This window comes from Chitinophaga sp. (genome assembly GCF_035538455.1).
Classification (GTDB): domain Bacteria; phylum Bacteroidota; class Bacteroidia; order Chitinophagales; family Chitinophagaceae; genus Chitinophaga.
The window spans coordinates 1-57,671 of the sequence record NZ_DATLKJ010000088.1 but is presented as its reverse complement, the minus strand read 5'-3'; the positions used below and the strand labels follow the sequence as shown (position 1 = coordinate 57,671).

Sequence of the window (57,671 nt, the reverse complement as noted above, 5' to 3'; positions counted from 1 at the left end):
GCTAAAGAGATGCGCCATAATTTCCGGGGGTTTAAGTAACTTTAAAATTAAGGCATTCTTATCTATTTAATGGCAACGTACCTGCCCCTGAAGCTCCCCACTCCCACCAGGTAAAGTTATCAGGCGTTATAAAAAAAACTTAAAACGTTTGACAGACTCTGTAAGTTTCCATTACTTCGTGTATTACAAAATCCCCTGCTATGATTGAAGTACCCGCAACCAAAATCCAATGGTCATTACTGCATCGCATATTGTTCCGGCTCTTTGCCATTTATTTCACCTTCTATGTTTTCACCGGCATATACGACCTGCTTGGATGGCTGATGGAGGAACCGGTAACATGGGCAGGGAAATTACTGATTGCAAAAGATTATACAATCACCGTAAGAACAAATGGCAGCGGCGACACAACGTATAATTACCTGTTCATTTTTTGTCATGCCGTGCTTTCTTTACTCTTATGCATCATATGGAGCATTGCAGACTGGAAAAGATCCAACTACAACCGGTTAAGATACTGGTTGATGCTACTTATCAGATTCGGGCTGGCTTATTCCATGATGTTCTATGGTTTTTATAAGATACTTAAAGTCCAGTTTCCTGATGCGCGGCTATGGCAAATGGATCAGCCCTTCGGTATGACATCACCGATGGGCCTCGCCTGGAGATTTATGGGATACTCTGCCGGTTTCAATTACTTTACGGGCTTTGGAGAGTTTTTCGGTGGCCTTTTCCTTTTCTTCCGGAGAACGAAACTATTCGGTGCGCTCCTCAGCATTGTAGTATTATCCAATATCGTAGCACTTAATCTCTGCTATGATATTCCTGTCAAACTATTCTCCATTCACCTGCTCCTGATGGCGGTATTCATCTGTTACCCTGACTTCATCCGTCTCATAAAATTCTTCTTCCTCAACAAACCTGTTCCGGCAGACAATAGCTACCATCCTCACTACAAACGCAGGTGGATGCGCATCCTTCATCCAATCGTCAAGTATGTCATTGTTTTGCTGCTCATCGGCTACACTTTTTATGTCCCTTATTATACGCAGCAATCCATCAATCCAACCGCAACACGCCCGTCCTTCTACGGCAGCTATGATGTAAAGAGCCGTATCCATTCAAACCAGGACAGTATCCCGTGGAAAACAGTTTACATAGAACGAAAAAACATGCTCGCCTGCATGAATGATTCCAACAAATTCAAATACTACGAAATCACTATTGATAGTGTGCATAGAAAAATCACCGGCGAGAATATGATGGGCTCCACAGATACTACCCGGAAAGATAAACTGGAGTTGTCCTATATTGCAGACGGTCCGAAACTCAGGTTACTGGAGGGAACAGCAGGTAATGATACAATCCGGCTGGAACTGAATAAAAGAGACCTGAATATGTACCGGCTTATTAACAGGGGATTTCACTGGATCAATGAATTCCCTTACAACAGATAAACATTACCGGAAGGTTTAAACCGGGCAGAGCTATAACAGATCAACACCGGCAACGGTACGTGGCGCAGGGTAAGCGCCACGTAAAGCCGTCACCGTAATAAGCCCGGGCGGTTGCAGCCAAGGTTTCCCTATAATTTAAGCCGCCGCGGGCCTGGGTTTTCAAACACGCATAGTTGAGAGTTCTCAGGGATTGCAAATACTTATCTGTTGTACAGGGATAATTGCAGACAGACACCCTTTCAGCATCTGCCTGCATTCAGGGCAGGATCTAATACCCCGGATTTTGTGTCAGCATTGGTTTTCCGTCTTTCACACTAAGATCAATCTGCCGCTGCGGAATCGGGAAGTACTCATTGCGCTTCGCAAAGTTTGCAGTGGCAATATCTGAGGTGATCGTTTTCTCATAATTGAAATAGCGTAACAGCTCTGCAGGGGCAAGTCCCCAACGCACGAGATCGAAGAAGCGATGCCCTTCCATCGCCAGCTCCAGCTTACGTTCAAAGTAGATGGCCTTGAGCGCCCAGGCCTGACCATGCGCCTGGAACGAGCCTGCCGGATAAGGTGATACATGATAGTTGGCTGCCGGATCATCAGTGTAGCCACCCATCGGATCATCAGCATCTTTGTAAAGCCTTACATAACCTTCAGGGTTGGCGGCGCGGTTGCGTACGATGTTCACATATTCCTGCGCCTGGTTAAGATCACCGGCCTGTGCCTGGCATTCAGCGGCCATCAGCAATACATCGGCAAAGCGTATCAGCACATAGTTGATGGCATTGCCCGGCGCCCAGCCATTACCATCGTAGTATTTATCCTGCGTGGCCTGCATGTATATGTTCTTTTTAGGAGAATAAGGACCGGCAGAACCCTGGTTCCTTACCCAGTTCTGACCGGGATGCATGCCCCAGTCGAGATAAGGAATACCTCTGCGGCCTACGGTCCAGTCGAGGCGCGGATCGAGATTACCATCATCCGGAACAAACACGCTCGGGTTTGTTGTGTCCAGTGCGCCTTTGATGCCCATATCATTCTTCACGGGATGGGCGTTGAAATCATCGATAAAAGGAAGACCATTGGCATCAGTACGATAGGAGTTCACGAGATCCTGGGAAGGCTGATAGAAACCGCAGCAACTGAAAGGTCCGCCATACGGATAGTTGAGCATATCTCCCTGGTTGGCATTGCCGGTGCCACCGGAACCATCGTTCGCGCTGAACTGTACAGAGAAGAGCGCTTCCTTGTTGTTTTCGGTGAAGGCATCGAAATTATCGTGGAAATGCTCCATCAATCCGTAGGGTATCCCTTTCTGATTATGACCGTTATGTATTACATCTTCGAATAGCGGTAACGCCTGTGCGAATTTCTTCTGATAGAGATATGTTTTGGCTAGATAAGCCATAGCAGCCCATTTGTTGGCACGTCCTACTTCACGCTGCGTTTCAGACAGATGTTCTGCAGCGAATTTAAAGTCTGCTTCTATCTGCGGCCATATATCTTTATCATTCGGCTGTTTATATTCATTCGGATCTAGGTTGGTATAGCTGGCAGTGTTCTCATCTATCCAGGCTACCTTATTGAACATCTTCTTCAGATCAGAATAAAAATGTGCGCGCAGGAAACAGGCTTCGGCCTTCACTTCCGCCTTTTCGTCTTCTGTCATATCCTTCACCTTCGCTAACAGGTGCAATACAAAATTGCAGCGGCGGATACCTTCATAGTTTACGCGCCACTTATCGTTGAAGAAGCCGTTGGAAGGATTACCTGCAAACAATGCAATAGACATTGCGGCAGGGCCGTCTCCGGGATCGCTGCCCTTGTGGGCATCACCACCGCAAACACTTCCATAGATCCAGTTGTCCGGCGATACAGCATAGCCGCTGCCCCCGGATAAATTGATCATATCACCGTTGAAGTCCTGCCCGTCGAGCGCGCCGTAAGCGCCTACCAGCAGTACGCCCACACCTTTTTTGTTGGTCAGCTGCGCCTCACCCAGCGTAGACTGCGGTTCCCGTTCCAGAAAACTCTTGCTGCAACCGGCAAGCAGGCCGGCAGTGATCACAGTACTGAACAGTATATATCGGATAGCTTTCATGATCAGACATTTTTAATTTTAAAAACCGAGATTAAGCCCCACCAGGAACTGGCGCTGGTTGGGATAAGCGCCTTCATCCACGCCGAAGTCAGTGATGTTGGAGCCGCCGATCTCAGGATCGATGCCGGAATATTTTGTGATAGTGAAAAGGTTTGCAGCCTGCACATAGACACGCAGTTTCTGTATGCGCATCCGGGAAAGTGCACCTGCCGGGAAAGTATATCCCAGCTGCACGTTCTTGGCGCGCAGGTAAGCGCCGTTCTCCACCATGTAAGAGTTGGGTACATTGGTGGTGCTGGCGTATCCATTCACTTCCTGTATAGGTGCCTTTGCATTTTTGTGATCAGGTCTCCAGGAATCATACAGTGCTGTCTTGCTCTTAGCGCTTTCAAATGGTGCGAAGAAATCTCTCCACCAGCGTACATTGTTCCATATCTGATTACCATGCGTACCAAACAGGAAGATGCTGAAATCAAAACCTTTGTAGGCAAGACCGATATTGATGCCATAGGAAAAATCAGGGTTGGGATTACCGAGGAAAGTACGGTCGTCTGAAGTGATGCGGCCATCGCCATTGACATCTGCATAGCGGAAACGGCCCAACCCCGCGTCTTCCTGGTAGATCGCTTCCGGATCGTTGGTGGCCTTTCTCACTTTTTCATTGGCAGCATCGATCTCTGATTTTTCATTCCAGAATCCATCGATCTTATATCCAAAGAAAGAAGATACCGGATTACCTACTGCATTACGAATGATGCTGCTGCCATCGAAGCGGCGGGAATCTGTTTCAAAGTAATCTACGCCATCAGCAATTTTTATAATCTTGTTTTTATAGGTAGTCAGTGTACCCGTTACATTTAGTTTCAGATCTTTCGTGATATTGGTATGCCAGCCGACTGAGAAGTCGAAGCCTTCATTCTTCATCTGCGCAATATTTACAAACGGCTGCTTCGCAGTGCCCGCAAGGCCCGGTAACTCAGGATTGTAGAGCAGGTCCTTAATATCTTTTCGGTAGTAATCTGCGGAGAACTCAATCTTTCCATCCAACAATGCCGCATCGATACCGAAGTTGGCATTCACATCGCTTTCCCATTTGGCAGCAGGATTTCCGATCTGCACGCCGGCAAAACCAGGAGTGAGGCCGTTGTTTACACCTGCGAGATCATAATAGGAAGAGTTACGGCTGCCTCCATACAGGTAGTAGCCATTGTTGATGCCGAGGTTCAGCTGGTTACCCATAATACCCCATCCGCCGCGGATCTTCAAATCAGTAAGCCAGGTAAGCTGTTTCATAAACGCTTCCTGAGATATGCGCCAGCCCGCGGTTACAGCGGGGAACCAGCCGAAGCGGTTGGTCAGGAATTTGGAAGACCCATCACGACGCACAGTAGCGCTCAACAGGTATTTGCCGTTGAATGAATAATCTACACGTGCCAGCAGCGAATACAGGGCTTCTTGTGTCCGGGTACTGTAGTTCGTCTGTATACCTGTACCGGTAGACAAATCAGGGAAGTTGGGATCGAAGGTGAAATAGTCTTTTGTGGTACCTCCTACCGTACGTGTGCGTGCATCGAAGGCTTCTGTACCGGCCACGACTTTCAGATCATGCAGACTGTTGAAGTTATGATGAAAAGTGATCGTATTGGTCCAGGTCCAGTTGTTACCGTTGCTACTGCCTTCTGTATATGAGTTCACACCGGAGTTCTCTCTGTTCTCGTAAGTGGGATAGGTAAAGGAATGCGACCAGCCGGAATAAACTTCCCCACCGAAGCTGCTGCGGAAAGTGAAATGTTTCAGGAAATCCACTTCTCCGTAAATATTTCCGAAGAGGCGTGTATTCAGCCCTTTGTTGTTGCGGGTACGGTACTGAATAGCAGCGGGGTTATTTGCATCGCCCAGTGCATCTGCCTTCGAGCCGGCGAAGTTGCCCATGATATCATATACCGGTATGATGGACTGTTCGCGTAATGCATGACCAATAGGCGCATCTGAGCTGAGTATATCTACGGCGGGATTCTCTGTCATAGAGAACGCGAGGTTCTCTCCCACTCTTACATTGTTGCTGATGTTGAACTGTGTATTGGAGCGGATGGTATATCTGCGGAGATATGTGTTGACCAGCGTTCCTTGTTGATTAAAATAGTTGAGGGAAAAGAGATAGTTCGCTTTATCATTGCCGCCGCTGACAGCCACATTGTGGCTGGTGATAGGCGCAGGACGGAATATCTCGTGATACCAGTCAGTACCGGCTTTGTTGGCTCTTACGATCTGGTTAAAGTTGTTATAATCATCCTGGTCAGTATAGTCAGGATTTACATAATAGTGTTTGGGATCGGTGGCAGGATCGCCTTCTTTGGCGCCGGAAGGCAGCAGGTAATCCGGCAGCACCGGTGTAGGCCCATTACCATAGATGGCAGTGGATGGATCAGCGCCGGAGTTTTTGTAAGCCATCCAGCGGAGATTGGCTTGTTCCTGCGGGTTGAGTGTGTTCCACACATTACCTCCCTTCGGATACTGGCGGCCGTAGTAGCCATCATAGGTAACAGATATCTTGCCTTTCCCACGGCGTGTGGTGATGATGATAACACCGTTGGAGGCACGGGCGCCGTAGATGGAAGCAGCACCAGCGTCTTTCAGAACCTGAAGCGAAGCTACATCGTTAGGGTTGAGGTCAGCGATATCTGTTGTCGGCACACCATCTACCACGTAAAGCGGCGAGTTGGTTCCGAAAGTGTTGACACCGCGTATCCTGATCTGTGGCGACTGACCCGGCTGACCGGAGCCGATCACGGTAACACCAGACGCCTGCCCCTGCAACTGCTCTGTCACCTGTGCTGTTGGCTGTTTGATGAGATTATCGATATTCACTACTGCCACCGAGCCGGTGAGGTCTTTCTTCTTCTGGGTGGTATAACCTGTCACCACAATCTCATTAAGTGCACTGGCTCCCTCCTTCAGGGTAACATTGATCAGCGATCTATCGCCAACGGCTATACGCTGTGATTCAAAGCCGATGAAAGTAACTTCTATCTGGTCTCCCGTTTTACCGGGCGCAGATAACGTATAGGAGCCATCAGGGCCGGTAACTGTACCGATGCTGGTACCAGAGATCTTTACAGTTACACCGGCGATAGCGTTTCCCTTTTCATCTTTCACGATGCCTTTCACAGGGTGTTGCTGATAAGAAGCTTCACGTGGTGCCGGAGGTGCAGCCTGTGGCTTTTCAGAGACCATATAAAAATGATCGCGCAGCTTTTCAAATTGCAGGTTGAAAGGCGCCAGTGCTTTTTGCAGGGCTTCTTCGGGCGTTTTGCAGGAAGCAACGGAAAGCTGCACCCTGCGGCTTTTCACGATATTACTTTTATAGGCAATGGAAACGTTGAACCTTTCCTCTATCAGGTGTAATACATTTTTCAGGGAAGATTCATCGGCTTGTGTATCTGTATGTTTATCCGTTTCACTTGGGACCTTAGGGTTTCCGGTAGCCGGGTCCTGAGCGGCAGCCGGCTGGGACAGGAAATACAGGGCTAATGATTGCATTAGCAATACACGTAAACCTCTTTTCATGTTGAACAGGTTTTAACGATTAAAAATGAAACACTATATGGTGGAAGGTGGCCTGCCTTCCTACTTCTTTTGAATCCAGATTTCGTCGCCTCTTTGGTTGAATTTCATCCGGAAAACTTTTTCCAGTTGTACCATCATGGTATCGGCATTATAGATAATAGGCATAGATCCTGAAACCTTGTAACCAAGCAATTGGGTATCCCGCACAATAAGGGTTTTGCCAAACACCTGCTGCATGAACGCGACGGCATCAGACAGGGAGTAGTCATCCATTTCCAGGCGGCCGTTGTGCCAGGAGGTAAAATGTGTTGCGTTGACCTCACTTTTCGTGTAGCCGCCATCATTTTTATTATAGCGCAGCATTTCGCCGGGCGAGAGCATCAGGTCTGCTGCCCTGCCCTTTCCACCTATACTGAGGCGGATGCTTCCCTGCTGCAGCACTACGGCAATTTCCTTTCCGCGGTCGTTAACATTGAACTGTGTGCCCAGCACCTCTACTTTCAGATCGTCGTAGGTGTGTACAATAAATTTTTTATGAGAAGATGTATGCTTCACATGGAAGAAAGCTTCGCCATCCAGCCATACTTCGCGGAGCCGGTGGTCACGCGCCGCATAGAGCAGCCTGGAATCGGCATTGAGCGTCACTTCAGAGCTATCGGGCAACATAAAGGTTTTCTTCTCTCCCAGCCTGGTATGGATGCTCAGTATTACAGGTTGCGGGGCGGCATAGTACCAGCGCCATACGCCCGTCAGCAACAACCCGAGCAACAGTACGGCTGCATACTTCCAGAAGTGTTGGCTCCAGCGGAACGGGGTTGTTGTCACCGTGGTTGCTACAGGTTCTTCTTCCAGTCCGCTCCACACAGATTCCCACAATTGGGCCTTCTCCTCAGCAGGCAGTTCATACGACCTGAAGCCGATGCTATGCACCAGCCTGCGGGCCTCCGCAACAACGGCATCTTTCTCCGGGTGCTGTGAGAGCCAGTGTTCCCAGAACACATTCCTGACTTCCGGATGGAGGACCCATTGCTGAAAATCTTCGTCCAGAGCGAAGTCGCGGGCGGTATGTGATATGTACTTATCGGATGACAAAGGCCGGGCTTTTTCCTAAAGAGCAGGTGACAGATCTGATCTCATCATTTTTCTCCATCTTTTTTATTTACCCAGGAAAACCAGTAACAATGGCAGACTGATGGTCTTTTTCAGGATACTGATCGCTTTGGAAATGATATTATATACGGAATCCACCTGCATATTCATAATACCGGCCACTTCTGCATAGTTGAGGTCCTGGTAAAAGCGGAGATAGATGGCTTCGCGCTGACGCCGGGTAAGGCGTGCGAGGGCTTCCGTGAGGAGCCGGCGTTGTTCTTCAGCAGTTTCTTCGAGGATGCGTTTGTCTTCCTGCGGGCGGATCAACTCAAATTCAAAAGCGTTGTCTGTTTCACAGAGCATACGGCGGCGGTCTTTCTGCAGGGTACGCAACAAGCGGCGGCGAAGGCTGCTGATAAGATAATAGCGGGTATTACGGACGTTTACAGAGAGATTTTCGCGGGTGAGCCACAGGTCCTGAAAGAGATCCTGCAGGCAGTCTTTCACCCGCTCCTTATCCTGGCAGAAATGCATGCCATAATGGAACAGGTGATCGATATGTATATCATATATCCGGGCGAAAGCATGGCGGTCGCCTTCCAGAAATTGCTCCCACAAAGAGGAGCCAGAGGAAACCACCTGCAATCCGGTATGTGCGGCTTTCTCCTTATTCATGCATTTTGGTTGACATAGATAAAGCTTGTCAAATATTCTGACACTTGCAAATTTTTTTTGACAATGCGGTGAAAAGGGACATACGCCTCAAAAACAAAAATGCCCGCTAATATTGAATCAGCGGGCGATAATAATCTTTCTCATGGAGCTGGCTGGAATTGAACCCACCGCCAGGCATATTCCCTCATCTCAGATTTCCGTGCATATCCTAAATGAAGGACAGGCAAATGACGGGCAGGCATCCACTTCAGAACAAAGGGTACGGAAGCTCACAGCTGCGGCCTGACCTCCTTTCATATCCTTTAAACGGGTGTCGTTGAGGCGGGCAATTTTAATCTTGTTCAGGGGCAGTTTTCTGTTGTTAACTTTTTTCATAGATCAATAATTTGAGGTAAAATGAATCGTTGTTTTACTGCAGGATTAAAAGGTATTAATCCTGCTTTTCATAGCGTGATAACCTGAATAAATATAACTATATTTTCACTAGATATCGCAGTATTTATATACCTAACCATTGATACCAGATTCGGGAGGCCTGACATCCCCTTCCTGTCAATTGCAGACAGACCAGACAAAAAATACAAACAGGTGTGATTTTATCAGCAAAGCATACACTTATAGGATAATACCATCTATCAAATGCAGGATTCCAAAAAGGCTTCATTCATAAATGCTATACAGGAAAATGAAGGGCTCATACATAAAGTAGCCTCTTTCTATACCGATAGCAAGGAAGATAAGGACGACCTCGTACAGGAGATCATATATGCACTCTGGAAATCTTTTGACTCATTCAAACAGTATGCGAAGCTCAGTACCTGGATGTACCGGGTTGCCATGAATGTGGCTATCTTTCATTTTAAGAAGGGCAAAAAGCAGGTGCCAGCCGTCCCCATCAATCCGGAGCTACTCAACGTACAGGATACAGGAGATAGTGATACAGAAGAAAAATTACAGCTGCTGCGTTATCACATACAGGACCTTAACCTGTTTGATAAGGGCATACTCATGCTCTACCTGGAAGACAAAAGCCATGAAGAAATAGCACAGATTGTTGGCATCTCAAAAAGTAATGTAGGTACAAAAATCTCCCGTATCAGAGAAAAATTAAAACGACAAGTTTCAAAACAAAAATAACTATGGAACTGGATGACCTGAAAAGTGACTGGGCATCGCTCAGCAAACAAGTTGCAACAACGCATTATCTCACCCCTCAAATTATAAATAAAATGATACAAAAAAAGTATTATTCAAAAGTGAATAAAATAAAGTATCCTGAATGGGCAGGCATTATCGTCTGTATACTAAGCGCTGTTTATATCGGCTTTCACTTTCCTTTGTTAGATACAGTTTTCCTACAGACAGTAGGTATTACAGGCATACTCCTTTTAATAGCAATGTCAGTTATTAGTTTAGTCAGCGTTAGTAAGCTTAATATACTGCCGGATGTAAATAAGCCTCATGTAGAAGTACTCCGGATATTTGCCAGTCAAAAGCTGAGATTTCAAAAAATCTATCACTATAATGTGGTACTTAGCTATTTATTGCTGGTTGTTATTGTCCTGTTGCTACCCAAAATTCTTGAAGGCAAGGATATCAGTCACAATAAGTATTTCTGGATACTCTCTTTCCCCTGTGGTTACATATTCCTGCTGTTTGTGTCTGCATGGGTAAAGAAATCGTACCGCAAGACACTGCAACAGGCGGAAGAGGTACTCCGGGAAGTGGGAACATAAATGAATTAACAGTATACGCCTACTAGCACAATGAAGAAGGGCTTTCCATAAAACAAATCGAGAAAAATATCATTTGTCCTTTCAATTAAAGTGGTAAGGTCTGTTGTTTTGAAATCGGGACGATCAGATTCAAACTAGCACCCCATGAAAACGGTCTTAACGACTGATTCCTACCGGAATAGAAATTTTTTTAAGAAAAAGTGTCGAAAATTTTTAAATATCAAATAATTACATACTTTTGCATCCCCGTCGATGAAAAGAGACACCGGAGAAAGTTCGGGACGTAGCGCAGCCCGGTAGCGCACTTGCATGGGGTGCAAGGGGTCGCTAGTTCGAATCTAGTCGTCCCGACTTGACTGGACAGGATGGTGTTAAAGCCATCCTGTCCTTTTTTATTTTCCCCGCAATCACTGTTCAGGCTTGCAAAGAGCGAAAATACTTCATTGATTTTTGAGGTTCGAAATGTGCCTTTTTCCATATTATAATACACACCTTCAGGAAATATCAATTTTTGTAATTGTTCTTTTTGCGGTATGGGGCTGGAATCCCATACAGTAGCAAGATTCCGCGATATTGCTATAGCATTGTCCAAATACTCAGAAAGGTTCGAACTGCTAATTCCACTTTTGGTCATCGCATCAAGGATTTTGGTCTTTTCCTCAGCGTACAGCGGCCTGAATTTGTTATAGCTCTCATCACTCATAGTTCGTTTGATAAAATAACTTTCCTCCATGTTGTCTATGTTCTTCTGTACTTCTTCCAGGTTCCGTTTAAGTTCCGCAAGCTGTCGGGTATTGGTTTCATTACGCTTCTGAAATATCTGGTTCATTTCAAAACGGAGTGGAGTAACCAGTTTCTCTTTCAGATTATACCTGGTCAAAAAATCTAAGAAATAACCGTTAAGTCTGTTTGCATTCATATTGCACCTACAGCCTATAGTACGGCATTTATAATAGTAGATACCTTTGGCCTTTACTATATAGCCAGTTAGCCCTGTACCACATTTTTCGCATTTAAGGAATACCTTTAATGGTAAAGAGTCTACTTCTTTTTGATGATATACTCCGAACTTACCTCCTGCACTCTGTCTAATCTCATTGATCTGCAAAAACTCTTCTTCTGTAATCAATGCCGGGTGATTCCCTTTTACCACTTTCCCATTTAGCATTTTATTAGCTATGATGCCACAATAGAAGGGGTTGGAAAAGATCATAGATAGTTTCTGCTTATAGATTTTCACCCCCAAAGCCTGCAGCCGTTCTATTATATCTTCATTTTTAAATCCGAGTAGCTTCCAACGAAATGCCTTGTGGAGGTGCTCTCCGGTTTTATTGATAACAATGGTGCGAATACCATTTACCATAATAGCATCATACCCCATCGGTGGTTTTAAGCACCAGATGCCTCGTTCCAACTTTTCTTTAGTGCCGGCTATTGCTCCCTGACGGCGCAGGTCATTATCATATTGGGAAAATAATAATTGTATGTTTTGTTGAAAACGACCGGATGCTGTAGTGGAATCTACCGGTTGAGTAACAGCAAGGAGTTGAACACCGTATTTTTTGAGAAGATCAGCCGCCAGCTTAATAGCCTCTCCACCGGTTCTACTGAACCGGCTGGTGGTATATACAAGAATATGACTTATGGCCCCCTTTTTGGATTTGATATAGGAGAGCATTCTATTAAACTCTTTACGCCCATCTGTCTTGGCTGATTCAAATGTTCCTCCAAAGAGTTCCACAATTGTAAAATCGTTTCGTTGTGCATATTCCAGAATGGCTCTTTTTTGGAAATCCAAGCTGAGGTTTTTATCAAACTGCTCTTTACTACTTACCCTTGTATAAACTACTGCTTGTTTTATATCCTTTATAAAGGAAACATCTTCGGTAGTCCTCGCCCACCTCTGAAAAGCATCTAATGTTTTCATAACTATCTTATTGTGATTGTTAGGCTGCTTGAGGTAGGTTAGTTACTTCTGAAGTCAGATTAGTACCTGCCTCTAATTGATAATCAACGTTATATATATTTTTTTGAATTGCCAAATAAAGAATTTCTGCGACTTGTTTTAAAGTCCGTACTATTTCAATGGCCTGTTCATCTGTATAGTGTTCACAACCTGGAAACGTTTTTAAAAGTTCAGGGGTTAAACCCACCTCATCATCTTGATTTAAGATAATGTTATCCGGTGCGTCCATCGAGATCTGAGTTGTTATCTTCTTCATAGTGAGAGAATTTAACAACTAATATCAATAAGCTGTGTGGCTAGTGAGTGCAGAATTATAAGGATTTATTTATTCTTTGCTATTTTTTACAGTTAATTTGAAAAGCTCCAGCGATAAACATTATTGTATTTCCTCCCCGATTTTGCTTAAATTATCAGATGTACCCCCCGATTATTTAACACTGCTGCCTACCATTGTTATTATGTCTCCTATAATTGCGGGCAGTATAAACATGTAGATGATTGAATAGGTTCCGGTAATCATCCAGAATCGATGATTATATACTTTCTTTATTATTGAGCTAATAATGAAATCTATAATTGGGTAAAAGGCAACTGCAAATATGTAAATTATCATTACTTCTGTGAAGATGTCGGCCCTGATCGAGTGATGTGGAAAATCCTGATAAACAAGGTAGCTGAGTAATATAGGAGATATTATAATGAATGTGAATGTAACCCATAGAAATGCTTTTGGGTGCAAAATGAACTTTCTTGCGAGCCAACAGCCGATTATCAGTATGAATACATAGCATGGCCATCCTCCATTATTATCTAAATATCCTGTTACCGTGACATTTTTATTGTGTAATCTATGTAATCGAATATCAGAGAATAATCTGAATGATTTACAGATGAGGGAATTTAACGCCACAAAGATGGCTACTACTGCCCCCACTATTGTAAGTGGTGTGGGCGCATCGGGTTTCTTTTTCATAACAAGTCATTTAGTTATAATTAAAACAGACCTGTAGTGAAATGGTTCAGTATGTAAAATATTGTAGCTGGCAATTTCAAAGTACCTATCTATGTACTATTACATGCATGTAAGAATTGAATAAACAGCTTCAGTATCTTGGCTCCGGTTCACCTAACTTCTCAAAAATAACTTTGACTTGCTTTACAGTGTAGTAGTTACCGATCTTCGGTCCGATTATGTCTTCAAATGGTTCTAACCAATTTTTTATCACATGGCGACCGACACCATATAATTGGGCTAACTCCATAAGGTTATACGGCCCTGCTGGGATATGTTTATTATCCTCCATAAAATGTTTTTTATAGGACACAGTGATGGGACACCCTTCTATAGAGGGCAAGGAGATGTATAGGAATAAGTTGAAAAAGTTACATGTAAAGATTAGCTGCCTGCTACATGACGGATTTTGGGAAGACAAGGAAATTTAATTTTATACGATAATGATAATTCATGAACACCTCTTCTTACCTCTTCGGTAAGTACTGTTTCGTTAGCGGATCGACTCTGGTGAATGCATGACATAGTCGCAAGAATTAATGGGTGAAATGGAGTTTGAACACTTATAGTTACTTGTAGGTTAATGAGAGCTAATGGCAATATTGAAGAAACGATTCTCTATGATAATTATTGTTACCTCCTTTTTGAATATGACCGTGCAGTACAGTTTATCGTTTATAACGATAAACCTTTTTTTAAATATAGCGATTATTTCGCAGTGATAATGTTAAAGAAAGTATAATCCGTTGTATTAAATATACTTTAATGATTAAAGCTATCTTGTGGGCGTATGGTTATTCTTAGGCTATTGGTCTTAACAGTATTGATGATGTTTTTATCCTTATATTAATACGTCTGTGTAATTACCAAAAACTATGCTAAAAGTTTTCAACTATTTCTGAATGTTTCTGATTAAAACTTAACTATCCTGAATGATGCTTCAAATAAATTTCACACTTCACGGGAAAGTGCCAGAAAGTGACAAAAAGTAAAAAGAAAAAAGGAAAAATTGAATATCCATGAAATGATACTAAATCTGCAACACTAGGGTTTTTCGATACCCACATCTTTGTACCAACGAAACGGATCACAAACAAAAATCTATTTCATGGAAGCAAAGATTATTTCATTAGTGCATAAAGTGACTACTGACAAAGAAGATAGTGGCTCCTCGGAATCAGTCGTATATATTAATGGTGCATGGCAGTTTGCATATGCTCTGTTATGGCAGCACCAACAGCTTTCAAAGTTTGAAATATCCAGGAGTAAAGAGCTTATCAGCCAGTTCTTTCATAAAGCGCCCGATAAGTACGATGCATTTCTTTCATTCTGCAAAAGAGTTGCCATAGCGGAAAGATATATTACCGCAGGCATTCTTTCTGCCCCACCAATGCCAAGTATCTGGTTGAACCCAAATTATGAGCATGGCATTTCCTATACCCTGCCTTTACTTTCTGATCTGAAGGAAAAACGGGAAAAGGTACCTGGTTACATGAATCAGATCTTCATCGTTGCCGAGCATTACTGTCATTTTGTACTTCATCCCTCTACAAAAATTTTTCGACGCTGCCGTAGGCAATTACTATCCATTAAAGCATATGGTATGCTTCAACATTTCTATAATGCAGCCTTACAGTCCCATTACCTGAGAAATTAAGTATATGGAAACAATACGTACCGCATTTACCCTCCAGCCATATACTGTTAAAGACCTTGCTGACTTATATGGTGTACACAGGAATACTTTCGCACGATGGCTATACCCATTTGAGAATGAAATAGGTATTCGTAAAGGCTACTATTTCAATATCAAGCAGGTCAAAATAATTGTAGACAAGCTGGGGACACCTGGTACAATAGAAGATTAACTAAACTACTCATAAAACGATGAAAACAGAAGTTAATAATCATTTCTCCAATGTCTTGCTGACAGGATCAATATTGCTTGCTAATGTTAATATGAGCGGGCTATTGGATTACGGTTTGAAAGCCATCATCGGTGGCGCCGTATGGCTTGGATTTAAGATCACTGCGGATTATCTGGACAGAAAGCGTAAAGCATCAGGCAAATGAACACTACTGGAAAAATACTCGCCGGTACTGCCATTGGCGCTGGGGTGATCGTAGGTATCAGCTATTTTAAAAATATTAAACGGGCCAGTGTGCAATTAGAGGTAGTACCGAAAGCATACTTGCATTCGCTTGATCTCTCTGCGCTGAAGATACGTGTAGATGCATTGCTGAAGAACCCGACCCGTGCGACTTTCAGTATTAAGTTTCCCTACATACGAATTATGTATCAGGGGGCATTGGTCGGTAGTTCTCAGGTAATTAATAAAGACATCCGCATTCCAGCCTTTGGAATGGTCGTGGTGGATGGCATGATGGTAGAAGCGCCTGTACTCAATCTGTTGTCTGTTACTACTACATTGGCAAAAGACCTTAAAGAGAAAAAGCCTATCACCTTTGATGCCAGTGTGATTACTACCGTGAACCTGGGATGGTCAAGAATACCCTTTGAAACCAAACAGCAAGTAACATTGAAAAAGTAATCAGTATGCAATCAGCGACGAAAAGGAAAGTAAGGACAGGTAGTGATTACACGCATTTATTCCCACAGGCGGAAGGCATCTTCACAACTATAAAGCCTGATGCAGGTGTTGGTGATACCTTAACGTTCATTCAACAGATCGTTCCCAAAACACTTGATCATACTAGCCGTATCGCCGAGAAGCTGAAAGCAGATAATGTTTATGAGACTTGTCGCAATATATGGCAGTTTGTTTATGATCATATAGCTTACCGTAAAGACCAGGAAGGGTACGAACAGGTCCGTAGCCCTGCCCGCAGCTGGATGGACAGAAAGACAGGTGTGGATTGCGATTGTTATACCACTTTTATTAGTAGTATCCTCTGTAATCTGCATATTCCTCACAAACTACGAGTGACCAAGTATAGCAAAGATTATTTCCAGCATATCTATCCCATTGTGCCTAACGGTGGCGGCTATATCACAATTGACTGTGTGACTGATCAGTTCAATTTTGAAGTTCCTTTTTCAGAAAAAAAAGATGTCAATATGGATTTGCAATACCTCAATGGATTTGACGGCCCTTCAGCTTTTAGTAGTGCTGATGATTACCTCTTAAATGGAGATGATCAGTTTGGTGAGTTGGGATTGTTTGGCCGTCGCAAGAAAAGGAAGCGGGAAGATGCTGAGGCAGCAGCGGCAGCTGATCCTTCCAAGTGGAACCCTGATCAGGTTCCTGGCTCAGGTGTAAAGAAGAAACGGGGGCTAAAAAAGATCCTCAACATTGCCAATAAAGTTAATCCCGCTACCCTGTTACTGCGTAATGGCGTATTAGCCTCTATGAAACTGAATATCGGTAAAGTAGCCTCCCGGCTTCGTTGGAGCTACATCTCCCCTAATCAGGCCCGTGCTAAAGGCATGGATATGGGAAGGTATCAACAACTTGTAAAAGTCAGGCAGAAACTCGAAAACATTTTCTACGGTGCTGGAGGCAACCCTGTGAATCTAAAGAATGCCATCCTACGCGGTAAAGGCAATAAGGACAAAGCTGTCAATGGTTTATTGGGTCTTGGTTTCCTGAGCGCCGGCAGTGAAATAGATAACATGAACATCTATACGCCACTTCCACAGTTGCTCGGCACAGAGATCTATTACAGTGAAAACCTTGCACCGGCACAAACCCTCATCGGCTTGAATGGCTTCGGAGCGCTGGGCGAACCGATAACACTTGCTTCTGTTGCCGCCGCCGCAGCAGTTATCGCCGGGATTGTGGGCAGCCTGAAAAAAATTGGCGATGTGTTCAAAGGTAAAAAGACACAAGGCAGCGATGATTTTTCTGCAGAAGTTGCCGCAGCAGCGGATAAGGAAGCTGCGAACGTCAATAAAGCAGCCGCACAGCCGGGAAGTCCAGCCACATTTACACCTGTTGAAACAGGTTCCAGTAACCAACAAGACAGTCCTCCTTCTCCCATGATCAGCAGAAGCGCTGATACCAGGGCAATGCAGATGTCACAGGATACAGATAGTCCCGCTGCACAGGTAAGACCTGGAAGCCCCGATAGCAACGGAGATACAACAGCAGTATCACAAACGACGCCGGCATCGAATGCAGATACTAAAACGGATTTCTGGTCGAAGAACAAACGGTGGTTGCTTCCTGTAGTGATCGGTGTAGGTAGCCTTACCATTATCGGGATTGGCATGAAAATGATGAAACCAGCACCCGCTTATACTCCCGGCGGACATGCGTTACACGGGCTGGATGGGCATCGCAAACGACGCAAGCGCAATGTTCGTGGCAAAACAAAGGGATATAGAAAAAAGGCGGTTGCATTATTATAACCCTTCATCAGTCTACACTTCATCTTATCCAAGTTTTTCACTTTAATCACTTTATCTCATGGCTAAGCGAAAAAACAGATACCAGAAAAAGGCGGCAAAGACAGCTGTACTGGCTCATTTAAATAATTCACTCGACACGCACCATAATGTAAAGAACTCTGCTCTGGAGACTGCAAAGGATCTTTTTATCGGTGTGATCGGCGGCGGCCTTGCCGCAGCAGTTGTAGGAAGGCCATCCTTTCTGATCGGGTTAGGAGTTACCGGCATCGGTCACTATTTCAACAACAGGATCGCGGCCACATTCGGTCTTGGCATGATGGCTGGAAACAGCTTTACCGGTAACAAAAGCGTTAATGGGGTGGATGGCCTCGATGGTATAAAAGAACGCCTGCAAGCCTATAAACAGAGTCTTGCAGAAAAGACCTACCTGAGTAAGATCGTCAGAAAGCCGGATGTAACGGTAAATGGTATGGGAGATCTGCAATACTTTGACTACGCTAATTATTCTCCTGTCAGCGGCGATTTTGACAGTATCAATGGAGACTTTGACCAGGTTGGAGATCTCTCAGCACTCGATGAGATCGAGCGCCAGATCGAAGATGCAGGTATGGCAAGACTTCAAGGTGCGCCGGTAGGTTCCTTACAGCCGGATATGGAGGGCTTTGAGGATGGTATTGGGGATGTTTCCGAATACAACTATTGATTAAATACACTTTTCTTAAACAATCATTTTTTACATTAAATCCACTCCCATGTTAGGATTAGAAGGCTTCGATGGCATCGAAGAGTATAATAATAGCGGTGCGCTGCTTGGACTGGAAGGAGAAGAAGCCCTGCTGGGTGCGCTACGCAGAATGAACCCTATTAAGCGCCAGCGCACCATTAATAAACTCACCAGCACCGGCGCACCTTCACGCGGTTCCCGCGCTGAAATGGAAAAGTTCTTTGGAGAACTGCCAACCTATATCAAAGAAGGTCTTGCCCGTGGCGAGTTACGACTGGCTGACACAATGATCTATTCCATAAAGCCTGTGAACAGCAAAACTATCAAGCTGTGGGAAACACAGGATGATAAAGAAGTCGGCCTTCGTAATATTTCCAATGCAAAGCTGCCAAAGAACCAGGCTTTACTTGTATCCGGGGTAACCTTACTCGCAGGGACATCAGCGGACGGGACAAAGGATAAGATCATAGCCACCGACTATAAATCAATCGAAAACTTCCCGGCAATCGTCAATGGGGAATTTAACCTCAAAGTAAACAAAAAGCAGATCGTACCGGAAACATCTAATGCAGTATTTAAAACAGCCAATTTCCATTATGTGCCTATTGGGTATTACAAGCTCGCCAACCCTCGCCTCATCTCAGATGATCTTCTGATTGAGTTGACGATTGAACTTGGCAGTACCGAAGGCATTCCTGCGAATACCTATGTGTATTGTGGTTTACATGGGACGATCACTACACCATAAATTATGAGCTGGCAACGGCTCGCCTGTGGGCTGTTGCTGGTATCCCCATTATTATTGCTGCACAGAAAGAAGAAAAGAAATATTGCTATGGCTGACACATCATCATCTACAACCAACATCGTGAATGCGAACATCCGTGCCTTCTTAATAATGTTACAACACAGTGAAGGAACATATGGTCCGGATGCTTATAAAAAGCTATATGGCGGAGGTCTGATGTTCAGTTCTTATGCCAATCACCCAAATACGGCTATACGAAAATGGGGCATTACCAGCACAGCGGCAGGTGCATACCAGTTTCTTTATGGAACCTGGAATACATTGAAAAAACAATTAAGTCTACCTGATTTTTCTCCCAAAAGCCAGGACAGAGCAGCCCTTGAACTAATAAGAATGAAAGGGGCCTTGCCTGATATTGCGGCAGGACGAATTGCTATGGCCATTCAAAAATGTCGTAAGATATGGGCTTCTCTTCCTGGTGCCGGGTATGGACAAAACACTCGCAGTCTCAGTGAGCTGTTAATGGTATACCAACAAAATGGCGGGCAGCTCGTGGGTTAGCTTTATTAAACCAACATGCTATGACCACTCTCGTAAAAAAACGCTTCGATATACAAGTTTCTTCCGCAGGACAGGCTGTTACTCAGACTTTCCAGTTAGATAAGAACATAACCAGTATCAAAGGGATATTGCTTAGTGCAGATAAGGAAGACTTACTGTATTACAGAGGCAGTCAACGGATTGAAGTTTCCAAAAATGAACTTTTCCCTGATGGGTACGAATCTAAACTGCTAATGAGTGGTATCAACTTGTCTCCTCATCTCCGTTTTTATGAAACCGGCTCTCTTCCTGTTGGAAATGGGATAGTAAAGATAGACTATCGGGATAATGGTGATGGACGTACCACTTTTGAACCTTATCGGGTAAGCCTGTATTTGAACTGCGAACAAACAGATTAAGCTAAATCATTATGTTACTTAGCAATATTCTGCATCATGAAGTATCTATCCAGCAGCAGGATCAAATATCCTGTTTCCAGATCAATATTCCGCAAGGAACAACAGCCATAACAGGCATAGAGACCGGGATTCGGATGAAAGCTCCGTTTAGCGCTTATCGCGGTGTGTTTACCGCAGGACAACTTCAGCTATTTACGCAGGGATCGATAGACAGGTGCAATTGTCAGTATGTTACAGTACCACAGATAAATACAGGAGGACAGGAACTAGGGTACACGCATTACCGTTCGGGCTTCACCTTTGTCACTGCACTGGAAAAAAGTGGGATTGCTCAAAGCTGGTACAGGGAGCCGGATCAGTTAATTCTTCCTTATACACCTATCATTTATGGTATTTATAAAGATCAGCTGGCTGGACAAACTGCTTACATCGTGAACATATACCTGTGGCTTACAACCGATGATCAGTACAAACAATCGATCGTATGAATCAGATAATCGCGACGGAGTATATCAGGCAAAGAATGCAGGAGCTGGGTTATGGCGACAATTACCGCTTGCGTCTCAGACATTTTGTTCTACCGGCTGCTGCAACCGTGCGGATTGATATTGCTGAACAACTGCTTGTACTGCTGGAGTGTGTTGCATTTACCCGTATCAATAGCGACAGTGGGTACTTTGATCTGGCAACTGAACAAGCGAATGAGCTACAGTATGAACACAGGGGTACAGTCACAATGCAAAATCTGTCTGCTGTTCCTGCTCATCTACAATTCCTGCAGGCGATACCATATACCTGAAGCCAAACAATACAGAACATGCCATTAGTCGAAGATAAATATGATCCGCAGAAGATAAACCACATAAGACGATTACTACAGCGGGAATCGGACAAAGGAAGAGCCAAAGACTATGAGATCATTATCGATGGTTTTAAGGTCATTCCCCGGACCTGTGATATTAACGAGTTTGATGATTACGAGCAGGAGCTGACGCCAGATAGTCGTAGTATCAGTATCCTGATCTATGATAGTCCGAACACAAACCGTAATACACGCTATTCATTCAATCGTCGGCTTGAGCCAGGTAAGGGGCTTGATGGACTCGGTGAAGTGGAAAACCTTATCAGTCAGCGACTGGCAGAGAATAACCGCGAACATGAATTGGCGCAGTTAAGGGAGAAACTGCAACAGGCGGAACAGCAATTAGATGAAGCCGAAGAATATGCCGACCAGCTACAGGCACGCATTTCAACTCTGGAGGAGGAGAAAAGAAAACATCATATCAGCTGGGGAGACATTGGTGCTCACATACTGATGGGTTTTTTGAAGAAGAATACCGATAAACTTCCGGCCCTGGCTGGGTTGCTGGATGATAGTATGAATGCAAACACGGCACCATCACAAGAGACAGCGAGTTATCAGCAAAGTACAATAGATGAAGCCACCGGTAATCGTTTGCTTCTGTTGCAGGAAATGCAAGAGAAGCTGACTGAAGAACAGATCATTGGCGTGCTCAGTATAATCGCACATCTTACTACCAGGCCAGAGCAGATCCAGACTGTTATCTCGTTGCTTCATAGCAATGTGGATAGTGCCGGGAGTGCAGCACAATAAAATTCATTTTCTACTAAATCAGAACAAATGAAGTATTCTTTCACAATTAATCTTGAAACCAAAACGCAACATGAAGCGGAGTTGAAAGTGAAGTCCCTTACTGTACTGGCTTCCAGGCTAACTGCTTTAGAGTTGGAACGATTGGCCCATATTGTTAAGAACGATCCTGTGAAAACTGCTCTGGCAAAGCAATACTTAATGTAAACCGCATTGGTCGAACGCTTCATTACCACCATCATGGAAGAAGAATTAACACTGAAGGAAAAGCTACAGTATGGACTGGTGGGTATTATCGTCATTGGTGGCGCTGTTATAATTGCTCGCCGGGCAATCTTAAAGGATCGTGCAAACCGCGAGCAGCGCCTTACCTATATCGATGGTAATCCCGCGACATATGCCAAACAGATTAAAATGGCGTTTGACAATGATGGCTGGTGGGGAACTGATGTAAAATCTTTGCGTACGGTGGTACGGCATATACCCAGCAAACAGGTCTTCAAGGAAACAATGGACTCTTACGCTAAACTATATAACCGTTCGATGATGTCTGATATGCAAAAGGAGTTGAAGAGTACTGAATATAATGAAATGCTTGCAATCATTAATGTGAAACCAGAAAGGAACAATGGTGTACAACAGCAGTTATCTCCTGCACAGTACCAGAGTTGGGCAATACGGTTAAAAGCAGCATTCGATATGGCTTATGGAATGTTCCCTGGTACTGATGAAGCAGCGATTAAAGCTGTTTTCATTGAAATACCTACTCAGTCAGCATTTGAACAAGTGGGGCGTGTTTATAGAACAATGTACGGTAATGACTTAAAGCATGATCTGCGTCATGAGCTGGAGTTTTGGGAATACCCTTCCTATATGCAGATCATTTATAATAAGCCAAAAGTATAAGGCATGAAAGTAAAAAAGAAAAGTACCGCTAAACGAGCGAACAGTAAGGGAAAGCGCTCTGCAGTATCTGCAAAGGCCAATAATATAGTTCTTACTACCCTAGCAATTGGTGCAGCCGGTATAGTAGGCTACCTGGGTTGGCAGTATATAAAGAAGAAACGGAATCGCTCTGCGGACCTGGATAGTGCCGTATTTCGTAATACCCCATCCAATATAGAACCAGCTGGCGTGAAAAATACGACTACTGCTATTTCGCCATCAGGTAATGTGAATAGTCCCCTACCTTCTGATTCCTTACCATCCATTCCAATTGATGATCCGGATATAAAAGAAGCTATGAATACACCGATCAGGATAGGTGGCCGGAGAAATAAAAACAAGGTAAAGAATGATGAATTTCCTCTGAAACGTGGTAGTAAAGGAGAAAAGGTAAGACTACTGCAGCAGGCGCTCATTACCAAATATGGTGACAAGATACTGCCCAAATATGGAGCAGACGGTGCTTTTGGTGCAGAGCTGGTTGCAGCATTGAAGAAACTAAAATTTTCAACTACGGTTTCTGAAACCCTCTATAATGTATTGGTAGGTAATGGTGCAGACAGTAACGTAACTGATAGCCTTTCTCTTGCCCGCCAGTTATTCAGTGCAGCCCAGCAGAGGGATTTCAACAAAACTATTTCTTTACTCAATAGTATCAACAGTGCAGCGCAATACAGTTCAGTAAGCAATTATTTTAAAACCTTTCGCTTAAATGGAGGTGCTCGTAAAACATTGGTCAATGGCCTTCTTACCACATTTACACGTGATGATCAGAAACAACAACTAAGATTAGCCTTTGCAAAAATGGGGTTGCAGTATGACGGCAATAAATGGAGCCTATCCGGCATAAACGGTCTACCGATCATTACTACGATGCCCGCCCGTATATGGGTAAATAGCCTCCAATCTGTCACTGTTCCTGCCCATACGGTACTTGGACAGCAGATAAGTCGCAAACTGGATTACATTCTCTTTAGTAACAATGGCCGTTATTTCCTGGTGCATGCGAGTTGTGCCCGGACTCTTTAATCATCAAAAAACAACTATCATGACGACAGTACAAAGAAAATTGCTGCGCAAACAGAGGCGAATAGCAGCATTGAAGCAAGCTACTGTGCAGCGACAGAACATTCGCTATATCGTGGTACATTCCTCTTTTACCAAAAATGACCTCCCTTTAAATGCCCTGGAGAATCTGCCCTATCACTATGTGATCACCAAGAGTGGCCGTTTATTGAGCTTACACGAAGTCCACCCAAAGGACGGCACAATTGAATTGGCATTACTTGGAGGAATGGATAAGGAGGGGAATCATGTTGACAGCCGTACTGTTCATCAGAACGAAACCCTCTTTAACACCCTGGTAATGCTGACTGAACGTTTTCCTGATGCCCATATCAAATCAGCCGACCAGTTATACGTGTATAGCTTTCCTAATCCAGGGTTTAATATCCAGCAATGGCTGACAGAATACCTTCCAGCATTGCTGTTGGTCGCCTGATTTCTTTCACCTTTCCAATTAATACTTTATGATAGAGCAATTAAAACAATTACTCTTTGCAAGAGGTTACCGGCTATTTACACGCCCGTTTGAACTGAATATCATCGGTGTTCGCAGTGCTAATCATGTGCCGAATGCATTCAGTGATCATATCTACGTAGTATATATGGATGCAAATGGTAGCTGGCAACTTCGTTCATATGAAGCTACAACAGATCCCGGTACTCCCTTTCTGTTATCACCCATCAATAGCGCCGGTGCCGCTATTCTCAAACCTGGTCAGTACAAGGATTGTTATGCCATCGGGATGCATCGCGGACAGTATCTGGCCCTGGTGCAACGTAGACCTGTAACTGTGATAAGGGATTATAACCGTAACAATGTTCCGGATTATACAACTGGCAAAGAACAGACAGGTATGTTCGGTATCAACATCCATCGCGCAGCAGCTTATGGGAAAACTAAGTTGGTAGATAGCTTTAGTGCAGGCTGCCAGGTCTTTGCAGATGCTGATAACTTCCAGGAATTTATGCAGCTTGCCGAACGGCATAAACAACAATACGGTAACATCTTTACCTATACGCTTATTCAGCAACCACCATCTTCAGCATCAGCAGCGGCTATCCGACCGGTCGCTGCTGCTCTGGATAAACAGGCGGTCCCTTTATCCGACGGCCAGTGATCGTCATTGCCGGGGTGACGCTGGCCGTGGGGGCACTTACCCTTTTATCCTACCGTATGCTTTCAAAGATTTAAAAGCAAAACTATGAAACAATTTTTTCAGCAACTATTCAGAGACAAGAATGGTACCTATAGTCTGCGGGAAGTGGCTGTAGGGTTATTATTGATGGTACTTCTGGTAAGTTGGATCGCACAACAGTTCTACGGAAAGGACTTGCCGGAGTTTATGTTCTTTTCATTTTCCTCATTGGTAGCAGCAGGGTGCTTTGGCTACAGCATGGAGAGACGACAATAAGCAGGTGAAAACTTTAACCACAAAAAACAATTAAATGAAAACTACAATAATGAAGCTCGTTAATGTTTTTCGTATAGCCTTCTTTGTGATCGGCGTATTGGTATTCTTTACCACTACTCGTTTGTTTAACGGATGCCATAGAAAGCCTGTAGTCGCGGTAGCTCCGGCTACTATGAACATAGCTCCGGTGGTTACAGAAGATATGACAGCGATTTATCGTCAGCGTATTACACAGCTGGAAGCTGAAAGAACCGAGTTGTCAAAGAAGGTGGTGGCTACCACACATGCACTGACAGCTGTAAAAAGAGACAATAAAGCATTACAGGCGCAACTGGAAGAACAGATCATAACTTCACTACAATTATCGGATACAACTGCCTTATTGAATAATTGTGATAGCATCAAACAGATCGCCAGTGACTTATTGCAATCATCAGCAGAAAAAGATAGCCTTTATGATGCACTGGCTACTTCGCTACAGCAAAAGGTGGATATACAGGATAGCACTATACAGATACAATCCCAACAATATGCAGCTATACAGATGAATTATAGCAATGCACTAGCTGCACAGCAGACACTTTTAGACCAGAATTTACTATGTCAAAAGCAACTGCGAAAGCGAAAGATTGGCAACAAGCTGTTATCCTTTGGTTTGGCGGCATTAGCTGGCACCACAACATACCTACTTCTGAGTAGGTAAGGAACCATAATCTTGTTACTTGATACATTATTATAATGCAGCGCTCAGAGAAAACAATTATTTCCGCATCTACCTTAATTACCACGCTACTTTTCTATGCTTATGCAAAAGCTGCAGGCAAAGAATCTGCCCCGTTGGTTATGGTAGGCGCATTCGCGGGCACCCTGATTGGAGAAGCGATTGCAGATAGTTTCAGCAGTACGACACAATACAATAATACTTTTATTTATGCCAAAGGTTCAGATAGTCGATGATGTAAGTTCTATCAGAATTGCAAGGGATGGACTTACTCCACAGCTGGTGCATAAATGGCAAGTCCGGGTAATCAGCATCATGCAGGGCGATACCCTCTGTATTGATATTGGGGAAGGGCCACTACGCCATATTTATATACGGTTCAGCGATGTCACCAGTCCAATTGTAAATAATGTCATTGAGCTTCAGAATAGAGTTATAGAGATGTTGGGGACACATTTTACAAAGCAGGATACCACCAACTCACTGTTGGTTCAGACGCGTGATACTTTAAAGCAGTTGCTCGATACAATAACAGCTAATGGTGGTATTGGTGGAGCAAAAGAACCGATGCGTATAGATGAAAGTATACCGAACATCCTTTATAAGGGGTATAGTAATCCTGGCGTCGAACCCAATGTAGCAGCATGGGCAATCGAAAGAGTTGAACGTAATGGAGACATCTTCAGCTATCGGTGGGCAGAAGGTACGCAAGACTACCGCTTCATATGGGATTTGAGGTATGAGCTTTCCTACAGGCCACTGGCTTAGTACAAGTAATTGGAGAAAGCCGCCAATTTTATATCCTCTTTCCCAAAGAAAGTTGAATTGTACCTGAGCTATGGAAAGATTGTTTGAAAACAGGCTCTCATTCGTTCGGCAGATGATGAAAGCCTTCGTACAGGAAGATGGCGGAGGCCATACAAAAACCAGCGTTGAAAAACTGGCGGCACAGCAGTATGGGATTACTGATAAAACAGAAGTAAAAGAGCTTACTGAGCTGGCTATTGTGCGTGTAGCCCGATTCTATGCACAGGCGACAGACCAGACCGTACGTGAGCGATACGGGAAGATCGTTGCTTTATACAACCGGCAGGTCAACCTGTCACACCGTACCAGCCAATCAATACTGCTTCAGCAATACAGCACTCCGGCACCTATTGGCTTCCTGATGGGCATATTCTGTGAGCTGGATACATTCAGCAGCCGGGGCAGGTTGGCCTTTGAGCCAAGCGCAGGTAACGGATTACTTACTATAGCAGGTGATCCCAGCTATATTTATGTCAATGAGGTGGACCCGCTTCGTCGTGAAAACCTCTCTTCGCAAGGATATGCAAATGTATGGGATAAAGATGCCACCATTCCATTTACCGGCCTTGATTATATGTTTGATGCCGTGCTGACCAATCCGCCCTTCGGTATACTGGATAGACCTGTGTATTATAACGATTACAAAATCACTACCCTTGACCACCTGATGGCCCTGCGTGCGCTTGATACAATGAAAGATAACGGGAAGGCCTCCATCATCATTGGTGGGCATACAACATGGGACAAGCTGGGACGGATACAGGCTGGTAAGAACCGCATTTTCTTTAACTACCTATACAACCATTACTATGTTAAAGATGCCATCAATCTTGATGGAAAAAAACTGTATAGCAGGCAGGGAACAGCCTTTGACGTGCGTCTTATACTGATAGCAGGCCGTAAGCCTAAGCCCATAGGCGCAGCACCACTCAAACAGGCTGGGGACGAAGAAGTACACAGCTTCGATGATCTGTTCGAGCGGGTGATGGCAGCTATGGGCAGGTCATATAACGACCAGCCAGAGATATTAAAAACAGAATCCATGAAACATCTGGAAGCAAAGGCCCAACATATATTACAAATGCTGCGAAGCAATACAACAATTCCTGGCACACTTGAAGCTCCTTACCAGCCTGCTTCAGAGGCTTGCGTGGTATTGAACACACAAGTGCCGGACAGTATGGCCTATGAAACACAGTCAGCCGTTGAAAGGGTTCGTATAGCCGTAGGTGGTGATATGGATAATTTTGTTCGTCATCGCCTCGGCTATACCACGAAAATAGAGCTATGTCGCGCCCTGTCTGCCGAGCAGATAGATGCTGTAGGCATGGCCATCTATAACATTGAAGCCCGCAACCAGGGTATGATTATCGGAGATCAAACCGGCATAGGCAAAGGACGTGTGGCCGCTTCTGTTATACGGTATGCCTGTCAACAAGGACTAAAACCTATATTCCTCACAGAGAAAGCCAATTTGTTTAGTGATATTTATCGCGACCTGGCCGCCATCGGCAGCGGGCATTTGCGCCCGTTTATTGTGAATGCCCGCGAAAGTAAGACCGACATAAAAGATGAAGACGGCAATGTTGTATACCAGGCGCCTGAACCAAACGTACAAAAAGATATTATTGCCAGCAGGCAACTGCCACCTACCTATGACTTTGTGGTAGCTACCTACAGCCAGTTTAACCAGGAAGATAAAAAACCACAAAAACCCGCCTTTCTCCGTGCGGTAGCAGAAGACAACGTCTTCATCATGGATGAAGCGCATAACAGTTCCGGAGCTTCCAATACAGGTATATTCATGCAAGGGGTGGTGGCCAGGACGCGGGGAGTTGTCTTTTTGAGCGCCACATTTGCTAAACGCCCTGACAATATGCCAATCTACGCGATGAAGACTGCTATAAGTGATTGCACCATGAGTAAAGAGAACTTGGTTGAAGCCATCACCAAAGGCGGCGTGGCACTGCAGGAAGTACTCAGCGCACAGCTGGTGAGTGAAGGACAAATGCTCCGCCGTGAGCGCAGTTACGAAGGTGTAGAGGTTAACTACATTACCCTTACTGATAAAACAGAAGAACACAGCGCCATAGCCGATAATGTCACCGAAATCATCCGCGATATTATCGCCTTCCAGAAAGCCTATGTGGATTCTATTATCAAGGAGCTGGATGAGATAGTAGCTGCAGAGGGTAAATCTACAGAGTTGCGTGAAGGGACCAACCAGGCAGGAGTGGATAACCTGCCATATTTCTCCAAAGTGTTCCAGGTGATCGGGCAAATGCTGTTTTCTATCAAAGCAGAAGCTGTGGCAGATAGAGCGATCATGCGTTTGAGGGAAGGAAAGAAACCTGTTATTGCATTTGCTTCTACGATGGGGAGCTTTATAGAAACATTGCAAAATGATGTTGGGTTGCCTGTGAGTGATGGAGATATTATTAATGCAGATTTTTCGGAAGTGTTGTGGCGTGGGCTGGACGGGGTAATGCGCTACACGGAAAAAGATCCAGCAGGTAATTCTATCCATAAAAGATTTACGCTAAGTGAGCTGGGGCCTGCTGCTATAATGGAATATGAGCGTATTGCAGCACGCATCAGAACCGTATCTACCGGAATCACTATTTCTCCTATAGATGTGATTGTGCAGAAGCTCAAAGCTGCGGGATACTCTGTAGCAGAAGTAACCGGGCGCAAATATGAGCTGCAACTCAATCACAGCACCGGCATGGGGCTGGTACGATCCCGCAGAAGAGTGAACACCAATGATGCCTTCCGGCAATTTAATAATAATGAGGTTGATGTACTGCTGATAAACCAAAGCGGCAGCACTGGCGCATCGGCGCATGCGATTCCTACCAGTAAAGTGCCTGCCGACCAGGTGAAGCAGCGTGTGATGATCGTACTACAAGCCGAACTGGACATTTCTACCGAAGTGCAGAAGCGCGGACGCATTAACCGCACAGGGCAGATTATCAAACCTATATATGATTATATTACTTCTGCCATCCCTGCCGAACAACGGCTGATGATGATGTTACAGAAAAAGCTGAAATCGCTCGATGCCAATACCAGCTCCAATCAGAAGCAATCCAATAAAATACTTGATGTGCCTGATTTCTTAAATAAGTACGGAGATAAGATTGTAAAAGAATACCTTATAGAAAACGAAGAAGTCAACAATCTGCTGGACGACCCTTTGTATATTAAAAGATCGCTGGAAGATAGCGTTGATAGTGAACCATCCTACAGTGAAGACGCTGCCATGAAAGTGAGTGGCCGTGTAGCAGTACTTTCTGTAAAAATGCAAACGGATTTTTACAGTGAGGTTTCCAGCCGTTATAACGATTATGTAGAATATCTGAAACAGGTTGGCGAATATGATCTGGAAGTAGAGGCAATGGAGCTACAGGCGGAAACCACCAATGCCCGTGTGATAAAAATGGGTAACGGTGCTGGGAGCGTGTTCGGCACAGACAGCATACTGGAAACCGTTAAGGCCAATGTGCTGCGCAAACCCTTCTCCCGCGCGGAACTCGACACCCTGCTGGCTGAAGCCATAAAAACAGGTACACCGCAGCAGTTACAACAGCAATACATAGATAACTACACTCAGTATTGGCAAACCGCGTTGGATAAAGAACTACAGGAAACAGAACAGTACTATCAGCAATTAATAAACGATATACCAAATGAAAAGAAAATACAGAAGCTAAATACTGGTACGACAGAGTGGACAAAAGCAGTAGCAGAGCGGGAAAAAGAACTACAGGAATCAAAACAGAAAAAGATCGAGCTACTGAATAAAACTGCCAAAAGTAAAAAAGACTACCTGGTAAAACTGTTCCGTTTCTTTACCATTGGCCGCAACCTTTCTTATACAGTTTTCAACTTTGAGAAAGGAAAAGAAATGATACCTGCCGTGTTCCTGGGTTTTGTCATAGACCACCGCAAGAAAAACCCTTACCTGCCCTCGCAGGTGAAACTGCGCTTTGCCGTTGCCTCCAGCATGAAATACATTGCACTCCCCGCGTCCATGTCAGCAGATGTGCTGGCGATCATCGGAGCCAGTGTGGATACGGAACAGCCCAAAGACCAGGATACGTTACTAAACAACTGGCAGGAGTATATCCGGCAAAGCAGCGTGGACAGGAACACCCGTCATATCATTACCGGAAATCTGTTACAGGCATTTGCAGGTTATAAAGGAAAACTGGTAAGCTATACTACCCTGGACGGACAAACGAAAAAAGGCATCCTGATGCCGGAGTATTGGGACACCGGGAAACCGGATGAAGAGCGTGTAACCGTACCCATCATTAAAGCCCTGCCCCTTATCCGCAGCCTGACGACCAATGGGCAACTAAATACCGACAATGGTTTATCCTTTTTTAAAAAAAACGATGCTTACCGGGTGATCGTGTCCAGTTCCCGGCAACGTGCGGGGGAGCTGTTCTTAGATAAAGACCTGCTGGCACTGGTGCGTGGCGGCAACTTTGAGAAAGTATCTAACAACATGAGCGCATGGGTAGAGGAAAGCAACCTTCAGCCGTTTGTACAGATCCTGAACGATAAGCACAAACATGCGGTAACCCTTACCCCATACCAGTTCCAACATATAGATAAATCAGCCAATACTGTAACGGCACTGCGCAGCATTGAACTGCCGCCACCGGTGGACGAAGCGGCAGAACAAATAGCGGCACAGCAGCAGGCAATCACAGCAACACAAAACCACCAGCAACCCGATATAAAGCTGCTGGAGCTGGAAGCCAAAGCCCTCATCATAAAACTCAAGCTGCAAATGCGGCTGGCTGCATAGCACATCATCTAAACACGATCACTATGTTTACAAAGGATAATTACTTTAAACAGGTAAAGGATATAGATATAAACAGCCTGCCCGATTGGTTGCAGGAAAGCCACCAGTTTGTAGTAGAGGCTACGAGTAATGGTAAGGACTGGAATGGCTATGATAAAAGCCCGGTCATCAAAGAAGCCATAGACCTGCATTTTAAGGGGATGGCAAAACATCTGTCCAGGAAAACCAGCAAATCAAAACCAAAAGCAAAGCCAAAATCGCTGCCAGACGATGAAGCTAAGGAGCCTGATCTGTTTTGCCCCGACAAAGATTCCTTATCACCGGAGTTCTGGCAGGCCAGGGCCTTAGCTATGCAGTATTTGGAGCCTTATGTACTGCGCGGGAACCCTTTAACCTCGATCCATAAGGGCTGGATCAACGGTAAGGATAAAGACAATGTTGTTTTTATCGACCCGGCGGATGATATAATCGTGGTTAGGAAAATTGCAGGGCAAGACGTTGAGGAAGTTTTTTCAGCAGTGGGCCTGTATAAAGAGATTGCTGGAAATATAGGTAAGAAAAAGCAGGAGCCTGCTCCATCTTCCATCAGCATGGTATCCCGCATACCGGAAGAACTCCGGTTCATAAAACGCTTTGTGAACCTGAATGGGAAGACACAGACCAAAGAACAACTGCTGCGCTTTATCAACTCACTACAGAAAGCTATTGTCGAAAAACGTATCCGCAAAACCTCCGAGTGGGCGGAGCAAATCCGTTATATACAGGACAGGTTAGTGGAAACCTATAACAAGATAAACAGCAAAACTACGATCACCCTATCCCCGGAAACAGCAGAGAAGTTCAAACAATTTGCAGTATCAGAAAAGCTGCTGGCGTCTGTTGGTTATATCAAGCGGTATATCGGTATGCATGAAAAGCCGGGCATAAAGGATAAAGCAAAGGCACTGTTATCACAGATTGACAAAGCTGTGGAGAAAGGGATTATCACCGAAAGCGACCCGTATATAGTGCCTCTGTACGATATAAAGAAGAACCTCAGAAATTTTCTATCAGAAAGGAATACTAAAACACTCAGAATAGAAACCGCCACCTTAAATGGTTTACAGGGTATCTTATCCGGGCTGGAAGGGTGTAGCTGTGGTGGCAATAACAATGATCTTAATGGCGTGGAAACCACGTCTGAAGTGATGAGTAGCATGGACTTTGCGAACATGCAATTCTCTACTATTGGCCTGCAGGGCAAGTGGCGCGATTTTATAGGCGACCCGGCGCCGGGGTTTACGGCAATGATTAGCGGTAGGCCCAAATATGGTAAATCTACGCTGTGTGTGGCATTTGCCGGACACCTGGCGCGTGAGCATGGCACGGTACTGTTTGTAGCTAACGAAGAAGGATTGGGCATCACACTGAATGAAAAATTGAAAGCTGCAAAACATCCCCGCCTGATGGTAACGGATACATTGCCCGCTAATCTATCCCCGTACCAGTATATTTTTATGGACAGTGTTACCCGGCTGGGGCTAAACCCGGATGATCTGCGCAGATTGAAGGCCGCCAACCAGGGCAAGGCATTCGTATATGTGTTCCAGGTCACCAAAGATGGACGTTTCCGGGGACCAAACGACTTTCAACATGACGTGGATGTGGTAATAGATATACCGGAACGAGGTAAGGCTGTGCAGATGGGGAGATATAATCAGGGCGGAGAGATGGATATATTCGAAAATTTGTAAGTACTCCTATTTTTTTATTTGTAAGCTGACGGTTAAAATGTATTTCACCGTTAGCTTACTATTGCTTTTTGAATATCAGACTGATAAAATCAGCACAAAAATTTGTTGCTATTATAAAAATCACTATTTTCATAGTGACTGAAACAACAGTTGTTCAACCCAGTTTAAGTTTAAGAATGAATCGTTAGCCTGAGATGTAAGTCATTAGCCTAAAAGTTATACGAGAGAACCCTGTTGTGCCCAACTTTTCGGAATGTTCAAATTTAGTTTTCTCAATACTACCCCCAACTATTCCATATCTAATGAAACAAAAAGTAGATATAATTTTTAATTATCTCCGTCTACTCACGGGCTTTTCTGTTCCACGTGGATACATCGAAGCCTTTTTTAGGGCACATACAGCACCAGATTCAATGGTTTGCGTTACGGATATGCTGGATGAGCTGAACATTGATTATGTCGCAATAGAAATTGACAAAGCTCAATTTCATGATATGCCTACACCTGTAATTGCATTCAGAGACGATAAGGATTTTGTTTTGATTGAGCATACGGAAAAATATGCAAGGAAGTTTCCTGAATTTATAAATGAATGGAACGGAATCATTATAGTTGCGGAAATTCACTCTTCCGCTTCTATTAATAAAGATGTTTACAGGAATTTCAGTACGGCGGCGATAGAGTCAGGTGTACTTATCTTCACAGGCATCATCGTACTTTTCATTTGGCCTATATTTTTCGCGATACGCGCTCAGGACGTACGTCTGATTGTTATAGAGGCATTAGCATTAGCAGGAATTGGGCTTGGGACGATTATCAGTGTTCAAACATGGGGGCTGACCGATATTGCAGATAAATTTTGCAATGCTATGGGTACTGGTTGCGAAAAAACCTTCAGGACAAATAAAGCAATGCTATTTAGTTGGTTGAGTTTAACTGACTGTGTTGTTGTTTTCTTCCTGGCACAGCTCATAAGTACACTTCTTCCATTCCCTAATGCCAAGGTGTTATTACTGACACTCACTCTGGTTGCCCCTATAGCCAGTATTACTGCGCTACTAGCTATATTTTACCAGGCATATAGAAAACAGTGGTGTATATTCTGCCTTTTCATTGCAGCTGTTGTGCTGCTTCAGCATGCAATCCTTTTACCTGGTTCACAATTATCAGCTCTCGTGAAATTTAATCGCTCCATTTCTTTTGGGTTATACCTGATGGCGTCGCTGATAAGTTTGGGGAGCTGGATTTTAATAAGGCGCTTAATGATCAGTAGTAAACAACATACCCTTACTACTGAGAGATTTTCCCGGTTTAAAAAAAGCGAAGCGTTGCTTTCTCCACTTTTAACAAGCGGCTCCCAGGTTGATACTGCTTCGTTTGCCCATGAAGTACAGATTGGCAACCCGGATGCACCATTACAGCTTGATATTGCTTGTTCTCCTTATTGTGTCCCTTGTGCAAAGGCCCACGAGGTAATTGCTGAACTAATTTGTTTACGCCAGCAAAAAATAGGCGTCCGTATCTATTTTAATTACCAGTTGAACATGAGTGGAAATAAGGGAAACAAAGCAATCCAGCACATTTTACAGGCAATAAAAGAGTTTACGGCTAATCGCGATACAGATGCGGCAAGAAAGATCAAACAAGATATTCTACATGACTGGTTTAAAACAATGGACTTGGGGGAATTTGACCAATCCTACCCGATAACAACTGATAACGTAGATGATGCGCTTGAACATGGTGCCTGGTGCAGCAGACGGGAAATTACCTATACACCGACTATTTTTATTAATGGCAACAGGCTTATGGCACCTTATAATTATTACGACCTGCCGGAAATCTTGCCGGTGCTGCTTAATAAATTTGAAATAAATGCAGTCGTTTAATTTTTTTGTTTGCAAACGAAGCAGGTAATAGGATTCCTGTAAAAATCCTTAATTAATCAACTTTAAACCTTGAAAAAGTTATGAAAAAAAATGTCAACCTCGGTGCATTGGCACCACTCAAACAACTTTCAAAGAATGAACAGCAAAAAATAACTGGAGGTGCTGTTGCCTGTAGCTGCAATGGAACACCTGTGGGTTATGTAAGCTGTCAGACAGCAATAGAATGTGTAGAGAACTGTCAGGCTCTATGTAAAGCGGTCAACCCCTGATCGTAATCTATATTTGAATTGGGCTATACAGCCCAATTCTTTTTCATATATTACAAAGACTTAAACGTTGCTATGAAAAAAATCCTTTTTACTATTTTATTATCCCTTGTCGCGCTAACAATATTTGCCCAAAATGCAATAGTAACAGGCTATATCCCACATGCAGATAACATCGAAGTACTTGGATATGCTCCTTTTGGCATATTTAATAACATATACGCCAGCCAACCCTTTGGTAAGATTACCAAGGAGCGTTTAATTCTTCATATACCTGTAAGCCAGCCTTCTTTTGTAAGGCTGGAAAGTAAATTATTTTCAATGACGCTCCTCCTTTTCCCCGGAGATTCTGTACATTTTGAAAGAAGGGAAGAGGAGGGGAAAAACAAATTGGTATTCTCAGGAAGCAATGCCGGAGGAATTGATTGGTACAATAATACGACTATACTTAAAGGATTATCAGTTGATTCAACCATCCGTTTTGAATTGAGCAAAAACTCGGAGCCAGTCCTTATTGAATCCGCCATAGCGGGTATCATTGATAAAGGCAAAAGCCTTATGAGCGGGATGGTCAGAAAAAGTGCGGTTACCAGTGCCTTCGCTGACAATATGATTCTTGCAATAGAATCACTCACGACCTTTTGGGCGATGAATATGCTTTTACTCGAAAAATCTCCGGACTATCCACATCGCATCAGTAAATTATCAGATAACAATCTCGATTCAGTCATTACTTGGGTACTGAAAACATATGATCCGTTTGCGTTAAAATACAGGCATGTACCCTTGTCTGCAAACAATGTGCAGAAAAAAGCGAGCTTAATGCAAAAGGGCGTAATTGCCGCAACCAAGTTGACTGTCCTGCCTAAAGCAGATTATGAGCATTTAGGTCCTCAACAGGTTGACATGAAAGGATATGGATACGCACCTGTAGAATACCAGGAGGCATTATGGTCGAACCGGACCTTGCTTGCGCTGACCAATGGTTTGGAAGATAAACAGATAATAACTACAGGTATCGATTTTGTAAAAACAAATTTTCCTGGGAGTGCTTATATCCCCTACCTGGAAAAGGAGTTTGCAGAAAGATTCACAGGTAGTGTAGAATATTCAGGGAATATTTTAACGACCTACAAAATCAACGACACGAAGACATCATCCAATAAGCTATTAAAGTCCGATTCGTTACCAGAACTAATCAAAAAAGAGTTTGCGGGTAAATATGTTTTTGTTGATTTGTGGGCTACTTGGTGTCCACCTTGTAAAGCTGAATTTCAGTATGAGGATCAGCTCAGCCAGTTCCTTAAAAAAAATAATATCGAAATGCTTTATGTAACTTTCGATAGCGAGGCAAACCAGAAAAATTGGGAAACCTTCATTGTAAACTACAAATTGAAAGGCTATCATTACCTGCCGACAAAGAAATTCATTACTTCACTGGAGACCACACTAAACACGCACCGATTAACAATTCCAAGATATTTACTTTTTGACGACCGGGGACAACTTGTGGAAGTAGATGCACCCAGGCCGAGTACAGGTGAACAGCTTTTCAGCCGAATACAGGAGAAATTAAAGCCCAATAAATAACTCTGTAAAAAATGTATAAACTGTAATAAAATATACTTCTGCAAAAGTAGATATAGACGAAGGGCGGAGTCATTGCTCCGCCCTTCGTCTATAAAACTATTTGGCAAGTAAAATTCGGATAGGAGGAAGATATTTACATATCAGCGCATACAAATCTGTAAATAAGTAAGGTTTTACTAGATATTCGTCAGCCCCTGCTGCAAGCATGTCTTCTCGCTCTCGACTGAATGTATCTCCAGAAGTAACAATGACAGGAATGCTTTTGAATGTGGGCATTTGCCTGAGACGAAGTAGAAATTCCTTCCCATTCATTTTAGGCATGTGAGCATCTAGTAAAATAAGATCCGGTGTCAATGTTTCAAGCTGTTTTAGACCTATGATCCCATTTGTAGCTATTATAGGGTCAGCGCCAAGAAATTTTATACTTCGCTCAAGGATATTATAAAAAATTGGATCATCTTCAATGCATAGGATCTTGTAACCTTTTAATGTTCCCGTGATTTCTGACGTATCATTCTCCTGATGTGCGGGTTTAGTACTAATCTCCAATGGAATATAAAAATTGAAGACTGTAACATTATTTTCACTATTCGCTTTAATATCACCACCCAGTAACTGTACAAGATGCTTGGTTATTGGAAGCCCTAATCCTGTACCTTCAAATGGGTTGCCCTTTTCGTCGCTGACAAAAGCCTCGAATATTTTCTTTAGCTCTTCTGAGTCAATATGACCAATATTCTTAGTTTCAAAAATAATTTGTTCATTTTTTCTGGTAACAGAAAAATGAACATCATTGTCTTCAGGAGAGAATTTAACAAGATTGGAGACAAGATTATTAATTATTTTTGTCAACGCAATTTTATCTGTTCTAACGTACTCAGGTAGTAATTCGTCATATTCAAAAATTATTTTTATCGATCGAGTATTGGCTACGTATCGATGCATTATAATACACTCTTCAATACTGCTCTTCAAATGGATTGTTTCCTTCCTGATTTCATTCAATTTACCTGCTTCTATTTTTGAGAGATCAAGGATATTGTTGATAATTTGCCTTGCCAGAAAGGAAGACTGAAATAAATATTCAATTTCTTTCTTCACATCCTCATCAACAAAGTGGTTTCTCTTTGAATAAAGTAAAAGTAATTGTGCTATCCCAAAAATTGAGGTGAGTGGGGTTCGTATCTCATGAGATGTTTCCCGAAGATAAATGCTTTTTGCTTCATTGGCCTGTTTCAATTCTTGCATCAATCTTTGTAACTCAAACATTAACTTTTCAAATTTTTCATTAACCCACTCCTTAAAGTAAAAATATATTGTTATGCATGATAGTGCTGTACCAGTGAAAACCACAACCCATCTGACGATAATGGCACTTTTATAGTCGATATTTAAGGGGGCGATCCAATGATTATAGTAATTAATCTCCAGGAAGAGAAGCATTAAGATCACAAGAGAAATTGGAAAGAACATTAATCTCTGTCCTTTAAGAAGTAAGCATGCAGCACCAATCAGAAATGCAACTAGCACGTGGACTTCACAAAGTGGGCCTAACAAAATACCGTAATACACTAGGGCTGCATTTAATACGAGAAAGAAAATAATAACGTTACAGTATAGGCCGACGATTTTTGTGAATGATGGTAATGCAAAGAAAAAGCCTCCAATAAATAACTCAATGTATAGTATTGGTTGATAGTCCAACACTTTATAAACAAACAAACCTAATGTCAGAGATAACCCTGAAATCAGATAACATATCTTCTTGAATACAGTTGTAGTTTGTGGGGTACCAAAGATGCTCATAAGAACTTGTTTGGGTTATTGCTTGAGGAAAAGTTCACAATACCGCGCTCATCCGAGTTTTCACGATACCGTGAAAACTCAGAATTTTAAAAGTAATTAAAATCTCACAAATATTAATCAATTGTTATGCATATCTTTTTGATATTTTTTTATACCATTTTAGTTGCCCTTCCAACAAAATAAGAGTATTGTGCCAATAGTCCTGGACTAAAGGACCATAGGTTCCAAATGAAGTGATTTTATCATGAAAACTCATCAGTTCTTCGTATGCATTGTTCCTCATCTTTAATGTTAAGGACAGAGCTTTCTTAACGGAGATTTTTTCTTCAAATTTCAATACCAATACCAAATTCATGGATTCTCCCTCAGCCAATTCTTTTTGATAGGAAAATATATCATTATCAAAAATCATAAGGCGAGTAGATAGCAATCTGAGTCGCTGTATAAAAGGGTGCCGGAACAATTCAGTTGGGAATATTTGCCCCACTAATTCCAGAAGATCACATACCATTGATCCGCCTATAAGTCGATCTCTTATACTGAAATACTTTGAAGCTGATGGATACTCCGGGGTAGCTTTATAGCTGAATGTGTCCATCAACAGCCCTTGAAAATAGTATTGGTGTGATTTTATAAATCGCTGAATCCATTCTTGGTTACTAATCTCCATAAGTTCGTTTCTGGTGATTGCTAGTTGCTTAAACAATGAGTTATCTCCTGGATTAATTTCCTGACCTCGTAATACAGCAATCGCTTTTCGGCATATTTCTTTTAGCTCTGGTTTAGGAAACGGTCCGTAGTAATCATCAAAAATGAAAGCCCAAAGCATCCAACGCGAAATAGGAATTAGCACATCTAAATTTGCGTTTGGCAGAATATCAGCCGTAAGAACACCGTAATTAGCCATTTTAGCCTTGCTTTGAATTTCGGGAGAAAGGCAATCATAAGCATCTATCCAGCTTCTGGTAATCCGTTCCATTGTAAATGAATAGCTACTGGTTAGATTGTGAGAAGGGTAGGTCATGTTAACCAGAAAGTCCTGTTGAGGTGAAGCTAAATTTTTCATACATGTTTTATTTTATATATTATAGACGTTTGTTATGAGTAAGCAGAGGAGTGGAGAAGTGTATTTTAGATTCGTTATTTGTCCGGACACAGGTTTTCTTTAGGTTAAATTGTACATCGTTGTGTTATTGCATATCTCGCAGGTCAATCCTTTGACAGTCGTGGACGTATTATAAAAATAGTGTATTACAGTGCGAATGAATAGCTAAAATGGACAAAAATGTTCAGAGATGACTTTCTATTTGGTTTCTGAGGACAGGAAAACAATGACTTCAAAGGTTAACAACTATCAGACCTGCAGGGGGAAATTCGACTGAGGAACATGGATATAACATCCAGTGCCTTAGTCAATAAGGGACAGAATCTGGAAACGGGTAGGTGAATGAGAGAAATGAGAAAAGTACTTTTTTGTAGCTATAGCATTTTATTCAGCGCCCTTACCTTCGGATTCGGGACGTATGCTATACGGAATTACATCATTCGGTGCTATATTTAAGGCCCAAATGAGCTTCATGGCAGTGGATAACCGAATATCGCTTGTTCCTTGTTCTATATTAAGTACCTGTTTAGGCTCGATGCCTGCCAAAGCTGCTAACCCAGCCTGACTTAGCTTACGTTGTTTTCGATAGAATTTTATCTTTTTACCGAACTCTACTATTTCTATTTTCTTATCTATGGCCATATTCGCAAATACATATCAAAAATTTGGCATAAACACAGTATCATGATACTGTGTTTTCGTTTTTTTGACTATATTTGATGTCAGAATGAGTTATATGTACTCTTTTTGATTGCCTGGGTTTGTATACCTTTGCAGTCCCATAGAGTATAAAGGCTTCTCAATATTAGTGTACGCAGGGAAACGTAGGAAATTTCAAAATGCAGTCCACTGAAACAAGAGACGCCCATGCCATACTGCGTGGGCTTCTTGTTCGTTCGACTGCATACCCTCCTACGGGTTCCCTGTTGACGGCAAGAGGTTCCACGCATTTTTTTATGCCCTGGAGCTTCCTTTCCGCCATGTACATTCCTTCCTGTTTAGTTTCTTAAACCTCTTTTTATGATTGATAGATCATTTTGGAAAGGAGTAGATACCGGGCAACTCGAAGTAACCCACTTGTTTGCCCTGTCCCGCGCTGCGGAAGATGTAATGGGAGCACAAACCCGTCTGATAGAGCTGCTGGAAAAAGACAAGCTACCCATTTTGTCTGCTACAGAAGCACTAACCACAAACTGTCTGATATACCGGCAGTTAATAGCATTCATACTTATGAAGATACGACGCACTGGTAAAAACCAATAATCCGCTGCTTTATGTTCTTTATTTTCTTTAACCACCGCTCAAAGCGCGTGGAGGGGGCTTTCTGTGACATATATAAGAGGTTGGAAAATGTGGAAGCCTGGTATCAATCCAGGGTAATGGGATATGGAGAGAAAAAAATGTTAGAGGCCGAACTGATGAATTTGGCGAGGCGTCTGGCTCTGGAAATCAATATCCCAATTATACGAGGTTATTGTAACCTTTCAGTAGCAATTGATCTGGCTAATGTAGGGTGTTTAGACATGAGGTTGGCTCACCGGTTAGTGGTGCGTAAAATGTTGAGACTTGCATACATCACAGGCTTTCACCACGAGGTTACTACAATACTTGAACAATCTCTGTTGCATTTACAACCATAATCTATACCATATGAACGAAGTAAAGTCTGTAATGATACCTGCAGTAGAAAAGGCTTTCATTGACCTTATAGCCCAATCAAAAATAAGCAGGTTGAGTAGAGGTCTACGAAATCTGATAATGGATTACTTTCTATTGATAGGAATTGATAGGTCCTACTGGTTCCTTGAACTTGTAGAAGATATGCAGCCCTTTTTTGTATTCCTGGATTTAACAGAGCACCATCTCGATCAGTTTTACATGTTTCCTTCTCCAGAAGAGGATCTAAGCAGCGGAGAAGCGACACTTGATTCATAATACTGTTGCATATAATGATTCACAACTAAATATTGTCCAATATGAATACATCTCCGTCATTTGATCTACTCATTAAACTACAGGAGATATTTCCGTCACAACCAGAAACCAATGTCCCTTCAGAGGATATTTTGCATAGGTTGGCCAGTCTACCTGTATACATACGTACACAGACCTGTGAAACATTGGGTTGGGATGAAGCTAAGTATTACAGAAAGGTAGCAGGCCTTGTTGTCATGACTGCAGAAGAGGAGAAAAAGTTTATAGAATTTTCTGTGAAAGCCTTAAAGAAGTATTACGACTATATACAATTCCGTTACGTCTTGCCGAGAAAGCGGATCAGGAAAAAGAACTACAAGAAATTTGATTGATGCTGACATATTCTTAAACCAGTTTATCTCAAGGCTTTTCTTATGAATACAGACATAATTACCCTTCGTAAGCTATTTTTCAGCAGAACTAAGCTGGACCAACAGACTAAACCGATTGATATAGTGCGGAGTTTCTTTTATAATTATTCATTGGCTCAGACCCGTAGCTATTTATGGGGGTTACTTGAAGCTGACCTTACCAGTGGTGAGAATAGGAAAAAGGAAGTCTCAAACGAGTTTTTTTCATTTTATAAACAACTAAGCATACTGTTGGATGCTGTAAGTTGTATGACAACACTCCCAACCAGGAAGCCATCTTCTGAGATAAATGTTGATCCAAAAGAAATGGATGCTGATACTGTTGTCAATTCCGCTTCTAATTACCAGTTGCTGTTAGATAGGGTGATTTCAACTATCAATAGTTTAGTTCAGCCTGAAAAAATTTTTCTAACAAACGTATCTCAAACTGTTGATGGAGATAATGAGATAATGAACCTTTTTGTCGTATTGCCCGATACGGCTCTTCTTCCGTTTGAGCATTATATTGATTTGATTCAGACATCGTGTAAAAGTATATGCCCTGTTGTTATATCTGTTCACAGGGCGGGATATGTAAATAAAATGATTGAACAGGGGCATATTTTCTTCTCCTCCATTTGTCAGCAGAAATATCTGGTATACAGTAATGGCCAGGCGACGCCCCCGATAGTTAGAAACAATAAATTTTGGAATATTAAAGGAAAAGCGCGATGGGATTTTGGCAAGCGTCTTAGTAAAGCTGAAGCGTTCCTTGATGGAGCCAGGTATTTAGCACAGGCCAATCATAAAGAGATAGCGGCATTTATGCTGCATCAGGCTGTTGAGCAGGCTATAACAACGCTTCTATATTCGTTAACAGGAAACATAATGGTAACTCACAATCTATTTAAGTTGATACAACTTAGTAAACAGTGTACAGAAAAGGTGGCCAGTATTTTTCCGAATGAGACAGCCGACGAAAAAATGCTCTTTACCTTACTCAGCAAGGCATATATTAATGCCCGTTATTATAAATATAAAATAAACGACCTGCAGTTATTTAGACTTGAAAAGGAAGTAACAAGAGTATTGGAAACGGCATCAGCAGTGTTCAATGAGGAATTGCTGCAATTGAATGAGAAGCATAAAATGGCGCTTAACAATAATAACCAAAATCTAAGGCATGGAAACTAGTAATACAACTGGATCAATAAGGGAAAACCTTCTACTTGCTATGCATAAGCAGCTTGCAAAAGCAATTACTAATTTCCGTAAGAAAGTGAGTGCGGAATGCCGGTGGAGCCCACCTACCTATTATCGTAAAATGAGGGCTAAAGATGTTTTAGACAGAAAAAATAGGGGTGTTGCTCCATTAAGTAATGCAGAAAAGGACAAAATAAGTTCACTTTATTGTGCCGAGATCCACCGCCTGAATGAATGGTTCCAGAAGAATGTCGTGGCACAAAATGAGGTTCAATCTACAAGTTGATTTGATTTGAAATGAATCCCCGAACAAGATCTCTTGTTGGGGCTATTGCAGTTTTTTTAATCATTTTGATGAAGTAATCCCCTGCAAGATCACTTGCAGGGGCTAATTATTCTGTGACTTGTGTTAAAATCTTTAATGCACTTGATAGTTTGGAAAGATCCGTGTTATCGGGAAGTTTAATATCCATATCATCAAATGTAAGATTGCTCCTAAACGTTACATTTTGTAAGTTTACTTTCAGCAAACTATTTTCAATGCTGTATATAAAATCATCTTTTAAAAGGTTAAGGCAGTTAACCTGGTCATCTACCTCGATATTTATTTCATCTTCGTAAACTATAGACGTGATTGAGACATAATTAATGCCCTTAACAAAAGTTATGCTGACAAATTCATCCCAGTTAATACTATTGTTATACTCAATCTTATTACATTCAAAAATCATTTTTATATAATTTAGTGATGTACTTCTGCTTTTTTCCATGGTTTTCCACCATTCTTAACCATTTGTATTTCGTCGCCTTTAAATCTATAAATTTTACCAGTACTTAGCTCATGGACCTCTAACTCGGTTATACCCATAGATTTGGCATATTCCAGTACAGCTGGCCGGCAATTTCCGCAGACAGGTAAGCCTTCAACCATTAAAGTAGCTTTACCTCCAAAATGTCCAGCTTTTTTCGCTTGGGTCATTGCGTCGATTTCAGCATGCATGCTAAATTCATTCGCATTTACATAACCGAGATCCTTTAATTCTGAAATATCACTTTCAACACGGGGAACTCTATTTGTAGGATTAGTGCCTTGATACACTTTGCCGCCCATTTCAAAAAGAGCGCCAACAATTTCTTCCAGACCGGCTTTATCTATATAGAAGTTTGTATCAGTCACATAGCTGTAGAAGGTACTTTTCCCTCCTGCAAGTCCAATCGGGTCCTGGCTGATATACACCCCTTCCTCTACTGAGTAATAACGGAAGCGGTTATACGCCAATCCTGTCTCTACATCCTCATATTGGCCCTGATAAAGATAGTTACAAAATGCTTTATCTCCATGCTGCTTACGAATTTTTCCATAGCAGTCCAGCTCTCGCTGCCATACTTTGTTGCCAGAGGCATCAAAGGCGTGGGTAGGTGTACCAAGATGATCGGCTATGACACTGTATTGTTCTTCTCCCTGGAGTTTGGCACATGGAATGAAGCTGCCTTCCTCAAATACCCATGTGATGAGGTTTTCAACTGGTTCTTCCTGTTGTTGCAGGTCACCGTCTTCAGAGGATTGTACATGTGGCGGATAATCACCGTTGTAGCGCCACTCATGTAGCGGTACGTTGCCATCCCATACCCAGCGGGTTACCTGTTGCTGGCGCTTATTCACCTTCGCAATACGACGCCCCAGCGGATCGTAGCTGAAGATGATCTCTGTATTGGTAGGTGTGAGCACACTGCGCAATAGGCCATTGGATTTCCATTCGTATATCCATCCAGTACGGCTTCCCCTTGATGCTATCTTTCTCGTTTTGAGATATACACGCCGGTCAACAGCGGAGGCGTTGTTGTTGTGTTTAAATTCTTTGAAGGTGAGATTGCCCTCTGCATCATAATGGTAGTAGTAGGTAGGGCATTCCAGCAAACGACCGCCCTTGCCGTATTTGCGGTCGGTGCGGTTGAGCGTGCTGAAAAGATTGCCCAGCTTATCCGGTGCGCGGTAGATCGTCTCTGCAGTGCTGCCGTCCTGTTTGGAATAGGTAGCACTTACCAGGTTGTCAAATTCATCGTAAGAGAATTGTGCCTGTGTGCCGCTGATCTCATTCACGATGCGGCGCAGTTGTGACACGCGTCCCCACTCATAGCGGGTGCGGCTCTGCTCTACATTATGCACACCGATTGTCTGGCGTTGTACTCTGCCGAGTTTGTCACGCTGTGTCTGAACGGTGACACCGCCAGTCAGTTCGCGTTGCAGCTCCAGTCCGTTGTTGTTGCGCTGCCATTGCGCCTGCCAGGAGCCCGCTTCTCCAACGGTGGCCTGCATCTTTTCCAGGAAACCGGCTGCGTTGTGTTCCAGCGTGATGGCGGCTCCCAGGTTGCTACCGATGAAGGTGCTGTTACCGGTTTCATTGTATTGTCGTATTACTTCGTAAACGCCCTGTATTTCTTTCGCTACACGGCCATAAGAGTCCCGTTCTATCGTGATGGCGCCATCTTCATTGAAAGCGCCGGTGAGTAATCCGTCTTTGTTGTAGCCATAGGCGGTGATGCTGCCATCGTTGTGCTCTTCCCGAACAATGCGGCCTACGCCGTCGTAGTCATAGGCGGTCCACTGATTATTGGGGCGAAGTACTTTGCGTATGCGGCCTGCGCCATCGCGCTGGTATTCACGGTGCAAGCCATCAAAGCCCCATTCATGGATGATGTTACCGTTGGCATCCGGTTCAAAGCGGTACAATTCACCGCCTTCGTTGGCGATGCTGCGCAGTTGTAACTCGGTATCGTAGTTAAATCTTACGCTGATGCCATTTTGACTGCGACCTGTAAGCTTACCTAATGGCCCATATGTGAAAGAGACTTCACGGCGTCCATCTTCTGCTTTGATCATGTTATCCGAAGCATCATACTTAAAGGTATGGATGTTGCCGTCTGCCTCTTCCAGGCGGATCATATTGCCGGCGGCATCGTAGGCATATTCATACCAGTAACTGCTGTCGGCTATTTCTTTCACTATATGTCCCAGGGAGTCATATTTCCAAGCGTAGCGGCCACCTTCAGGGGTGATAAGCCCCGAAAGATTGTGCTGTTCGTCATAATGGAGAGTGAAAGCGCGGCCACTACTGTGAATGATGAGATGCAGGTGCATGCCTTCGTATGCATAGCGCAGCACGTCGCCGTTGGCGAGCGTTTTGCTTTCCAGCAACCCCACATCATTATACGACCAGCTCAATCGCATGCCACCAGGGCTTTTTACACCGGTTAGTCGGCTGTTTTCGTCGTAGAAGTACAGCGTGGCTTCGCCGTTTTCGTTGATATGTTTGGTGAGCTGGCCTTGTTCGTCGTAGCAATTTTTGATCGTGTTGCCTTCGGGGTCTACCATTACTTCCAGTTCCTGATGTTCGTTGTAGGTCTGGTAGGTGACACCGCCTTTGCCATCGATGATTTTGTATATCAGCTTGCTGTGGTCATAGTAATACTCAGTGGTATGGCCCTGGCTATTGGTGGTGATGGTCTTGCCTTCTTCGTAGCGGGCATGATAGGCCAGCACGCCGCCATCGCCCCAGGTACGCACGCAGCGGGCGTTTTCGCCCTTGCCATCATACTCCCAGTAGAAGCTCATGCCGCTCTGGTTGGTGAGCTTCACCAGCTGGTGGCCTTTGTAATGAAAATACTTGCTTACACCCAATGCATTGGTGGTGCTGATCATGTTCCCATCCTCGTCATAGGCGTATTGCACCAGCTTTATTATTTCAGCCCCATTACGAGTACGGATACATGTAATTCTTCCTTCTTTATCCGTATCCACCTGCAATCTCCTGTTACCGCTGTCTGTTATTTCTTCGAGATAGCCGTTACCGTTATACTTAAACGTAATCCTGAAACCGACCTTATCGCGGATTTCCGCTAACGGATGGCTTCCATCAGGAGCACGTTTGCTGGCAAAGTGGTATTCGTTGCCAGTAATTTCTTCCAGGTAATATTCTTTGCCATCATTATGCCACCAGAGCTGCTCTATCCTGTTGAAATAGCGTTCGCCCGGAGCCAGTGCCGGCATAACGGTTTCGCGGCCGTCGCGCAACCTGATGCTGAAAAAGCCATTGCCCAGGTCGTACACGCTCATGTTGTAGCTGTGATGCCAGTTGTAGCCCAATGGTCCCGGTACATCTGCATCACTGTAATAATTTCTTTTCCATACAAAAGGAATAGGGCCGGGCAGCTCAAAGTCCACATTGCTGGCAATCACCCTGCCCGTTACAGTATCCACTGGCTCGCCGAACACTTTACACTTGACCTTCTGTAGAATCTCTGCCAGCCTGGGAAAGCGACTCTTTATTTTATCAATGAATTTCTGCATGACCTTCCCTGCCAGCTTAGTCACTCCTTTTAATCCCAACTTAAACATCAGCTGGAAAAGATCAATAGTCGGCGGACCACCAACCAGTACCGGCTTCCCTGCTGATGTCATCACCAGCAGCACGGAAGTCGGGGCCATCAGCGCCATCTTAGTTTTAGGCTTGCTGAGGCGAAAAGGGGCAGGTATCCCGACAAGATTACAAGACAGTGCAGGATGGAATTGCGTGGAAAATGGCCCACCATCGGCCAGCACCGTAGAACTACCCATCCACATTTCAGAAGAAGCCATTGGTTTCACAATGGGAAAGGGCAGATGTGTAATGATAGCCGGGAGATGCTGGATAGTAGTACCCGCATTGGCTATCCACTGCCCATGTACTTTTACAGACGGGCTGAGCATATGCACCAGCATCTTTGCGGTGTTGGCCAGTGAAAACGGTTGTGGGGGAGGCTCTTCGCCCTCCGGCACTTCCGGCGGCGGGGGAGGTGGTGGTACTACGCTGGCAATAGCGCCCATGATGGCCCCAATAATATCGAATATCATCCCTATATGCGGAACCGGCAGCAGTGGAGCCGGCGGGAATACCGTATCATGAAAGTCAATGCCGATACCTAAATCGAAATACTTGGCGGCAGGCATGCCGGGAAATGATGGCAACACATTTGCCATGCTTTTCTGGATATGGTCCAGCTGGTTTTTCTTCTCAGAAAATAACGCTCCAAACCCCTTATTCTCTGTAGCCATAATAGAGCAATTTAAGTTTCCTTACAGGGAAACGGATCAGAAAGGTATATAAGGAATACGCCAGGAACTATTAGGGTAACTAACAAATTGGCGGCAACACTTTTTAATAAAAATAAGGATTATTTTGAAATATTGGCTTGAACTGTTATGACGATCAAGTGAAGAATAATTCGCTTTGGTTTTGCTGGCTTCAAAAATATTTGGAAAGTGGCTCTAATGCATTTTTACATTTGGAGATTTTATCAAAATATTTCATTTTGCTTGATGCTCTTTCCATTTTCCATAATATGTGTTCTTAATGGAAAACAGAACAAATTTGAATGGAGTTAGTATTTTAGAACAAGTTAATCGGCAATATTCATTTAAACTAATGTAAATATGGGAAAAGAATGAACCAATGGAGCATAGCCTTTTTCATCAAGGTCATATCGAAAAATATTTGCTTGGGTATTTAATTCTTGTTGTAAGCAGAAGGAATAAGTAACTACTATTTAAATCTATTACGATTTGCATGTAGAATTTTTATTATATTGTGTATATTTATTTAACCTTCACCCCAAAAACATACATACCATGAAACAGTATTTTACATTCATGCTTACATTATTTATATGGAACAATTCCCTGGCTGAAAAATTCTCTTTTAAACTCACTAACACTACTCCACAACAGCTACAAGTTTATACTCAATTGTTCAAAAATGTAGAAAAAGCCCCCCCTGAGTTTTTATTTACAATAAATCCAAATGAAGTCAAAAGATTTTATTACAAGATAAGAAAAGGTGAACAACTAAAAATTATAGCTAATAGCAATGGCCTAGAGACGCTTCCGTTAGTAAAATCGCATGATAGGCTAAGTTCAAAAAGCGAAAATGATCTTCAGTTAGTACTTCCAGTTTTAGACAAAATAAATATCGTAGATCTTAGCGAAGAGATCATGAAACTGAAAAATGATAATGTTTGGAAATTCTTGATGGATAGTACTCAATATTCACAGGATAATTTGCCTCCATTAGGAACATTTTTATTTGTTAATTTGAAAAATAATCATGTAATGCACCTGTTGCCGTTAACATGGAGAAATCAAGATAATATTCGTAGAACTAATGTACAATGTTATAATACGACTAATATTGTTAATTGTAATAACGCTGCCCAATTGCGTGCTTCAGGAATCCCTTTTCTTCAATCCCTTTCTACATCTTTCGAAAAGTCGAATATTCTTGAATTAATCTATGATATTCAAAATGCACACATCGAGCAATGGCAAGCCAGTAGTGAGAATGTGATAGATATTTTGATTGACCCTAGAAATAGTGATTTCATATGCTCTTGCATAGATGTAATAAAGGAAAACAGCTTAGGTGGAGGTGATTACCAATTATTATTTATTTCTTCCGCTTATGTTGTTGATAGAATAAAAATATCCGCAAGAAAATACAATATGGTCCAATTCAACGCGGATGTCGATTTTCAATTGCCAAGTTCCTCTGTTGAAGTTGTTCAGCCTATTGGCATAAACGCGGATTATAGATATTTAAGAGAAAAGACATATTCAAGTGTGGATTCATCAGTGAATGAAGTTTTAAAACTTTTGTCACAAGATTATACTCCATCACTCAACATGTATCTTAACCAGCAAGAGAAAAGGCAACAAAGAGAAGCTGCTGATTTAAAAATTAATAATTTAAAACTTGTACTTAATAATCAATATTCTGCCCTATGTAGTTTAGATAGCACTTTGATATGGTCTAATTCAATGGATATAATCATACCAATTGTTATCACGACAACAGAAGCTAAATTAAAATCTGAGATCATTGATTCTACAGGTAAAAATATTACGCCACAATCAGACCTAGATTTCAATAGAAAAATGAATCAATATAATGCAATTTTGCACAGTATAAAAGAAAACATAGTGGTTTACCAAGCTACTTTGGAAAGTATAAATAAATTAGGTCAAAATAACCCAAGGCAACAGCCTACAAATAATTTAACAATACCCATAGTTGTCGATGAAAAGGTAATTAAAACGTATCAGACAAGTAGGTAGTTAACTGAAACTGTGTAAGAATTTACGTTAAACAAACTGAAAGGGGTGCTTAAATGTAAAAGCTCCGATTTGATCCGACAGTAGGATAAATTTTTAGGCGGCTGGAGGTAGATCATCCAGCTGCTTTTCTTTTGCCAAATGTAACGTTTCTTCAAAAGTCTGTAATGGTGTCCTGCCAAAGCAATATTTGCCAGTATGGGTGCGATTAGTATTATACTCATTGATCCATGCATCCAAATCTTCCTGTATCTGCTCAAGGGAAGAATAGATTCTTTTCCTGAAGGCAATTGCGTAAAACTCGTCCTGGATAGTTCGATTGAAGCGTTCACAGATACCATTTGTCTGCGGGCTGCGGGCTTTGGTCTTACTGTGATCGATGTCTTCAAGGGCAAGATATAGTTCATACTCATGGTGTTCCCGGGCACCGCAATATTCAGTTCCTCTGTCCGTGAGTATACGCAGTAATCTGATGCCATGTTCTTCAAAGAATGGTAATACTTTATCATTTAGCATATCAGCGGCTATCAGTGCATGTTTGCGGTCATAGACCTTTGCAAAAGCTACTTTGGTATATGTATCAATGAATGTCTGCTGATAAATTCGACCAACTCCTTTGATGGTGCCAACATAGTAGGTATCCTGAGCTCCCAGATACCCCGGATGATGTGTTTCAATCTCTCCACGGGCTGTTTTTGTATAATCCGGAGTAAAGTGAACCACTAATTCCAGTCTAAAGTGAACCAGTCATTCCGGGGCAAATTGAACCACCTGTAGTGGTTTTATTGTCCAGATTAACGAAGATTCCGGAGCAAATTGAACCACCCTGTATGGTTATTGCTGCTGTCATTCCGGCACAAACTGAACCACTTATAAAGCGCATACAAAAGCACATCTATTCAGTAATTCATTGCTTTGCGGTAAAAATTACCGGGTAGCAATGGCCAACAAGGTTATAGAGATGCATATTGTACGCAGTATTATTCAGCATTCATCACGTAATTCTTCTGAACGGCAGATTGCCCTTCAGTTAAGTATATCACGCAATACAGTGCGTCATTATCTTCAACGGTTAAAAGCCACTACTTATAGCTGGCAACAGCTATTGGCCCTGGAAGATGCAGCTCTTAGTGAACTTATTTATAACCCCGTAGAGTTACCCGTCAAGGATGAGCGCAGACAGGCTTTTGAAGACAGGGTCAGTTATTTTCTTACTGAGCTTAAACGTACCGGCGTTACCCGACAACTGCTATGGCAGGAGTATCTTCAACAGTATCCGGATGGCTATGGCTACTCACAGTTCTGTGATTTGTTAACCCGCCATAGTAATATCAGGGACCCTTCTATGCATTTTGAACACCCTCCTGGTCAGATGATGATGATTGATTTTGCAGGGGATAAACTCTGCTATACCAACCGTCAAACAGGTGAGGTTATCTATTGTCCCGTGCTGGTTTGTGTGTTACCTTGTAGTGGCTATAGCTATGTTGTAGCTATGCCTAATGCCACGCTTCCCCAGTTAGTAAAGGCATTGAACAGTTGTCTACAATACTTTGAGGGCGTTCCTATCAGCCTGAAGACTGACAACATGAAGCAGATAGTAAGTAAGAGTTGTCGTTATGAACCTGTGTTTACAGATATGATACAGCAATGGGCGTTGCATTACAATATCACATTGCTGGCAGCGCGGGTAGCCAAACCCAAAGATAAGGCGACAGTAGAAGGTGCTGTAAAACTAGCTTACCAGCGTATATATGCACCATTAAGAGATAAAGTATTCTTCTGCCTGGAAGAGCTGAGTGCAGCCGTTACAGAACAACTTAGTTTACATAATAGCCGCTCGATGCACAGGAAGGAATACAGTCGTATCCAGTTATTTCAAGAACAGGAACAATCTCTATTGCAACCTTTACCGGATCACCCATTTTTGCTGAAGCATAGCGCTGAAGCAAAGGTGCAGCGTAATTATCATATCGTGTTAGGAGAAGACTGGCATTACTATAGTGTTCCCTGTTCTTATATCGGTAAAACAGTCAAGGCTGTATATGATACTGATATTGTAGAGATTTATCATGCACATCAACGTATTGCATTACATAAACGAAGTTATAAGCGCCATGGCTACACCACCTGCAAAGAACATATGCCTGAAGCACACCGGCAGTACCAGCAAGGCTGGGACCCTGATTATTTTCGAAGGCAAGCCACTGCTATTGGTACGGCTACCAGCCAGTACATAGATAAGTTACTACTAACCAGACAATTTAGTGAACAGGCTTTCCTTGCCTGTAAAGGACTTTTGAGATTAGGGAAGACTTATGGCAACGAACGTCTGGAAGCTGCTTGTAAGCGAGCTTTGGAAGGCGGTACATATGCTTACAGGATCATTAATAATATTCTGTCAAACAATTTGGATCGTCAATCACTTCCTGATAATAGTAAGACATCATTTCAACTACCACTCCATGATAATCTCAGAGGAAAGACTGCTTTTGAATAACAACAATCCCGCATCGTATTCAATCAACAATAATAGGTACTATAAAAGCAAAATTTAACATGAACACAGAACAGACAGTCACACAGCTACAACAACTAAAACTACATGGTATGGCCGGACGTTATGAAGCGTTACTGGACCTCCCCTTACATCAACAACCTGAAGCCCATGCCTTGCTCGCAATGCTTGTGGAAGCTGAATCAGGATATCGTAGTCAGCAACGAACTAGCTTATATATGCGGTTGTCTAAGCTACGTTACCAGGCATTGTTAGAACAAATACACTGCTCCGCAGCAAGAGGGTTTACTACTGAACAACTGCAACTGCTTTGTGATGGGGCATTTATTGAGAAGTCTGAAAACATTATAATCAGCGGTTCCACTGGCTGCGGCAAGAGCTATCTGGCGTGCGCATTGGGGCGTCAGGCTTGCTCCCTTGGATATCGTACACAGTATTATTCTATGAATCGCTTTATTGAATCCCTGGCTACCGCCAGGCTGGATGGATCTTATGTAAAATGGTTGAATCATTTGGCTAAAACACCCTTGCTGATATTAGATGACTTTGGACTGCAGCCGCTTACTCATGATATGAGGCTTACCTTATTACAGATTATGGAAGACAGGTACGGAAGAGGGTCTACAATTATAGCAGCTCAGCTACCGCTGAGCAAATGGTATGATTATCTAAATGAACCTACTATCGCAGATGCTATTATGGACAGATTGACAGCCCGCATGCATAAAATAGAACTTAAGGGAGAATCTAAACGTAAAGCAAAAACTAACTAACTTTGAAAATGCTATTGGATGTGCTTTATAAGTGGTTCACTTTGCACCGGTAGGGTGGTTCACTTTGTCCGGAATATGCACTGTTTTCTCTTCTTTGGCTCTTTCCAGGGCCACAACCTGGGCTTCAGTTAGGATCAGCCCCTCAGTTCCAGATTTGGCTTCCAGGGCCTTTAAACGCTTCTTAAAGGTTTCCAGCACATGTCGTAACCAGACACATCGTACACCAGCGGGTGAAATAAAAATGCCTTGTTTCTTCAGTTCATTACTGGCTCTGAGTTGGCCATATTGAGGTTGTTCTATAGCCATCGATACCACTGCTTTTTCGATCTGTGGTTCGATTCTGTTTTTGATAATGGCTTTTTTTCTGCTTATCTCCTGCAAGGCCGATTCTCCTCCTTCATCGTACAATTCCTTGAACCTATAGAAACTGTCCCTACTATAACCGAACAGTTTGCATGCGTGGGAAACATTGCCCAGTTCTTCGGCTAATTTCAATAGCCCTACCTTGTTTTTAATTAACTTTACTGCTGTATTCATTTCTGACGGTTTATGGGTTAATGAATAAGTGTGGTTACTTAAAATTAACCCTAACTGTCAGATTAAATCGAAACTATTCCAGCTTAAATCTTTGTCTTTTTGAGTTTAAGGATTCTTTTCTAATGATAATTTCTTTTAGGTATTGGGATGATTAATTGAAGAATTTAGTTTGTCAATCAAAGTGTTAAATTCTATGTAAACTGTGTCAGCTATTCTGTTTAAACTGTACGTATTATTAACTGCGTTATCCAATATTTGGATAATATCATTGATGTATTCTTTTTGAGTAAATAGGCGTTTAAAGCTAATGAGCTTTTGGTTGTCATCCAGATAATATCTTGTCAGTTTGTAAAATACATCGTCAATGACAGCTTCTCCTTCTAGATCTTCTGGAGGCATTACTTCATTTTCTTTTATTCTGTAAATTTCATTGTCTCTGATTTCTGCAAGCTTGTTTAAATATTGCCTACCTATTTCGTCCCGTGGGTTCAGAATTGTTTGAATGGAATCCAATAAAGAATGTGCAGTTGTAATTAAATCATCTGATATTAATGCAAGTAATTCATTGGTTAGGCTTTCTCCGTCTAGAGTAAATTGTAATAATGAATATTGATCTATGAATTTACCGGGAGTCATAAGGAACCACCTTTTCCCCGTAAAGTTGGAGTTGAAATATCTCTTTAGTACTTTAAAGAATGACTTGTCCCATGTTAAAAATATTGGTTGTAGTGGCTGTACATCAGGGTCTGGATCTGACAAATATTGAATTAAGCGGGCATCATTATTTAAAGCGAAGAATGTTTTTTCTCTAGCATTAGTCATTTCTTCTTGAAATAGAAATTTGGGTTCATCAATGTCATAGTGATTTTCAATTTTTTCAACATGAACCCCAACATTTAATAAGTAATCCTGTATCAGTTGGTTGTGCTTAGTATGTATATCATAAGAAGATAAGTTCAAGTTAGAGAAGAAATCAGAGAAATTAAGTTGTGAATCGTAGTTGTTTTTTATGTGTAAAAAATAATTGAAGAAAGGATTTCGTGAGCGCCCCAACTTTTCAAAGTTAGGTAACTCTGTGAAAGGAATTAGGTTTAACGCGTCTCTGACCTGAGATTGCACCTCCCATGCATAATTTTCTATCAAGAATAATTTTATTTTATTTTTTTTGCAAAACTCTAATAGAGATTTAGTAAGTTGATAGAAATAATTTTTGTATGTAGCTGTTTGTTCGTAGAAGTAACATAGTGCATGAATAGCAATAGGGGTGTCTATATAGATTTTCTTTTTTGTATTAACATATGTTTCAATTTTATCTAGATTATTTTCTCTCCCGAAAACTTTTCCAGCACAGAATTTCTGAAGAAATGTATTAGTTTGACAATATTCAAATAATCTCAATGCAAGTTGTTTCGGGTCGTATTTTTTGTCGAGATTATTGGTAATAAAAGTTAAAAAGCTTCTAGAAATATTAAATAGATCTGCGTCTGGCTTCGATTCTAAGATAAATTGCAGATCAGACGAAAAATTATTTGAATAGATGTTCTTAAGTTCTTGTATATAATCAGTTAAATGCTGTTGTTGATTGTGCGTTGAAAGGATATTATTTATTCCGACCACAAATGCTGTTTCTTCTTTGTTAAATATATCTGTTAAAGATTTAATTCTGTTTTGTTCCTCTGTTGTTAGAATGAAATTTAGCTTTTCTGGGTTTTTAGTAATTTTCTTAGAACTTTGAAGCCTTGCAAATAGTTTTTGTATAAAGATATCTATATCATTGACTTTAAACTTCTCTTTGCATTTTGTAATAATTTCCTCTTGTGAGCACTCTTTCTTTTCAAATAGAATTTGTAAGACATACGACTCGACTATTTGGAGTTTAAAATCAGATGGTTTACCAAAGGAAAACAAATCAAAAATTAGATTTTTTTCCTCATTGGGAAATAGAGATTTGTCTGTTAGAGTGTGATCCAGCTCAATAGTATTTAAAATTGACCGTTGCAACTCTAGATAATCTTCACTCTCTTCAGCTAATCGGTTCGCATCGACAAGTACTAAGTTTATACCGAAGCTAGATATGGCCAATTTCTCAAATTCCCTGATCGATTTTTGCGTAAGTGTTTGTGAATAAAAAAAGAAAAGAATATTGGAATATCCATAATCTATATTATTTACTCTCGCTTTTTCAAGATCTTCGGTAATTTTCGTTTTAAAATTGCTTTTTTCTTGTGGGGTATTGGATTTTTGAGTCGTAAGTTGGTATTGTATCTTCTCTGAAAATAATTCTCCATTTTGCATGTCTAATCCAACGTCGTCTTTCCCATCTGTTAATACTACTCTTTTGAACCCTTGTACCTCTTTGAGATATGATTTTACCACTTTATCAAATTCATGTTTTTCACATGCTTCCAATGTTTTTATAAGGAGTTTAGTTTTTGACATACCAGTGATGTATTTAATCTAAATATAGATTATTTCTATCAATATTATATATGTGTTAAATATTTAATTTATATGAGAACACCCCCAATAATGCCAATAGGCTTAGTAATATCCATTAGGACTAAATGTTCATACCATTCTTCCCTTTTTCTTATAAGAAAGACTTTTTTAAAAAACTTTTGCCCAAGGCTTCAGTTTTGATTAGGTCAGCAAGAAAAAAGTTCGAAATGTGTCCAGCCGCCCCGACTTAAAGGCAAAAATCATTGTAACGCTTTGTTACGCGATATGCCGGAAAGCCCGCAGATATTGTATCTGCGGGCTTTTTCATTTTCCGCACATATCATCTTATTTCAAAGAATTTCAAGTTGTCAGCAGAGTAATCCGGTGAGTAGGTCAGTGAGTAACTTTACCTACTCAACGTAGATTCCTCGTCATATGTATTGATTTGCATTTCAAATCCTTACAAAGGATATCATCTTGTTTTAAATGATATCAACGGCTTTGTTTCTACTCATTTTTTGGGCTTGTGAGCCACGATCCAGAGAACATGATTTGTCCATTTT

General features: G+C 42.4%; 50 protein-coding genes, 1 tRNA gene and 3 pseudogenes (1 of these 54 running past the window's edge). 37 read left to right on the top strand and 17 right to left on the bottom strand.

What is annotated here, in order from left to right; all coding sequences use genetic code 11:
• A protein-coding gene (locus VM802_RS10345) for an NADH:flavin oxidoreductase/NADH oxidase (protein ID WP_325530031.1) crosses the window boundary here: on the bottom strand, nucleotides 1-18 show its beginning. Its footprint begins 1,053 nt before the window's first position; only the first 18 of its 1,071 coding nucleotides appear in the window; the start codon lies at nucleotides 16-18; the stop codon falls past the left edge of the window.
• A gap of 182 nt (nucleotides 19-200) precedes the next feature.
• On the opposite strand from VM802_RS10345, the gene VM802_RS10340 reads away from it, so the two are divergent.
• Entirely contained in the window at nucleotides 201-1,457 is a 1,257-nt protein-coding gene (locus VM802_RS10340; RefSeq protein WP_325530029.1) for a hypothetical protein, read from the top strand.
• 268 nt (nucleotides 1,458-1,725) lie between these two features.
• Here the strand turns inward: VM802_RS10340 and VM802_RS10335 are convergent, their stop codons facing one another.
• From VM802_RS10335 to VM802_RS10315, 5 genes are all read right to left on the bottom strand, one after another.
• Entirely contained in the window at nucleotides 1,726-3,549 is a 1,824-nt protein-coding gene (locus tag VM802_RS10335; RefSeq protein ID WP_325530027.1) for a RagB/SusD family nutrient uptake outer membrane protein, read from the bottom strand.
• Between the two features lie 18 nt (nucleotides 3,550-3,567).
• Nucleotides 3,568-7,116 (bottom strand): SusC/RagA family TonB-linked outer membrane protein, encoded by a 3,549-nt coding sequence (locus tag VM802_RS10330; protein ID WP_325530025.1) that lies wholly within the window; start codon nucleotides 7,114-7,116, stop codon nucleotides 3,568-3,570.
• A gap of 60 nt (nucleotides 7,117-7,176) precedes the next feature.
• On the bottom strand, nucleotides 7,177-8,208 hold the full coding sequence (locus VM802_RS10325; RefSeq protein WP_325530023.1) for a FecR domain-containing protein: 1,032 nt from the start codon (nucleotides 8,206-8,208) through the stop codon (nucleotides 7,177-7,179).
• A gap of 63 nt (nucleotides 8,209-8,271) precedes the next feature.
• Complete coding sequence (locus VM802_RS10320; protein ID WP_325530021.1) at nucleotides 8,272-8,883, bottom strand: RNA polymerase sigma factor; 612 nt, start codon at nucleotides 8,881-8,883, stop codon at nucleotides 8,272-8,274.
• 189 nt (nucleotides 8,884-9,072) lie between these two features.
• Nucleotides 9,073-9,258 carry a class I lanthipeptide gene (locus tag VM802_RS10315; RefSeq protein ID WP_325530019.1) on the bottom strand — a complete coding sequence of 62 codons (186 nt, stop codon included), beginning with the start codon at nucleotides 9,256-9,258 and terminating at the stop codon, nucleotides 9,073-9,075.
• 264 nt (nucleotides 9,259-9,522) lie between these two features.
• Here VM802_RS10315 and VM802_RS10310 point away from each other — a divergent pair, with 264 nt between their 5' ends.
• From VM802_RS10310 to VM802_RS10300, 3 genes are all read left to right on the top strand, one after another.
• Nucleotides 9,523-10,020, top strand: coding sequence for an RNA polymerase sigma factor (locus VM802_RS10310; protein WP_325530017.1), 498 nt, complete (start codon nucleotides 9,523-9,525; stop codon nucleotides 10,018-10,020).
• 2 nt (nucleotides 10,021-10,022) lie between these two features.
• A complete protein-coding gene (locus tag VM802_RS10305; RefSeq protein ID WP_325530015.1) occupies nucleotides 10,023-10,619 on the top strand; it encodes a hypothetical protein in 597 nt (198 codons plus the stop codon).
• Between the two features lie 277 nt (nucleotides 10,620-10,896).
• Nucleotides 10,897-10,970, top strand: a tRNA-Pro gene (locus VM802_RS10300).
• Nucleotides 10,971-11,715: 745 nt separating this feature from the next.
• On the opposite strand, the pseudogene VM802_RS32335 reads toward VM802_RS10300, so the two are convergent.
• From VM802_RS32335 to VM802_RS10285, 3 genes and pseudogenes are all read right to left on the bottom strand, one after another.
• Nucleotides 11,716-12,546: pseudogene (locus VM802_RS32335) on the bottom strand (recombinase family protein); the annotation flags it as partial.
• 19 nt (nucleotides 12,547-12,565) lie between these two features.
• Entirely contained in the window at nucleotides 12,566-12,841 is a 276-nt protein-coding gene (locus VM802_RS10290) for a hypothetical protein (protein WP_325530011.1), read from the bottom strand.
• A 171-nt stretch (nucleotides 12,842-13,012) separates the two neighbouring features.
• Nucleotides 13,013-13,558 carry a hypothetical protein gene (locus tag VM802_RS10285; RefSeq protein ID WP_325530009.1) on the bottom strand — a complete coding sequence of 182 codons (546 nt, stop codon included), beginning with the start codon at nucleotides 13,556-13,558 and terminating at the stop codon, nucleotides 13,013-13,015.
• Between the two features lie 1,147 nt (nucleotides 13,559-14,705).
• Here VM802_RS10285 and VM802_RS10280 point away from each other — a divergent pair.
• The 25 genes from VM802_RS10280 to VM802_RS10160 all read left to right on the top strand — a co-directional run bounded on the left by VM802_RS10280 (nucleotide 14,706) and on the right by VM802_RS10160 (nucleotide 37,259).
• Nucleotides 14,706-15,254 carry a hypothetical protein gene (locus tag VM802_RS10280; RefSeq protein ID WP_325530007.1) on the top strand — a complete coding sequence of 183 codons (549 nt, stop codon included), beginning with the start codon at nucleotides 14,706-14,708 and terminating at the stop codon, nucleotides 15,252-15,254.
• A gap of 4 nt (nucleotides 15,255-15,258) precedes the next feature.
• Complete coding sequence (locus tag VM802_RS10275; protein WP_325530005.1) at nucleotides 15,259-15,465, top strand: hypothetical protein; 207 nt, start codon at nucleotides 15,259-15,261, stop codon at nucleotides 15,463-15,465.
• 19 nt (nucleotides 15,466-15,484) lie between these two features.
• Nucleotides 15,485-15,670, top strand: coding sequence for a hypothetical protein (locus VM802_RS10270; RefSeq protein ID WP_325530003.1), 186 nt, complete (start codon nucleotides 15,485-15,487; stop codon nucleotides 15,668-15,670).
• Nucleotides 15,667-16,149, top strand: coding sequence for a hypothetical protein (locus VM802_RS10265; protein WP_325530001.1), 483 nt, complete (start codon nucleotides 15,667-15,669; stop codon nucleotides 16,147-16,149). Before VM802_RS10270 ends, VM802_RS10265 begins: the two co-directional genes overlap by 4 nt.
• A gap of 5 nt (nucleotides 16,150-16,154) precedes the next feature.
• Nucleotides 16,155-17,969, top strand: coding sequence for a hypothetical protein (locus VM802_RS10260; protein ID WP_325529999.1), 1,815 nt, complete (start codon nucleotides 16,155-16,157; stop codon nucleotides 17,967-17,969).
• 58 nt (nucleotides 17,970-18,027) lie between these two features.
• Nucleotides 18,028-18,672, top strand: a complete 645-nt coding sequence (locus tag VM802_RS10255; RefSeq protein ID WP_325529997.1) for a hypothetical protein — start codon at nucleotides 18,028-18,030, stop codon at nucleotides 18,670-18,672.
• A 49-nt stretch (nucleotides 18,673-18,721) separates the two neighbouring features.
• Nucleotides 18,722-19,441 (top strand): hypothetical protein, encoded by a 720-nt coding sequence (locus tag VM802_RS10250; protein WP_325529996.1) that lies wholly within the window; start codon nucleotides 18,722-18,724, stop codon nucleotides 19,439-19,441.
• Between the two features lie 3 nt (nucleotides 19,442-19,444).
• Nucleotides 19,445-20,002 (top strand): glycoside hydrolase family 24 protein, encoded by a 558-nt coding sequence (locus VM802_RS10245; protein ID WP_325529994.1) that lies wholly within the window; start codon nucleotides 19,445-19,447, stop codon nucleotides 20,000-20,002.
• Nucleotides 20,003-20,022: 20 nt separating this feature from the next.
• Nucleotides 20,023-20,400, top strand: coding sequence for a hypothetical protein (locus tag VM802_RS10240; protein ID WP_325529992.1), 378 nt, complete (start codon nucleotides 20,023-20,025; stop codon nucleotides 20,398-20,400).
• An 11-nt stretch (nucleotides 20,401-20,411) separates the two neighbouring features.
• On the top strand, nucleotides 20,412-20,888 hold the full coding sequence (locus tag VM802_RS10235; protein WP_325529990.1) for a hypothetical protein: 477 nt from the start codon (nucleotides 20,412-20,414) through the stop codon (nucleotides 20,886-20,888).
• Nucleotides 20,885-21,199, top strand: a complete 315-nt coding sequence (locus tag VM802_RS10230; protein WP_325529988.1) for a hypothetical protein — start codon at nucleotides 20,885-20,887, stop codon at nucleotides 21,197-21,199. Before VM802_RS10235 ends, VM802_RS10230 begins: the two co-directional genes overlap by 4 nt.
• Nucleotides 21,200-21,217: 18 nt before the next feature.
• A complete protein-coding gene (locus VM802_RS10225; RefSeq protein ID WP_325529986.1) occupies nucleotides 21,218-22,015 on the top strand; it encodes a hypothetical protein in 798 nt (265 codons plus the stop codon).
• 27 nt (nucleotides 22,016-22,042) lie between these two features.
• On the top strand, nucleotides 22,043-22,219 hold the full coding sequence (locus VM802_RS10220) for a hypothetical protein (protein ID WP_325529984.1): 177 nt from the start codon (nucleotides 22,043-22,045) through the stop codon (nucleotides 22,217-22,219).
• A gap of 33 nt (nucleotides 22,220-22,252) precedes the next feature.
• Nucleotides 22,253-22,918 carry a hypothetical protein gene (locus VM802_RS10215; protein ID WP_325529982.1) on the top strand — a complete coding sequence of 222 codons (666 nt, stop codon included), beginning with the start codon at nucleotides 22,253-22,255 and terminating at the stop codon, nucleotides 22,916-22,918.
• A 3-nt stretch (nucleotides 22,919-22,921) separates the two neighbouring features.
• Nucleotides 22,922-23,986 (top strand): peptidoglycan-binding domain-containing protein, encoded by a 1,065-nt coding sequence (locus tag VM802_RS10210; RefSeq protein WP_325529980.1) that lies wholly within the window; start codon nucleotides 22,922-22,924, stop codon nucleotides 23,984-23,986.
• A gap of 19 nt (nucleotides 23,987-24,005) precedes the next feature.
• A complete protein-coding gene (locus tag VM802_RS10205) occupies nucleotides 24,006-24,458 on the top strand; it encodes a peptidoglycan recognition protein family protein (protein WP_325529978.1) in 453 nt (150 codons plus the stop codon).
• A gap of 28 nt (nucleotides 24,459-24,486) precedes the next feature.
• Entirely contained in the window at nucleotides 24,487-25,140 is a 654-nt protein-coding gene (locus VM802_RS10200) for a hypothetical protein (protein WP_325529976.1), read from the top strand.
• An 84-nt stretch (nucleotides 25,141-25,224) separates the two neighbouring features.
• On the top strand, nucleotides 25,225-25,434 hold the full coding sequence (locus tag VM802_RS10195; RefSeq protein WP_325529974.1) for a hypothetical protein: 210 nt from the start codon (nucleotides 25,225-25,227) through the stop codon (nucleotides 25,432-25,434).
• 34 nt (nucleotides 25,435-25,468) lie between these two features.
• Nucleotides 25,469-26,137, top strand: coding sequence for a hypothetical protein (locus VM802_RS10190; protein ID WP_325529972.1), 669 nt, complete (start codon nucleotides 25,469-25,471; stop codon nucleotides 26,135-26,137).
• 35 nt (nucleotides 26,138-26,172) lie between these two features.
• The gene (locus VM802_RS10185; RefSeq protein ID WP_325529970.1) at nucleotides 26,173-26,391 is read left to right on the top strand and encodes a hypothetical protein; all 219 of its coding nucleotides are present in this window, start codon (nucleotides 26,173-26,175) and stop codon (nucleotides 26,389-26,391) included.
• Nucleotides 26,366-26,923, top strand: a complete 558-nt coding sequence (locus VM802_RS10180; RefSeq protein WP_325529968.1) for a hypothetical protein — start codon at nucleotides 26,366-26,368, stop codon at nucleotides 26,921-26,923. The genes VM802_RS10185 and VM802_RS10180 overlap by 26 nt, the downstream gene beginning before the upstream one ends.
• A 70-nt stretch (nucleotides 26,924-26,993) precedes the next feature.
• Complete coding sequence (locus VM802_RS10175) at nucleotides 26,994-31,781, top strand: strawberry notch C-terminal domain-containing protein (protein ID WP_325529966.1); 4,788 nt, start codon at nucleotides 26,994-26,996, stop codon at nucleotides 31,779-31,781.
• 23 nt (nucleotides 31,782-31,804) lie between these two features.
• Entirely contained in the window at nucleotides 31,805-33,514 is a 1,710-nt protein-coding gene (locus tag VM802_RS10170) for a P-loop NTPase family protein (RefSeq protein WP_325529964.1), read from the top strand.
• A gap of 302 nt (nucleotides 33,515-33,816) precedes the next feature.
• Nucleotides 33,817-35,403, top strand: a complete 1,587-nt coding sequence (locus VM802_RS10165; RefSeq protein ID WP_325529962.1) for a vitamin K epoxide reductase family protein — start codon at nucleotides 33,817-33,819, stop codon at nucleotides 35,401-35,403.
• Nucleotides 35,404-35,744: 341 nt separating this feature from the next.
• Entirely contained in the window at nucleotides 35,745-37,259 is a 1,515-nt protein-coding gene (locus tag VM802_RS10160; protein WP_325529960.1) for a redoxin family protein, read from the top strand.
• A gap of 96 nt (nucleotides 37,260-37,355) precedes the next feature.
• Here VM802_RS10160 and VM802_RS10155 read toward each other — a convergent pair whose 3' ends face one another.
• From VM802_RS10155 to relB, 3 genes are all read right to left on the bottom strand, one after another.
• Nucleotides 37,356-39,065 carry a hybrid sensor histidine kinase/response regulator gene (locus VM802_RS10155; RefSeq protein ID WP_325529958.1) on the bottom strand — a complete coding sequence of 570 codons (1,710 nt, stop codon included), beginning with the start codon at nucleotides 39,063-39,065 and terminating at the stop codon, nucleotides 37,356-37,358.
• 124 nt (nucleotides 39,066-39,189) lie between these two features.
• Nucleotides 39,190-40,131, bottom strand: coding sequence for a terpene synthase family protein (locus VM802_RS10150; protein WP_325529956.1), 942 nt, complete (start codon nucleotides 40,129-40,131; stop codon nucleotides 39,190-39,192).
• A gap of 423 nt (nucleotides 40,132-40,554) precedes the next feature.
• Nucleotides 40,555-40,812: a type II toxin-antitoxin system RelB family anti-toxin gene (relB, locus tag VM802_RS10145; protein ID WP_325529954.1), complete on the bottom strand. Its 258-nt coding sequence runs from the start codon at nucleotides 40,810-40,812 to the stop codon at nucleotides 40,555-40,557.
• A 378-nt stretch (nucleotides 40,813-41,190) separates the two neighbouring features.
• Between relB and VM802_RS10140 the strand changes: the two genes are divergently transcribed.
• The 5 genes from VM802_RS10140 to VM802_RS10120 all read left to right on the top strand — a co-directional run bounded on the left by VM802_RS10140 (nucleotide 41,191) and on the right by VM802_RS10120 (nucleotide 43,983).
• Complete coding sequence (locus VM802_RS10140; protein WP_325529953.1) at nucleotides 41,191-41,433, top strand: hypothetical protein; 243 nt, start codon at nucleotides 41,191-41,193, stop codon at nucleotides 41,431-41,433.
• A gap of 387 nt (nucleotides 41,434-41,820) precedes the next feature.
• Nucleotides 41,821-42,105 (top strand): hypothetical protein, encoded by a 285-nt coding sequence (locus VM802_RS10135; protein ID WP_325529952.1) that lies wholly within the window; start codon nucleotides 41,821-41,823, stop codon nucleotides 42,103-42,105.
• 41 nt (nucleotides 42,106-42,146) lie between these two features.
• On the top strand, nucleotides 42,147-42,476 hold the full coding sequence (locus VM802_RS10130; protein WP_325529950.1) for a hypothetical protein: 330 nt from the start codon (nucleotides 42,147-42,149) through the stop codon (nucleotides 42,474-42,476).
• A 42-nt stretch (nucleotides 42,477-42,518) separates the two neighbouring features.
• On the top strand, nucleotides 42,519-43,688 hold the full coding sequence (locus VM802_RS10125) for a HEPN domain-containing protein (RefSeq protein WP_325529948.1): 1,170 nt from the start codon (nucleotides 42,519-42,521) through the stop codon (nucleotides 43,686-43,688).
• Complete coding sequence (locus VM802_RS10120; RefSeq protein WP_325529946.1) at nucleotides 43,678-43,983, top strand: hypothetical protein; 306 nt, start codon at nucleotides 43,678-43,680, stop codon at nucleotides 43,981-43,983. Before VM802_RS10125 ends, VM802_RS10120 begins: the two co-directional genes overlap by 11 nt.
• A gap of 106 nt (nucleotides 43,984-44,089) precedes the next feature.
• On the opposite strand, the gene VM802_RS10115 is transcribed toward VM802_RS10120, so the two are convergent.
• On the bottom strand, nucleotides 44,090-44,467 hold the full coding sequence (locus VM802_RS10115) for a hypothetical protein (RefSeq protein WP_325529944.1): 378 nt from the start codon (nucleotides 44,465-44,467) through the stop codon (nucleotides 44,090-44,092).
• Nucleotides 44,440-48,789 carry a DUF6531 domain-containing protein gene (locus VM802_RS10110; protein ID WP_325529942.1) on the bottom strand — a complete coding sequence of 1,450 codons (4,350 nt, stop codon included), beginning with the start codon at nucleotides 48,787-48,789 and terminating at the stop codon, nucleotides 44,440-44,442. Before VM802_RS10110 ends, VM802_RS10115 begins: the two co-directional genes overlap by 28 nt.
• 573 nt (nucleotides 48,790-49,362) lie before the next feature.
• On the opposite strand from VM802_RS10110, the gene VM802_RS10105 reads away from it, so the two are divergent.
• Nucleotides 49,363-50,844: a hypothetical protein gene (locus VM802_RS10105; protein WP_325529941.1), complete on the top strand. Its 1,482-nt coding sequence runs from the start codon at nucleotides 49,363-49,365 to the stop codon at nucleotides 50,842-50,844.
• Nucleotides 50,845-50,937: 93 nt separating this feature from the next.
• Here VM802_RS10105 and VM802_RS10100 read toward each other — a convergent pair.
• Nucleotides 50,938-51,531, bottom strand: a pseudogene (locus VM802_RS10100) (integrase core domain-containing protein); the annotation flags it as partial.
• 250 nt (nucleotides 51,532-51,781) lie between these two features.
• Between VM802_RS10100 and istA the strand changes: the two are divergent.
• Both istA and istB read left to right on the top strand, forming a co-directional pair.
• The gene (gene istA / locus VM802_RS10095) at nucleotides 51,782-53,341 is read left to right on the top strand and encodes an IS21 family transposase (protein ID WP_325529939.1); all 1,560 of its coding nucleotides are present in this window, start codon (nucleotides 51,782-51,784) and stop codon (nucleotides 53,339-53,341) included.
• Between the two features lie 59 nt (nucleotides 53,342-53,400).
• Entirely contained in the window at nucleotides 53,401-54,132 is a 732-nt protein-coding gene (istB, locus tag VM802_RS10090) for an IS21-like element helper ATPase IstB (protein ID WP_325529936.1), read from the top strand.
• 84 nt (nucleotides 54,133-54,216) lie between these two features.
• Here the strand turns inward: istB and VM802_RS10085 are convergent.
• Together VM802_RS10085 and VM802_RS10080 are read right to left on the bottom strand one after the other, a co-directional pair.
• Nucleotides 54,217-54,669: pseudogene (locus VM802_RS10085) on the bottom strand (helix-turn-helix domain-containing protein); the annotation flags it as partial.
• 135 nt (nucleotides 54,670-54,804) lie between these two features.
• The gene (locus tag VM802_RS10080; protein WP_325529934.1) at nucleotides 54,805-57,108 is read right to left on the bottom strand and encodes a hypothetical protein; all 2,304 of its coding nucleotides are present in this window, start codon (nucleotides 57,106-57,108) and stop codon (nucleotides 54,805-54,807) included.
• Nucleotides 57,109-57,671 lie beyond the last annotated feature (563 nt).

What these genes read in the sequence shown, in the direction of transcription:
- istB (WP_325529936.1), top strand. Translation starts at nt 53,401, where the DNA reads ATGAACACAGAACAGACAGTCACACAGCTACAACAACTAAAACTACAT.
- VM802_RS10270 (WP_325530003.1), top strand. Translation starts at nt 15,485, where the DNA reads ATGAAAACAGAAGTTAATAATCATTTCTCCAATGTCTTGCTGACAGGA.
- VM802_RS10140 (WP_325529953.1), top strand. Translation starts at nt 41,191, where the DNA reads ATGATTGATAGATCATTTTGGAAAGGAGTAGATACCGGGCAACTCGAA.
- istA (WP_325529939.1), top strand. Translation starts at nt 51,782, where the DNA reads ATGGCCAACAAGGTTATAGAGATGCATATTGTACGCAGTATTATTCAG.
- VM802_RS10185 (WP_325529970.1), top strand. Translation starts at nt 26,173, where the DNA reads ATGCAGCGCTCAGAGAAAACAATTATTTCCGCATCTACCTTAATTACC.
- VM802_RS10175 (WP_325529966.1), top strand. Translation starts at nt 26,994, where the DNA reads ATGGAAAGATTGTTTGAAAACAGGCTCTCATTCGTTCGGCAGATGATG.
- VM802_RS10205 (WP_325529978.1), top strand. Translation starts at nt 24,006, where the DNA reads ATGACGACAGTACAAAGAAAATTGCTGCGCAAACAGAGGCGAATAGCA.
- VM802_RS10155 (WP_325529958.1), bottom strand. Translation starts at nt 39,065, where the DNA reads ATGAGCATCTTTGGTACCCCACAAACTACAACTGTATTCAAGAAGATA.
- VM802_RS10285 (WP_325530009.1), bottom strand. Translation starts at nt 13,558, where the DNA reads ATGAAAAAGAAACCCGATGCGCCCACACCACTTACAATAGTGGGGGCA.
- VM802_RS10195 (WP_325529974.1), top strand. Translation starts at nt 25,225, where the DNA reads ATGAAACAATTTTTTCAGCAACTATTCAGAGACAAGAATGGTACCTAT.
- VM802_RS10105 (WP_325529941.1), top strand. Translation starts at nt 49,363, where the DNA reads ATGAAACAGTATTTTACATTCATGCTTACATTATTTATATGGAACAAT.
- VM802_RS10230 (WP_325529988.1), top strand. Translation starts at nt 20,885, where the DNA reads ATGAATCAGATAATCGCGACGGAGTATATCAGGCAAAGAATGCAGGAG.
- VM802_RS10330 (WP_325530025.1), bottom strand. Translation starts at nt 7,116, where the DNA reads ATGAAAAGAGGTTTACGTGTATTGCTAATGCAATCATTAGCCCTGTAT.
- VM802_RS10200 (WP_325529976.1), top strand. Translation starts at nt 24,487, where the DNA reads ATGATAGAGCAATTAAAACAATTACTCTTTGCAAGAGGTTACCGGCTA.
- VM802_RS10250 (WP_325529996.1), top strand. Translation starts at nt 18,722, where the DNA reads ATGTTAGGATTAGAAGGCTTCGATGGCATCGAAGAGTATAATAATAGC.
- VM802_RS10110 (WP_325529942.1), bottom strand. Translation starts at nt 48,789, where the DNA reads ATGGCTACAGAGAATAAGGGGTTTGGAGCGTTATTTTCTGAGAAGAAA.
- VM802_RS10225 (WP_325529986.1), top strand. Translation starts at nt 21,218, where the DNA reads ATGCCATTAGTCGAAGATAAATATGATCCGCAGAAGATAAACCACATA.
- VM802_RS10255 (WP_325529997.1), top strand. Translation starts at nt 18,028, where the DNA reads ATGGCTAAGCGAAAAAACAGATACCAGAAAAAGGCGGCAAAGACAGCT.
- VM802_RS10260 (WP_325529999.1), top strand. Translation starts at nt 16,155, where the DNA reads ATGCAATCAGCGACGAAAAGGAAAGTAAGGACAGGTAGTGATTACACG.
- VM802_RS10235 (WP_325529990.1), top strand. Translation starts at nt 20,412, where the DNA reads ATGTTACTTAGCAATATTCTGCATCATGAAGTATCTATCCAGCAGCAG.
- VM802_RS10210 (WP_325529980.1), top strand. Translation starts at nt 22,922, where the DNA reads ATGAAAGTAAAAAAGAAAAGTACCGCTAAACGAGCGAACAGTAAGGGA.
- VM802_RS10215 (WP_325529982.1), top strand. Translation starts at nt 22,253, where the DNA reads ATGGAAGAAGAATTAACACTGAAGGAAAAGCTACAGTATGGACTGGTG.
- VM802_RS10320 (WP_325530021.1), bottom strand. Translation starts at nt 8,883, where the DNA reads ATGAATAAGGAGAAAGCCGCACATACCGGATTGCAGGTGGTTTCCTCT.
- VM802_RS10125 (WP_325529948.1), top strand. Translation starts at nt 42,519, where the DNA reads ATGAATACAGACATAATTACCCTTCGTAAGCTATTTTTCAGCAGAACT.
- VM802_RS10130 (WP_325529950.1), top strand. Translation starts at nt 42,147, where the DNA reads ATGAATACATCTCCGTCATTTGATCTACTCATTAAACTACAGGAGATA.
- VM802_RS10165 (WP_325529962.1), top strand. Translation starts at nt 33,817, where the DNA reads ATGAAACAAAAAGTAGATATAATTTTTAATTATCTCCGTCTACTCACG.
- VM802_RS10335 (WP_325530027.1), bottom strand. Translation starts at nt 3,549, where the DNA reads ATGAAAGCTATCCGATATATACTGTTCAGTACTGTGATCACTGCCGGC.
- VM802_RS10265 (WP_325530001.1), top strand. Translation starts at nt 15,667, where the DNA reads ATGAACACTACTGGAAAAATACTCGCCGGTACTGCCATTGGCGCTGGG.
- VM802_RS10310 (WP_325530017.1), top strand. Translation starts at nt 9,523, where the DNA reads ATGCAGGATTCCAAAAAGGCTTCATTCATAAATGCTATACAGGAAAAT.
- VM802_RS10290 (WP_325530011.1), bottom strand. Translation starts at nt 12,841, where the DNA reads ATGAAGAAGATAACAACTCAGATCTCGATGGACGCACCGGATAACATT.
- VM802_RS10240 (WP_325529992.1), top strand. Translation starts at nt 20,023, where the DNA reads ATGACCACTCTCGTAAAAAAACGCTTCGATATACAAGTTTCTTCCGCA.
- VM802_RS10170 (WP_325529964.1), top strand. Translation starts at nt 31,805, where the DNA reads ATGTTTACAAAGGATAATTACTTTAAACAGGTAAAGGATATAGATATA.
- VM802_RS10340 (WP_325530029.1), top strand. Translation starts at nt 201, where the DNA reads ATGATTGAAGTACCCGCAACCAAAATCCAATGGTCATTACTGCATCGC.
- VM802_RS10275 (WP_325530005.1), top strand. Translation starts at nt 15,259, where the DNA reads ATGGAAACAATACGTACCGCATTTACCCTCCAGCCATATACTGTTAAA.
- VM802_RS10150 (WP_325529956.1), bottom strand. Translation starts at nt 40,131, where the DNA reads ATGAAAAATTTAGCTTCACCTCAACAGGACTTTCTGGTTAACATGACC.
- VM802_RS10180 (WP_325529968.1), top strand. Translation starts at nt 26,366, where the DNA reads ATGCCAAAGGTTCAGATAGTCGATGATGTAAGTTCTATCAGAATTGCA.
- relB (WP_325529954.1), bottom strand. Translation starts at nt 40,812, where the DNA reads ATGGCCATAGATAAGAAAATAGAAATAGTAGAGTTCGGTAAAAAGATA.
- VM802_RS10245 (WP_325529994.1), top strand. Translation starts at nt 19,445, where the DNA reads ATGAGCTGGCAACGGCTCGCCTGTGGGCTGTTGCTGGTATCCCCATTA.
- VM802_RS10160 (WP_325529960.1), top strand. Translation starts at nt 35,745, where the DNA reads ATGAAAAAAATCCTTTTTACTATTTTATTATCCCTTGTCGCGCTAACA.
- VM802_RS10115 (WP_325529944.1), bottom strand. Translation starts at nt 44,467, where the DNA reads ATGGAAAAAAGCAGAAGTACATCACTAAATTATATAAAAATGATTTTT.
- VM802_RS10220 (WP_325529984.1), top strand. Translation starts at nt 22,043, where the DNA reads ATGAAGTATTCTTTCACAATTAATCTTGAAACCAAAACGCAACATGAA.
- VM802_RS10305 (WP_325530015.1), top strand. Translation starts at nt 10,023, where the DNA reads ATGGAACTGGATGACCTGAAAAGTGACTGGGCATCGCTCAGCAAACAA.
- VM802_RS10120 (WP_325529946.1), top strand. Translation starts at nt 43,678, where the DNA reads ATGGAAACTAGTAATACAACTGGATCAATAAGGGAAAACCTTCTACTT.
- VM802_RS10080 (WP_325529934.1), bottom strand. Translation starts at nt 57,108, where the DNA reads ATGTCAAAAACTAAACTCCTTATAAAAACATTGGAAGCATGTGAAAAA.
- VM802_RS10190 (WP_325529972.1), top strand. Translation starts at nt 25,469, where the DNA reads ATGAAAACTACAATAATGAAGCTCGTTAATGTTTTTCGTATAGCCTTC.
- VM802_RS10280 (WP_325530007.1), top strand. Translation starts at nt 14,706, where the DNA reads ATGGAAGCAAAGATTATTTCATTAGTGCATAAAGTGACTACTGACAAA.
- VM802_RS10315 (WP_325530019.1), bottom strand. Translation starts at nt 9,258, where the DNA reads ATGAAAAAAGTTAACAACAGAAAACTGCCCCTGAACAAGATTAAAATT.
- VM802_RS10135 (WP_325529952.1), top strand. Translation starts at nt 41,821, where the DNA reads ATGAACGAAGTAAAGTCTGTAATGATACCTGCAGTAGAAAAGGCTTTC.